A 57671-nucleotide genomic window follows, 5' to 3' on the forward strand; every position below is an offset into this window, starting at 1 on the left:
GATGGTGCCCGCGGCCGGATCGCTGCCACGGATCGTCAGGATCACGGATTTCTGCGGAAAGCCCGCGTGTGCAAATTGTTCGACGGCGATGTCGGCGCGTGAACCGGCCAGCTGCTTCCACTGCAACGCGAGCCAGTCCGATGCGGCGACGCCGTGCGACGTCGTGTAGTAGCGGTTCGTGAAGCCGGACAGCGACGTGATCGTGCCGACGATGTTGCTGGCCTGCAGTTGCTGGATCCACGTGCCGATCTGCGGCGCGTTCGAGACCTTGTACACGGAGGCAGCGGCCTGCTTCGCGAGCGTCGGCGGCAACGGCTGCAGTGCCTGGCGTGCTTCGTCGAACGCGTCGTGCACGACATAGCCGGGCCCGTGGCCGCGCGTATGGTGGACGGCGTGGGCCAGCTCGCCGAGCCGTGAGTCGTCGATCTCGACGACGTGGACGGTTTCGCGGCGCGCGGCGCCGTCGGCCGTCTTGCCGGCATCGAGCGTCGTACTGTATTGCGCGGTGGCGCTCGCGTCGATGCGTTGCAACTGGCGGAACGCCGCGTCGCCGAGCGTGATCCACACCGGCGTCGCGTGCGCGGTGGCGGCGGTCAGCAGCATGCCGCCGAGCGCGGCGCTCAGGCGGGTCAGTTTCAGAGTAGGCATGTTCGATCTCGTGAGGATGGCGATGTCGAGGAAGAGGGCGTGCCGCAGGTCGTGCGATGCGCCCCCGCCTGCTGCGGAATTACGACTTCTTCGGCACGGTCACGCCGTATGTGCAACTCTGGTTGTACGCATTGCCGATCGCGGTGAGCTGCGCGCTGCTGTAGCCCAGCGCGGACGCAGCCGTCAGCACGGCCTGCGCGGCAGCCTTCTGGTTGGTCGAGCCGTTGGTCATCGACAACCCCTTCAGGAACGCCTTGTCCATCGCCTGCGCACCGATCGCGTCGCGCGCGACGAGGTTGCACGAGGCCCAGTACTGGCCGGCCGTATGGATCTCCGCGCCGCGCGCCTGCGCATAGGTGCGCCCGACGTTCCAGTTGGTCACGCGGCCGCCCCAGAACTCGTTGTGGCCGTCCCAGTTGTAGACCCAGTGATACTGCGCATCGGACGGGCTCCACTGGTTGAAGTCACGGCTGTACGCGGCGGCGAGATAGTCGCCGGTGCCTTCCGACAGCCCTTCCTGCTGTGACAGGCCGCCGTTCGTCACCCAGTCGTGGATGCCGTGCCCGAGCTCGTGGATCACGACGTCCGCGTCCTCCGCATCGTCGACGCCGCCTTGCCCGAAGGTCAGACGGCCGCTGCTCGACGAATACGACGAGTTGTCGTCGCCGGATTCGCCGTGCGGGTCGTACTGCACGCCGCCCGTGTACTGGTACGGCATCGCCTTGATGCCGAGCGTCTGGTTCACGTAACGCAGGAACGAGTCGATGTGGTAGTACGCGTTCACGGCCTCGAAATACAGGTTGCCGCGCGTGAATTCGAACGCGGGCGTCGACTGCACGGGGCACGCGTTGTCGAGCGGCGCATCGAAATCGACGCATACCGCGTACGGGCCCGACAGCGAGTAACGCGTGCCCGACTGCGCGAGATCCTTCAAGGTCACGCGCGCGCGTGCGGCGGTGAGCTGCGACGAGTCGGCGTCGTTGTTGTCCTTGTAGCCCGTGCTGCCGTAGCTGCTTTTGGTCGGCGACAGCGGGTCGGGCCGGAACACGAAGCCCGTGCCGTCGGTCGCGTAGAACGCCTTGTCCTCGGCGCGCAGCACGTCGCCGCTGCCCGAGTCGATCAGCAGTTCCCAGTCGCCTTTCGGGCCGTCGTTCGGGCGGCCGCGCACTTTCCACGCGGTATGGGTGCCGGTCTTGTCGACGAAGGCGACGAGCTGCGCATCCAGGTTCGTGAAGCCGCTCACGCCGAGATACGCGCGGGCGCGGTCGAGCGCCTGTTGCCGGTCGACGGCCTGTGACTTTCGCGAGGTCGCGACCACGCCGTTGATCGTGTTGCTCGCGACGTACAGGATGCGGCCGTCCTTCGCGACCGTCACCGCGATATCGCTGCCGTACACGGGCAATCCGGCTGCCTGCTGCTGCAGGCGCACGACGGTGAAATCGGCATCGCTGCGCTCCGACGTGACGACGAGGCTCGCGAGCGCGGTCGCGTCGAGCCCGAGCTGCGTGGCCTGCGATGCGACGAAGTCGCGTGCGGTAGCAGCGGGCGTCGTGGCGGTTTTCTTCGCGCGATACGCGGGGGCGTACAGCGTGACGGCGACGCCGTCCGCGCGGAACTGCCCGGCGGCCGTATCGGCCTTGGCGGCCGGCGGCGCGACGCCGCGTGTCAGGCTTTCGCGCAGGCTCGTTGCTTGCGGATTCGACACTTTCGTATCGGCCGCGGTGCCGCCGACGATGCCGAAACCGAGCGCGAGACCCAGGGCGAGCGGCAGTGCTTTGCGTGATGTCTGCATACGTGATCCTCATCTCAACGGTTGGACACGCCCGCGCGTTCGTGGCGCGCAGGCACGACACGGCCCGCGCGCCGGCTCGATGGAACCGGTGCGGCGAAGCGGTGTTGGGGGTGTCGACTGACTAAGTAGCCCTAAATGTCAGGTCGAAAAGAAACAGGCGGGCGAAGAGGGGGAGAAACAGGCCGAGAAGCGCGCGAAGAAGCGAACGGCAGGCAGGTGCGGAGACGGCGAATCGAGCATCGTCATGTCATACCCCTCGGATCGAATCGATATCGGTTGGCAGCCTGCGGCGCTCGACATGCGTCGAGATGCAGCACGCATGTCGTTAGGCTGCCTATCTAACTTTTTTTGGTATGTTACAGAACATTTTCAGCGACATTCCAATTTATTTTCGATGACCGCTTCAGTCCGTCGATCAATCACCGGCATTGTTCAGCGAGCGTCGGGAAACGCTGCCGGAACGCGCAATACCGCGCCGGATTGTGCTTGAAACCCGTGACGATCAGCGCGTCGCACGCCGGTCGCTACGCGGGCTCAAGCCGAATCGCGCGCGATACGTGCGCGAGAAATGCGACGGCGATTCGAACCCGCACGCGACGCATACCGAGGTGATGCTCATGTCGGTCTGCTGCAGCAGTTCACGTGCGCGATCGAGGCGCAGGTTCAGGTAGAAATGCGTCGGCGTGTCGTTCAGCGTCGCGCTGAACAGCCGTTCGAGCTGGCGCCGCGTGATCGATACTTCCTGCGCGAGCGCATCGGAGCCGAGCGGGTTTTCCATGTGCCGCTGCATCGTGCCGATCACCTGGATCAGCTTGCGGTTGTGCACGCCGTAGCGCGCGGCAATCTCGAGCCGCTGGCTGTCCGAGCGCTGCCGGATCCGGCTGACGACGAACTGCTCGGAGATCGCCGCCGCGAGATCGGCGCCGTGCCGCCGCCCGATCAGGTCGAGCATCATGTCGATCGACGCGGTGCCGCCCGCGCACGTGATGCGCCGCTCGTCAATCTCGAACAGCTCCTGCGTCGCGTTCAGGCCGGGGTAGCGTTCACGGAACGCGGCCAGCGCTTCCCAGTGCAGCGTGAGCGGCTGCGACGCGTCGAACAGCCCGGCTTCCGCAAGTACGAAGCTGCCGGTGTCGATGCCGCCGAGCGTTGCACCATGACGGTGCTGGCGGCGCAGCCAGTCGCCGATCGCGCGCGTATAGCACGTCAGGGGATCGAAGCCTGCGACGACGAACACCGTGTCGACCTTGTCGACCTCCGCGCACGCGGCTTCGGCGGCGACCGGAATGCCGTTGCTCGCGGCGACGGGCGCGCCGTCGGCGCTGATCACGTGCCAGCGATAGAGCTCGGTGCGAAAACGGTTCGCGACGCGCAGCGGTTCGACCGCGGACATGAAGCCGAGCGCGGAGAAGCCGGGCAGCAGCAGGAAGTGGAAATCCTCGGGCATCGGGGCAGGGGATGGAATCCGGTGGTCGTCACGCATCGCACGGGGCGGCGAGCGGTCGGGTATGCGTTGCGGCCGGCTCGCGCGCGCCGAACGGTCAGCGGGAGATTATCGCGGGTTTTGCGCGGCGTCAGCGCGTTTTTGCACCGCACACGGAACGGCGCGCGGTGGTCGACGGCAACTCGCCGAACTGCGCCTTGTACGCGTTCGCGAAATGGCCGAGATGGATGAAGCCCCAGCGCGCGGCTACGTCGCTGATCGGCAGGTCGGCCTGCCGCGTATCGAGCAGCATGCGCCGCACTTGCGACAGGCGCAGCGAGCGCACGTAGTGCAGCGGGCTGGTCTGCACGACCGACTGGAAACTGTTCTGCATCGTGCGCCGGCTCACGCGCAATTGCGCGCACAGGCTCAGCACGTCGACCGGTGCTTCTGGATGGTCGATCACGTAGTCGTGCACGCGGCGCACGATGTCGGCGCGGCAGGCGTGCGTGAGACGGTTCGACGGTTCGGGAATCCGGCAGGTGAGGAGATCGACGAGCACGTTGCCGATCTCGCCGCGCAGTTCACGCTGCGCGCGTGCGTCGCGGTACGTATCGGGTGCCGACAGCACGCGCTCGAGTTGCGTGGCGATCTGCACACTCGCGCGCATCAGCACGGCGTTGGGCATGTCGACGATCCCGCGCCGCAACGTGGCTTCGTCGAGGTGGACGTCGGCCGCATCCTCGACCTGCTGCATCAGTTCGCCATCGGCGACGACGCCGATCAGCGACATGTCGTCGGGCGAATGCAGCTCGAACGGCGCACCGCCGCGCGCCATCACCATCGTGCCGTGTTCGATGCGCACGCCGCCGAATGCGAACGCACCCGAGCCGGTGAGCGGCATGCCGAACACCGTATGGTCGTGCGGCAATCGTCCGCGCTGGATGATGCGAACGTTGGCGGCTTCCTGGAACAGCTGCATGCCGTCCAGCACCGCATGCTTGATCGCGCTGCGATACGGGCCGGAGCCGATCTGGTCGTAACGCTGGTTCCAGCCGCGTAGCGCCTCGGCATGCCGGTCCGCGTTGTCGAACCTCTCGTGAAACACGAACACAGCGCCTCCAGGTGCATCGATCAGGATCGCGCAAGATTAAACCGACCGTGCGGTCGGCGCAATAAGGGGGAGCGCTATTCCGGGCACATTCGTCAGAGGGTCGGAAGCCGCCAGCCGGCGTGGCTTTCAGGCGGTTTTCCAATATCCCGAATCGGCACGCACGCGGTGCCGGTCCGGGTGCTGACCGGATTTATTGTCGAACTACAGTCGCCCCACATCACGTGATTCCCCAACTGGAGGCGACATGAGAACAAGGCGACGAACCGCGGTGCTCGCGGCGACGCTGGCGTTCGCGGCGACATGGATCGGCAGCGCGAACGCGACGGAACAACCGGAGGAACTGGTCGTGCAGAAGATGCCGCCGTGGCATCCGCACGAGGTCTATATCGTCGACATCTCGATGCCGTCGATGACCGACGGGCGCATCTACGCGTACGACGCCGATGCGAAGAAGCTGCTCGGCCAGATCGACGGCGGCTTCGGCCCCGGCTTCGCAATTTCGCCTGATCACCGGACCAGCTTCGTCGCGACGACCTACTTTTCGCGCGGCTCGCACGGCACGCGCACCGACGTGGTCGAGATGACCGACAACACGACGCTCGATCACGCAGGCGAGATCGTGATTCCGGCGAAGCATGCGCAGCATGTGCCGTCGCCGTACAACACGGCGTTCAGCGCGGACGGCAAGCGGCTGTACGTCGCGAACATCACGCCGGCCGCATCGGTGACGGTGATCGACGCCGTGTCGAAGAAGGTGCTGTCGGAAATCGACACGGCGGCCTGCGTGCTCGCCTATCCGTCGGGCAACGATCGCTTCACCGCGCTGTGCGAAAGCGGCAAGGCGCTGACCGTCACGCTCGATGCGAACGGCAAGGAAACGAAGCGTGCGATGTCGGAGGCGTTCATCGACGTCGACCAGGATCCGGCGTTCGTGAACGCGTCGCGCTACAAGGGCGGCTACCTGTTCACGACCTACGGCGGCAACGTGCGCAGTGCGGATTTCAGCGGCGACAAGCCGGTATTCGGCAAGACGTGGCCGCTGCTGACGGACGCCGAGCGCGCCGAAGGCTGGCGCCCGGGCGGCATGCAGCAGACCGCCGTGCAGGCCAGGCAGAACCGCTACTACGTGCTGATGCACAAGGGCGGCGATGGCTCGCACAAGGATCCCGGCACGCAGGTGTGGGTGGTTGACCTGAAGTCGAAACAGCGCATCGCGCGCTGGGATCTCGCGCAGCAGAAGATCGATCCGCTCGTGTCGATCCAGGTCAGCGAGGACGACAAGCCGCTGTTCTACGGACTGACGGCGACGTCCGACCTCGTCGTGATGGATGCGCGCACGGGCAAGCTGCAGCACGTCGAGAAGCAGATCGGCAATACGTCGTCGCTGCTCGTCAACCCGTGAGGCCGCGATGACACTCGATCCCGTCCTTGCCACCAGCGCGCAGGCCGGCGCTGCCGTCGTCGTGCTGCTCGGTGCCGTCGCGAAGATGCGCCGGCCCGCCGCGTTCAGCCAGGCGCTGGCCGGCTACCGGCTGCTGCCCGACGCGTTGACCGCGCCCGTCGCGTTCGCGATTCCGCTCGCGGAAGTCGTCGTCGCCGCGGCGCTGCTGTTTCCCGATACGCGCACAGCCGGCTCGCTCGGCCTGATCGCGTTGCTGCTGGCGTTCGCCGCCGCGATTGCGATCAATCTCCTGCGCGGCCACACCGACATCGACTGCGGCTGTTCCGGCTTCGCGGCCGCGCGCACGGATGCACCGCGCGGCATCGGCTGGCTGCATGTCGGGCGCGCACTGCTGCTCGCCGCGCTGGCCGCGACCGCACTCGTCGAACCGGGCACACGCGCGGTCGTGTGGTTCGACTACGTGACGCTGTTCTTCTCCGTGCTGCTGATCGTCTGCGCGCTGCTCACCGTCGACGTGCTGCTCGCCAACGACCCGCGCCTTTCCCACCTGAGGAATTCATGATGCAAACCGCTCTCACCGTTTCCACCGCCCTGCTGTGGGTGGCCGTCCTCGCGCTCGGCGCGATCTGTCTCGCGCTCGTGCGCCAGATCGGCATCCTGTACGAACGCATCATGCCGGCCGGCGCACTGATGATCGACAAGGGGCCGGCAGTCGGCGCGATCGCGCCGACCTTCGAACTGACCGACATTCGCGGCTCTCAGGTGAAAGTCGGCGGCTTCGATGCGTCGGGCAAGGCGACGCTGCTGTTCTTCCTGTCGCCGACGTGCCCCGTCTGCAAGAAGCTGCTGCCGCTGCTGCCCTCGCTGCAGGCGAGCGAAGCGACGCCGGTGAACATCGTGCTCGCGAGCGACGGCGAGGTCGACGAACACACGCGCTTCGCGCGCAAGCACGATCTCGGGCGCTTCCCGTACGTGCTGTCGCAGGAGCTCGGCCTCGCATACCAGATCGGCAAGCTGCCGTATGCGGTGCTGCTCGATGAGACCGGCACGGTGCGCGCGAAGGGGCTCGTCAACACGCGCGAGCATCTCGAGAGCCTGTTCGAAGCGAAGGAGCGCGGTGTCGCATCGCTGCAGCAGTTCGTGCATGGCGATCACAGCCACGACCACGACGCGCACGCGCAGCACGCATGACCGGCCGACCCTCTTTCAACGTCAAGGGAGAACAACGACATGGGCCTGTTTGATTCATGGTTCGAGCGGTCGGCGCGCGGCGTCGCGCAGCACAGTTCGCGGCGCAGCGCGATGGCGAAGCTCGGCAAGGTGCTGGTGGGGTCGGCGATGCTGCCGCTGCTGCCGGTCGATCGCACCGCGTATGCGGCCGATGCGGCGTCAGGCGCGTCGGGCGGCGCCGCAACGGGGGCAAGCGATGACCCGACGAGCTGCGACTACTGGAAATACTGCGCGATCGACGGCTGGCTGTGCAGTTGCTGCGGCGGCACGTCGAGCAGTTGCCCGCCGGGCACGACGCCTTCGCCGATCACTTGGATCGGCACGTGCCGCAACCCGCACGACGGTTCGGACTACATCGTGTCGTACAACGATTGCTGCGGCAAGACGTCGTGCGGAAAGTGCTTCTGCAACCGCAACGAGCGCGAGAAGCCGCTGTACAAGCTGTCGTTGAACAACGACATCAACTGGTGCATGGCCAACGGTAATTCGAACTATCACTGTTCGGTTTCGGTTCTGCTGGGAGCGGCAAAGCAATGAAAGGGAAGCAAGCTGGAAAAATCGCCGTCGCATGCATGACGGTCGTGGCGGGCTTCGCGTTGGCTGGCGCGGCCGGCGCGCAGGAAACCGTGCATTACCCGGCCGGCAAGAGCATGTTCGACGCGCAGTGCGCGGTGTGCCACCAGGCGGGCGGCAAGGGGCAGGACGGCCTCGCGCCGCCGCTGACCGAGTATCCGGGCAAGTACGCGACGGCCGAGGCGGGGCGCGCGCAACTGGTCGCGACGCTGCTGCACGGGATGTTCGGCGAGATCAAGGTGCACGACAAGCACTACAACTTCAAGATGCCGTCGTTTGCGAGCGCGAGCGACGACGACATCGCGCACGTGCTCAACTACGTCGTGTTCGATCTCAACGCGCAGCATGGCGACGCTAAGCCGTTCACGGCGGCCGATATCCGAGCGGCGCGCGCGAAGGCGATGGACGGCACGGCCGTGCATGCGCAACGTGAAGTCGTCGTCAAGGGGCTCGGCCTGTGAACGTCGCCCCCGCGTTCAGCGTTTGCGACGCCGCGCCGCGCACGCGGTGCGCGGTGTCGTCGTGGCTCGGCAGTGTGTCGTGTCGTCTGTCGTCGCTGCTGATGCTGGCGGGCGCGGCCGTCAGTGTGGCCGCGGCACCTGCGCACGCCGAAGGCCCGGCGGACGCGGCGCTCGCGCGCCAGCACTGGGTGCTCAACTGCATGGGCTGCCACACGGCGACGGGTGGCGGTATCCCCGGCAAGGTACCGCCGCTCGCGAACTCGCTCGGTTATTTCACGCATCTGCCGGCCGGGCGCGAGTACGTGATGCGCGTGCCCGGCGCGTCGAACTCGGCGCTGTCGGACCAGGATCTGGCCGACGTGCTCAACTGGGTACTCACGACCCTGAACCGCGACGCGCTGCCGCGCGACTTCAAGCCTTATACGGCCGCCGAAGTCGCCGCGCACCGCCGTCCCGCCTTTTCCGACGTCGCGACCGTGCGCGCCGGCCTCGTTCGCGCGTTGCAGGCACGCGGGATCGACGGCGTCGCCGATCGCTACTGACCGACCCATTCAGGAAATCGAGGAAGATCGAAGATGGAGACAAACGACAATTTCCCGCTGCTCGACGCCACGCGTGCGTTTCTCGCGAAGCCGAAGAAGATGCTGATCGGCGCCGAGTGGCGCGATGCGGCGTCGGGCTGCTGGCTCGACGTCGTGAACCCGGCCGACGGAACCGTGCTTGCACGCGTGCCCGAAGCGGATGAGCATGACGTGCAGCAAGCTGTAGCAGCCGCGCGGCGCGCATTCGACGCGGGGCCATGGCGTACCGCGAAGACCACCGACCGCGAGCGACTGCTGCTGGCGCTCGCCGACCTGGTCGAAGCGAATGCGCGCGAGCTGGCCGAGATCGAGTCGCTCGACAACGGCAAGCCCGTGATGGTGGCGCAGGGGCTCGATGTCGCGATGGCCGCGCAGTGCTTCCGCTACATGGCCGGCTGGGCGACGAAGATCGAAGGCAGCGTGATCGACGCGGGCATGCCGTATATGCCGGACAGCGAGATCTTCACCTATACGCGCAAGGAACCCGTCGGCGTGGTCGGCGCGATCATTCCGTGGAATTTTCCGCTGCTGATGGCCGCGTGGAAGCTCGCGCCGGCATTGGCCACGGGCTGCACCGTGGTGTTGAAACCCGCGGAAGATACGCCGCTCAGCGCGTTGCGGCTCGGCGAGCTGATTCAGTCGGCCGGCTTTCCGGACGGCGTCGTCAATATCGTCACCGGCTACGGTCACACGGCCGGCGCCGCGCTGTCGCGCGATCCGCGCATCGACAAGATCGCGTTCACGGGCTCGACGCAGACGGGCAAGACGATCGGCCATGCGGCGCTCGACAACATGACGCGGATGTCGCTCGAACTCGGCGGCAAGTCGCCGGTGATCGTGCTGCCCGACGTCGATCGCGACAAGGCCGCGCTGGGCGTGGCGAACGCGATCTTCTTCAACCAGGGGCAGGTGTGCACGGCCGGGTCGCGTGCATACATCCATGCGAAGGTGTTCGACGACGTGATCGAGCGGGTCGCGAAGATCGCCGCGAGCCTGAAGATCGGCCCGGGGATGGATCCGTCGACGCAGATCGGCCCGCTCGTCTCGGCGAAGCAGCGCCAGCGCGTGTGCGGCTATATCGACTCGGGCTTCGGCGAGGGCGCTCGCGCCGCCGTGGGTGGCCGCGCGATCGACGGCCCTGGTTTCTTCGTCGAACCGACCGTGCTGGTCGATACGACACAGGCGATGCGCGTCGTGCGCGAGGAGATCTTCGGGCCGGTGCTCGTCGCGATGCCGTTCGACGACGTCGAGACGGCCGTGCAACTCGCCAACGACACGCCTTACGGTCTCGGCGCGAGTATCTGGTCGAACGACCTGTCTGCGATTCACAAGCTGATTCCGCGTATCGCGGCCGGCACGGTATGGGTCAACTGCCACTCGCTGCTCGACAACGCGATGCCGTTCGGCGGGATGAAGCAGTCGGGCTTCGGTCGCGAACTGGGGCGGGCGGTGATCGACCAGTACACGGAAAGCAAATCGGTGATGATGAACTACGCATGAGCGTAGTGGCGGGTGCGTGCGTTGCCGCTACGTCGGCCGCGCACGCATGCGGACAGGCGCGCATTCCGATTCCGGCATGCGCCGCGACACGGATACGACGTATCAGGGGGAGACGACCGATGAAGGATCTGACGACGCCGCGCAGGATCGCGGCGGCGGTGGCGGCGCTCGCCGTCACGCAGGGGGCGCATGCGTTGAGCAGCGTCACGCTGTATGGCGATGTGGACGCCGGCATCACGGTCACGAACAACCAGCAGACGACGGGCGCCGATGGTGCGGTACGCGGCGGCCGCAACGTTCAGGTGACGGGCGGCAACCTCGCGCCGCCGCGCATCGGCCTGACCGGCAACGAGGATCTCGGCGGCGGCACGGCTGTCGCGTTCAAGCTGGAGAACAGCTTCTGGATGAACAACGGCAGTCTCCTGCAGGCCGGCACGCTGTTCAACCAGAACGCATGGATCGCGTTGGCCAACGATCGCTACGGCACGCTGACGATCGGCCGCCAGTTCGACTCCTACACGACGACGCTCGCGCCGTATGCGTCGAGCATTCCGTGGGCCACGCTGTACGGCGCGCATATCGGCGACGTCGACAACCTCAATGCGGCGCTGAACCTGAACAGTGCGGTGCAGTACACGAGCCCCACCGTGGCGGGGTTTGCGTTCAGCGGCACGTTTTCGTTCGGTGGCGTCGCCGGGGATTTTTCGCGGCAACGCAGCTGGGCGCTGGCGGCGAGCTACAACCACGCACCGTTCTCGTTCGGCGTCGGCGTGCTCGACCTGAATCATCCGCTCGATGCGGCGCTGGGCGGCGCGCAAGCTTATATCGGCGATTTCGCGTGTTCGAATCCGGCAGCCATGTATTGCCAGCTGCAGAACGCGCGCTCGCTGAGGGCGATCGGCGCGGGCGGGTCGTATGCGATCGGGCCGGCGACGGTCGGCGTCGTCTATACGCATACGACGCTCGACGACAGCCTGTACTTCGCCGATACCACGCATCCGCATGGCGCCGACGCACGCTTCGACATCGTCGAGGTCAACGCGACTTTCTCCGTCACGCCGGCGCTTACGCTGGGCGCCGCGTATATCTACAACGCGATGAAGACCGACGCGAACGGTTCGCCGAAGTTTCATCAGGCGAACCTGGGCATGACCTACAACCTGTCGAAGCAGACGACGCTCTATACGGTCGGCATCTTCCAGCAGGCGGCGGGGCACGGCATCGGCACCGATCCCGTGACGGGTGGGGCGGCGAACTACGCGCAGATTCCGAATCTGCCGAACTCGACCAGCCGTCGGCAATTGGCGGTGACGGCCGGGTTGAAGCACAACTTCTGATCGGGCGCGGACGCGTCAAGCGCGAACCAGCACCACCCCGAGAATGAGGCACGCCGCGCCGGCCATGCGGATCGGGCCGGCCGAATGCTGCTGGATGCCGAGCACGCCGAAGTGGTCGAACGCGAGCGCGCCGGTCATCTGCCCGACGACGATCAGCGCGAGCGTCGTCGCGGCGCCCAGTCGCGGCACCATCAGGATCGCGATGCCCACGAACAGCGCGCCGAACAATCCGCCGGTCCAGCTGAACCACGACCCGGCGCCGGTGACGGTACCGCTCAGGCGCGGATGCGGGGACAGGAGCGCGACGGCGAGCATCGCGGCCAGGCCGACGAGGTAGCTGACCGAGCCGGCCCACCACGGCGAGCCGAGCTGCGCGCGGAGGTTGGCGTTGAGCACCTGTTGCAATGCCACGCTGACACCGGCGGCAACGACCAGCAGATAGGACAGGAGAGTAGTCACGACGAGGGCGGCTCCGGCGAGGTGGCGGTGACGGTGGGTCCGGCACGGCAGGCTTCCATTCTGGGAAGCGCAACGGTATAACGCAAATATCAAATCGGGCGCTTATCCATCTCTTTTCGGCATGCCATCGCTGAGGCAAATCCAGTATTTCCTGACCGTGGCCGATCTCGGCGGCTTCACGCCGGCGGCAGGCGCGCTTCACGTCGCGCAGTCGGCGCTCAGCCGGCAGATCGGTCAACTGGAAGACGAACTGGGGTTCCTGCTGTTCGACCGTGAGCCGAGGGGGGTGCGGCTCACGCCGGCCGGCGCGATCTATCGCGACCGCGTGGCGTCGATTCCGGCAACGCTGACCGCCGCGGCCGACGAGGGCGCGCAGTTGTCGCGCGGCGAGGCGGGCGTATTGCGGCTCCTGCATTCCAGCACCGTTCCCGTCGGCAGCCTGATGCCGGTGCTCGGGCGCTTCATGAGCGCGTGTCCGGGCGCGCGGATCGATCTCGACCGCGCATCGTCCGAGGATCAAGTCCTGGAGATCGCGAACGGCAACGCCGATATCGGGATCGTTCGTTTGCCGCTGCTGCGCCGCGATCCGCGCGTGCGCTTCGTCGAGCTCGCGGCCGAGCGTTTGTGCGTGGCGGTGCCGGCCGAGCATCCGCTGGCCGGCCGCAAGCGCACGGCGATCTCGCGGCTGCGGCACGAGCCGTTCGTATCGGCCGTGTATCGGGAGCGTGGCGGGCTCGCGCGCGTCGTGATCGATCTTTGCCTGAAGCGGGGATTCGTCCCGGCTGCCGCCCGGATCGTGTCGCCGAAGACGTCGATGCTGAATCTCGTCGCGGCCGGACATGGCGTGGCGATCGTGCCGGAACGGATGGCGAGCCTCGGGATCGACGGGGTCGTCTTCGTGCCGATTGGAGATGAAGACGCAAGGTCGGTTTGCGCGCTGGTGGTGCCGGTCGAGCCGACGGTGCTGGCGGATGTGTTCGTGCGGGTGGTCGCGGAAAGTACGCAGGTCGATGGTTGACGAGCACGCCGCGCGCGATTGCGCCGGATAAAAAAAACGCCAACCCCGAAGGGTTGGCGTTTCGCCTGGAGATGACCGGTATCAGAACTGGTTCATCGTGTTGTCCTTGCCCGCCGCCTTCAGCGCTGCGTCGCCGCTGAAGTATTCCTTGTGATCGTCACCGATGTCCGAGCCGGACATGTTCTGGTGCTTCACGCAGGCGATACCCTGGCGGATTTCCTTGCGCTGCACGCCGGCCACGTAGCCGAGCATGCCCTGGTCGCCGAAGTATTCCTTGGCCAGGTTGTCGGTCGACAGCGCGGCGGTGTGGTACGTCGGCAGCGTAATCAGGTGATGGAAGATGCCTGCTTCACGCGATGCGTCGGCCTGGAACGTACGGATCTTCTCGTCGGCCAGCTTGGCCAGTTCCGTCTCGTCGTATTCCACGCTCATCAGCTGCGCACGGTCGTAGGCCGACACGTCCTTGCCTGCTGCCTTCAGCGTGTCGTACGCCTGCTGACGGAAGTTCAGCGTCCAGTTGAACGACGGGCTGTTGTTGTACACCAGCTTCGCGTTCGGGATGACCTTGCGGATCTCGCTGACCATGCCGCCGATCTGTGCGATATGCGGTTTTTCGGTTTCGATCCACAGCAGGTCGGCGCCGTTCTGCAGCGACGTGATGCAGTCGAGCACGCAGCGTGCTTCGCCCGTACCGGCGCGGAACTGGAACAGGTTGCTCGGCAGGCGCTTCGGACGCAGCAGCTTGCCGTCGCGCTTGATGACGACGTCACCGTTGCCCAGTGCATCGGCCGACAGTTCTTCGCAGTCGAGGAACGCGTTGTACTGGTCGCCCAGGTCGCCCGGCGTGTTGGTCACGGCGATCTGCTTGGTCAGGCCGGCGCCCAGCGAGTCGGTACGGGCCACGATGATGCCGTCGTCCACGCCCAGTTCCAGGAACGCGTAGCGGATCGCGCGGATCTTCGCGAGGAAGTCCTCGTGCGGCACGGTGACCTTGCCGTCCTGGTGGCCGCACTGCTTCTCGTCCGACACCTGGTTTTCGATCTGGATGCAGCAGGCGCCTGCTTCGATGAACTGCTTGGCCAGCAGGTACGTGGCTTCCGCGTTGCCGAAACCAGCGTCGATGTCGGCGATGATCGGCACGACGTGCGTGACGTGGTTGTCGATCTTGTCCTGGATCGCGGCCTTCGCGGTAGCGTCCGTGGCGGCGTCGAGTTCGCGGAACAGGCCGCCGAGTTCACGAGCGTCGGCCTGGCGCAGGAACGTGTACAGCTCGCGGATCAGCGCGCTGACCGAGGTCTTTTCGTGCATCGACTGGTCCGGCAGCGGGCCGAACTCGGAGCGCAGCGCAGCGACCATCCAGCCCGACAGGTACAGGTAGCGGCGTTCGGTGCTGTTGAAGTGCTTCTTGATCGAGATCATCTTCTGCTGGCCGATGAAGCCGTGCCAGCAACCCAGCGACTGCGTGTACTTGGCCGGATCGGCGTCGTAGGCGGCCATGTCGGCACGCATGATCTTGGCGGTGTACTTGGCGATGTCCAGGCCCGTCTTGAACTTGTTCTGGGCACGCATGCGGGCGGCGTACTCGGGGCTGATCGCATTCCACGCGCTGCCGTGGTTTTCTTTCAAACCGGCAACTGCCTTGATGTCGTCTTGATACTGGGCCATGTCAATCTCCTGAGAGCAAAGCGCGTTTGGGTAACTGGTTGAGCGTGCCCGCTACGTCTGTCGAAGCGAACTGCATGGGATAAATAGTAACGCCGCCCGTTGAGCTTTTGGCAATGTCTTATATAAGACATAAGACATTATTTTTTCTTGTTTTTCAATGAGATACGTTGCGATTTTTGCAATGCAAAACAAGTTTTCAAGCGACGAAAAGGCGGCGGCGCGGGAATTCGACGTAGATTCCGCAATACGAAACGCGCTTTCGGCTGCTGGAGGCCGGGCCAGCTTCACACGCGCCCATGACACCCGTTCGTCGGTGCGGCGCGCGCGCCACGGGCCCGACGCCGCATCGGCACGCCGTCCCTGCCCGGCAGAAGGGAATATGTCGCGCCGCATGTGGACAAGCTGAATCCGTCTTTCATTCCCATGAAAACCCCGTCCATCAAGCCTCTCAAGAAACCTAGTGGTTTCCACTCATAGTCGCAAATAGTCAAGAACAGGTCGCCGCCGGTCTTCTCGCGGCCAATATGGCTCGTTACTTTTACTCCCACGATGCAGGCCGGGCACACCCCGCGCACCGGCTGCCGCGAGTCCAACCGGGAGGAACCGAACCATGAAGTCGACGAAGATCGCCGCGCTTGCCGCGGCCGTGCTGGCGACCGGCGCGTTCACGCAGGCGGCGCTGGCCGAAACGGATGCCGCGACGTGCCGTACCGTGCGTTTCGCGGATATCGGCTGGACCGACATCACGTCGACCACGGCGCTCGCGTCGACCGTGTTCGAGGCGCTCGGCTACAAGCCGACCACGACGATCGCGTCGGTGCCGATCTCGTTCGCCGGCCTGAAGAGCAAGCAGCTCGACGTGTCGCTCGGCTACTGGTGGCCCGTGCAGCAGAAGCAGCTCCAGCCGTTCCTCGACAACAAGTCGATCAACGTCGTCGAACCGCCGAACCTGTCGGGCGCGAAGGCGACGCTCGCGGTGCCGAGCTACGAATACCAGGCCGGCCTGAAGACCTTCGAGGACATCGCGAAGCACCGCGCGGAACTCGACGGCAAGATCTACGGGATCGAGCCGGGCAGCAGCGCGAACGCGACGATCCAGAAAATGATCGACACGAACCAGTACGGGCTCGGCGGCTTCAAGCTGGTCGAATCGAGCGAGGCCGGGATGCTGGTGACGGTCGAGCGTGCGATCCGCGAGAAGAAGTGGGTCGTCTTCCTCGGCTGGGAACCGCATCCGATGAACATCCAGCTCAGCATGAACTATCTCTCTGGCGGCGATGCATCGTTCGGGCCGAATTACGGCGAAGCGCGTGTGTACACGCTGACGGCGCCCGACTTCATTTCACGCTGCCCGAACGCCGGCAAGCTCGTCACGAACCTGCGCTTCTCGACGCAGCTCGAGAACCAGCTGATGCAGTCGGTGATGAACAAGACGAAACCGGCCGATGCCGCGAAGGCGTACCTGAAGAAGAACCCGCAGGTGCTCGATCCGTGGCTCGCGGGCGTCAAGACGTTCGACGGCAAGGACGGGCTGCCGGCCGTGAAGGCATATCTCGGCCTGTGACAGCTTGCGCGCCGCACCCGGCGCGCCCTGACGAAACATCCGCATTGCGACACAACCTGATTCAAGCGAGGCAACCAGCATGAACCATGAAGTCATCATCACCTGCGCGGTCACCGGCGCGGGCGATACGGTCGGCAAGCATCCGGCGATTCCGGTCACGCCGAAGGAGATCGCGGCCGCCGCGATCGAGGCCGCGAAGGCCGGTGCGACGGTGGCGCATTGCCACGTGCGCGACCCGCAGACGGGGCGCGGCAGCCGCGACCCGAACCTGTACCGCGAAGTGGTCGACCGCATCCGCTCGGCCGACGTCGACGTGATCATCAACCTGACGGCCGGCATGGGCGGCGATCTCGAGATCGGCCCGGGCGAGGACCCGATGCGTTTCGGCAAGGGCACCGACCTGGTCGGCGGCCTCACGCGTCTCGCGCACGTCGAGGAGCTGCTGCCCGAGATCTGCACGCTCGATTGCGGCACGCTGAATTTCGGCGACGGCGACTATATCTACGTGTCGACGCCCGCGCAGCTGCGCGCCGGCGCGAAGCGCATCCAGGAACTCGGCGTGAAGCCGGAGCTGGAGATCTTCGACACGGGCCATCTGTGGTTCGCGAAGCAACTGCTGAAGGAAGGGCTGCTCGACGATCCGCCGCTGTTCCAGCTGTGCCTCGGCATCCCGTGGGGGGCGCCGGCCGACACGGGCACGATGAAGGCGATGGTCGACAACCTGCCGCCGGGCGCGCACTGGGCCGGCTTCGGGATCGGCCGCATGCAGATGCCGATGGTCGCGCAGGCGATGCTGCTCGGCGGTCACGTGCGCGTCGGCCTCGAAGACAACATCTGGCTCGATCGTGGCGTGCATGCGACCAACGGCACGCTCGTCGAGCGCGCGAGAGAGATCGTCGAACGGCTCGGCGGCCGCGTGCTGACGCCGGCCGAAGGCCGCCGCAAGCTCGGCTTGCCGGCACGCGGCGAGCGTCCGCTCGATCGCCGTGCGATCGCCGAGTTCGCGTGAGCGGTTTCGCCGACTGATTGACATGACGCGGCGGTACGCACAGGCGCGGCCGCCCACCGATTTCCCCTGATTTGAAGGATGCGTTGACATGGCTGTGAAGACCGACATCAAGACGTTCGCCGCCATCGGCACCGGCGTGATCGGCAGCGGATGGATTTCCCGCGCGCTCGCGCACGGTCTCGACGTGGTCGTCTGGGACCCGGCACCGGGCGCGGAAGAACGGCTGCGCGCGAACGTCGCGAACGCGTGGCCCGCGCTCGAACGCGTCGGCCTAGCACCGGGCGCCGATCCTGCACGGCTGCGTTTCGTATCGACGATCGAGGCATGCGTCGCCGATGCGGATTTCATCCAGGAAAGCGCGCCCGAGCGCGAGGCGCTGAAGCTCGAACTGCACGAGCAGATCAGCCGCGCGGCGAAGCCCGACGCGATCATCGCGTCGTCGACGTCGGGTTTGCTGCCGACGGATTTCTACGCGCGGGCGACGCATCCGGAGCGCTGCGTGGTCGGCCATCCGTTCAATCCCGTCTACTTGCTGCCGCTCGTCGAGGTGCTCGGCGGCGCGCGCACGTCGCCGGAAGCGGTCGAAGGCGCGATGGAGATCTATCGCAAGCTCGGCATGCGGCCGCTGCACGTGCGCAAGGAAGTGCCGGGCTTCATCGCCGATCGTCTGCTCGAAGCGTTGTGGCGCGAGGCGCTGCACCTCGTCAACGAAGGCGTCGCGACGACCGGTGAGATCGACGACGCGATCCGCTTCGGCGCGGGCATCCGCTGGTCGTTCATGGGCACGTTCCTGACCTACACGCTCGCCGGCGGCGACGCGGGCATGCGACACTTCATGCAGCAGTTCGGCCCCGCGCTCGAACTGCCGTGGACGAAGCTGGTCGCACCCACGCTCACCGATGCGTTGATCGACAGCGTCGTCGAAGGCACGACCGAACAGCAGGGCACGCGCAGCATCAAGGAACTCGAACGCTATCGCGACGAGTGCATCACCGAGGTGCTGAAGTCGATCGCCGCGGTGAAGGCGCGGCACGGTATGCGATTCGAAGACTGAGGACGAGAGACGATGACGGGCGATACCCCGCTGACGATATACCGCGACGTCGTGCGACCCGAATGGGTCGACTACAACGGCCATCTGCGCGATGCGTTTTACCTGCTGATTTTCAGCTTCGCGACCGATGCGCTGCTGGATCGCATCGGCCTCGATGACGCCGCGCGTCGCGAGCGGGGCCGCTCGGTCTACACGCTCGAAGCGCATGTGAACTACCTGCAAGAGATCAAGGAGGGCACGCAGGTGCGCGTCGACGCGCGTGTGCTTGCGCACGACGCGAAGCGGCTGCACCTGTATCTCGAACTGTTCGCGGCCGGGCATGACGGCGCGGTGTCGGCGAGCGAGCAGATGCTGCTGCACGTCGATACGCGCGACGGCACGAAGTCGGCGCCGTTCGACGACGACGTGGCCGCACGTGTGGCCGAGCTGCATGCGTTGCAGCACGATTGCGCGGCACCCGCGTATGCGGGCCGCGTGATCGGGCTGCCGCCGCGCCGCTAGCCGGCGCGAACCTTCGACCGCGGAGCGCACACGATGCTCGAACCGGAAATCGCGACGTTCGTTGCAGCCGTCGACGCGTGGTATCCGGCCGACGCGGCGGCACGCTCGGCCAGCGAGCAGCGCCGTCTCTACGACCGCTTCGCGGCCGAATGGACCCCGGCCGCGCTGCCGGCCGGGATCGTGCAGCAGGACGCCGTCTGGCAGGCACCCGACGGCCGCGCGATCGCGCTGCGGCGCTACGCGTCCGCGCACGGCACGCCGCGCGGCACCGTGCTGTTCTTTCATGGCGGCGGCTTCGTCGTCGGCTCGCTCGACAGTCACGCGCTGATTACCGCGCAACTGGCGGCCGATACGGGGCTCGACGTGATCGCAGTCGATTACCGGCTGGCGCCCGAGCATCGCGCGCCGGCTGCGCTCGTAGATTGTCTGGATGTCACGCGCGCCGCGCGCGATGCGCGCTGGCCGTTCGGGCCGTGCGAGCAGCCGCTGACGCTCGCGGGCGACAGCGCGGGCGGCATGCTCGCGGCAGCCGTGGCCACCGCGTTGCGCGATGCGGGCGAAGGCGGTGTCGACGGCATCGCGCTCGTCTATCCGATGCTCGGGTTCGAACCGCAATCGCCCGCGCGCGAAACGGAAGCGCACGCGCCGATGCTGACGCTCGACGACGTCCATCGCTATCGCGCGCTCTACTGGGAGGGCGACTTGATCGATGCGCTGCGAGACGGCAACCCGCTGTTGCGCGCATCGGTGCCGCTCGCGGCGGCGCGTTTCGACGGCCTGCCGCCCGTGCTCGCGATCGGCGCGGAACACGATCCACTGCGCGACGATGCGCGCGTGTACGTCGAACGGATTCGCGCGGCCGGCAGTGTCGCGCACTACTGGATGGGAGAAGGGCTGGTGCACGGCTGCTGGCGCGCGCTCGGAACGAGCCCGCAGGCGGCGCGGCTGCACCGGACGGTCGGCGGGTTTCTGCTCGCACCACACGCGTAGCGGGCGTTTCCGGGAGGCAACGATGCAGGCAGCGCAACACCGTATCGAGGACTGGCGGACGTTTTCGGCCGACGCGGCCATCGCAGCGGCGACGATCGCCGATGGTGCCGTGGACGTCGAGTGGAGCGACACGCGACGATCGCCGTTTCATTTCGACTGGCTGCGTGACAACTGCGCGTGTTCCGCATGCGTGCACGCCGTCACGCGTGAACAGGTGTTCGAGATCGCCGACGCGCGCGAGGATCTCGCCGCGCTCACGGTGCACGTCGAAACCGACGGCGCGCTGCATGTCGAGTGGAACGACGGGCATCGCAGCGCGTGGTCGCCGGGCTGGTTGCGCGCGCATGCGTATGACGACGCGTCGCGCGCGGAGCGCCAGGCGGCGCACGGGCGGCACGTGTGGACTGGCAACGACGCGACGGCCATCGGCGTGTTCGCGTGGCGCGACGTGATGGAGGACGATCACGCGTTGCTCGCGTGGCTGGCCGCGTTGCAACGCACGGGGCTGACGCTCGTCGAAGGCGTGCCGGCCGAGCGCGGCCGCGTCGACGAGATCGCGCGCCGCATCGGGCTGATTCGCGAGAGCAATTTCGGCGTGCTGTTCGACGTCGAATCGAAGCCGCGTCCGGACAGCAATGCGTATACGTCACTGAACCTGCCGCCGCATACCGATCTGCCGACCCGCGAATTGCAGCCGGGCGTGCAGTTCCTGCATTGCCTCGCGAACGACGCGACCGGTGGCGACAGCGTGTTCCTCGACGGTTTCGCGCTCGCGGATGCGCTGCGGCGCGAGCATCCGGCCGATTTTGAACAACTCGCGTCGACGCCGTTCGAGTTCTGGAACAAGAGTGCGCACAGCGACTACCGCTGCTCGGCGCCGGTGATCGGGCTCGATGCGCGCGGCAACGTCACCGAGGTGCGCGTCGCGAACTTCCTGCGCGGGCCGCTCGATGCACCGGCCGGTTCGGTCGCGGCCGTCTATCGTGCGTACCGGCGGTTCCTCGCGCTTGCACGCGAGCCGCGTTTTCGCGTGCAGCGCCGGCTGGGGGCGGGCGACATGTGGGCGTTCGACAACCGGCGCGTGATGCATGCGCGCACCGAATTCGATCCGTCCACCGGCCGCCGGCACCTGCAGGGCTGCTACATCGATCGCGACGAGCTGCTGTCGCGGTGGCGCGTGTTGTCGCGTTCGGCGCCCGCCGCGGCTGTGCCGCATTGACGGGGGCGCGCGGCTTCATCCTGCCAGCACGCGTACCTCGCAGATGAAAAAGCGCCCGGACGCGAGGCGCCCGGGCGAAGCCACCCGTTGCCGGGCGGCGGAGGTATGCGTTTCATAAAAAAGGACGAGCCCCGCAAGGGGGCTCGTCCTGATACGTCTTCATCGCGCGACGCGCGGCGCCCGCCGAGGGCGCATCGGCTTACTGGCCGAAGAAGATCGAGTCGCGAGCGTTCGACGACGCTGCAGCCGGGGCGCCCGAGTGGACGAGCGGAGCAGGTTGCGCGCCGTAGCCGCTGGTGTCGGCACCATGAACACGCGCTTCGGCGCTCTGGATGTCGTTCGGGTAGTACGGGCTCGCCAGGCCCGGCTTGTAGCCGGCCTTTTCGAGCTGAACCAGTTCGTTGCGCACTTGAGCGCGGGTCACGGTGCTTTGAGCGAATGCGCCAAACGAAGCGGACAGGGCGGCAGCGGCAACGACTGCGGAAACGAGCGATTTCATGATGACCTCCGGTGTTTTATTGAGTTCGCTCGCGACACCATGTCTTAAGCGATTGATCAAATCTTAGTCATCGGAGGGTTCAGGGTAAACGCTGATTTTGACGATAGATTGTTTCCTGGGTGGTAACAGTAGCGCGTCAAATCAGGCTTTCAATCGACTTTCTTTTCGGGTGATGTAATAAGTATGAAGATTGTGACGGAGGGCGATGCGTGTTTCAGCGCACTTCGGCCGTCGTGTCGAACGGTCGTCCCGGCGCGCGTCCGGCCGGCGCGCCCGAACTGAGGAAACGCACGCCCGTCGCGGCTTCCGAGGCTTCCCACAGCAACGCCGCCGAGGCCACGTCGCGCGCCGCACGCGGCACGCTCGCGGGCGCCGGCAGCCCGCGCGACTCGAACCAGCCGGACGGCCCGAGATACGCGCCGCCCGCGAGATCGGGTGCGGTTGCCGCATGAATCGCGGGCAGCGCACCCTGGTCGGCCGGTTGGGCGAGATAACGGTTCGCGGCCCGCATCAGCGCGGCACGGGCGGGTGAGCTGTCCATCGCCGGGCCCGCGAACTGCAGGTTGGTCGCCGCGTAGCCGGGGTGCGCGGCCACGCTGATCCCGGCGAATGCCGCGCGCTCGAACCGGCGCTGCAGTTCGATCGCGAACACGAGGTTCGCGAGCTTGCTGTCGCAATAGGCGAGATAACGGTTGTAGCGGTGCTCGGCGCGCAGGTCGTCGACACGGATCCGTCCGCCGCGGTTGAAGCCGCTCGACATCGTCACGACGCGCGCCCGGCGGGCGGCGCCCAGCGCGGGCAGCAGATGGCCGGTCAGCGCGAAATGGCCGAGGTGGTTGGTGCCGAACTGCATCTCGAAGCCGTCGTGCGTCTGGCGCCGCGGCAGGAACATCACGCCGGCGTTGTTGCAGAGGATGTCGACGCGGCCATGGCGTTCGGCCACATCGGCCGCGAAGCGTGCGATCGACGCGAGATCGGCGAGGTCGAGCGCGTCGACTTCGACGCGGGCATCGGGATGGAGTCGGCGGATCGCGTCGGCCGCCTGTGCGGCGCGGGCGGCGTCGCGGCAGCCCATCACGACCGTCGCGCCTTTCGCGGCCAGCGTTTCCGCGAGTTGCCAGCCGAGCCCGCTGTTGGCGCCGGTCACGACCGCGACCTTGCCGCCTTGCGCCGGGACGTGGCGCGCGCTCCATGCATGCATGTCTGCCTCCATCGGCGCGACCGGGCGGCCGCGGCGCGTAATCGTTACATTGAATGGTGTAACGATAGTGCGCGCGGGCGTGGCAGACAAGCGGGGGAATTAGACCGGCGCTTCTAGCGCTCGCGCATCGTATGGTGCCGCGTGCCGTGACACGCGGCCGGCAGGATTTACCTGCCGCCGGCCAGTGCGAGCACTTCGGCGGCGGAGATCATCGCGGCCGCATTCGCGGGTGCCGGGCGCTCGGCCGGGCGGAAGACTTCGTCGCCGCGCTGGATCACCTGACGCGACAGCGCGCAGGTGCCGGTGCGTTGCGCGAAGCGGCGGCGCCAGCGCTGTTCACCGTAGTGACAGCGGCCGGGCTCGACCCAGCGGACGACGAGCAGCGTATCGGAACGTTCGAGGATTTCGACGTGGACGTCGGCGGGATCGAGCGCAGGCAGGGATTTGGAGGCCTTCATTTTGCCGTTTCCTAAAGCTCGTGCGGTTCGGCCGTGGCAGTGGATGTCACTACCCGATGGCGAATCCGTAGCGGTTTCCATGAGTGGTGCGCTAAATGTAAGCGTCTGTGACCGGAAAAAACATCCTGTCTGGCTCAAATTACCTTTTGCCGATTTAGAAACAATCCACGCTTATTTTCTTGGGAAACCACAGACAAAAACGCCCCGGACACGAAGTCCGGGGCGGAAAATCGGCCTGCGCGCCGTGTCTGCTCGCCCAGTCACGGAGCCCATCGCCGGGGGACGGAGGTGCCCGCAGGGATCGAACGCGGGCGGGGTGGCGATGGACCGGAAGCGCAGTCCGGTACGCCATGATGGCGCGCGCATCCCGTTGAGACCCTGACGCGAACATGACTTTTTTGTCAGTTTGGCGCGCTGCGGCGCCGGACGTGTGCTGTCAACCGGCCAGGAAACCCGCCGGTATTGGCGTTGTGCGGATCCCCGGGCGCGCTCCCGGGGACCGTCGAACGCCGAATCTTTGCGCAACCGCCCGATTTCCCCGCCCGGGTAAATACTGAATCCCGATTTCGTGACAAACACGGGATCACTTCCTATGATTGGTTGGACCTTTAGTCCTTTGTGCCAATCGGCCGACGGGTGGCCGGCATTTTCGGGAGAGTTGCTCATGAGATTGCAGGGCAAACGCGCGCTGGTGACGGCGGCCGGGCAGGGCATCGGCCGCGCGACCGCGCTGCGGTTCGCGAGCGAGGGCGCCGACGTGCTGGCGACCGACATCAACGAAGCCGCGCTCGTGCGGCTCGAGGCCGACGCCGAACGCGCGGGCGGCCGGCTGACCACGCGGCGGCTCGATGTGACCGATGCGCAGGACGTCGCCGCGCTCGCCTCGAACGAGCGCGCGTTCGACGTGCTGTTCAACTGCGCGGGCTTCGTGCATCACGGCTCGATCCTCGACTGCGACGACGATGCATGGGCGTTCTCGCTGAACCTGAACGTCACGTCGATGTACCGGCTGATCCGCGCGCTGCTGCCCGCGATGCTCGCAGCCGGCGGCGCGTCGATCGTCAACATGGCGTCGGCCGCATCGAGCGTGAAGGGCGTGCCGAACCGCTTCGTCTACGGCACCACCAAGGCGGCCGTGATCGGGCTGACCAAGGCGGTCGCCGCCGATTTCGTCGAGCGGGGCATCCGCTGCAATGCGATCTGCCCGGGCACGATCGAGTCGCCGTCGCTGGAGCAGCGGATCGCGGACCAGGCGCGCACGCGCCACCTGTCGACCGACGAGGTGCGCCAGGCGTTCGTTGCGCGCCAGCCGATCGGCCGCATCGGCTGCGCGGAAGAAGTGGCCGCGCTCGCGCTGTACCTCGCATCCGACGAAGCGTCGTTCACGACCGGCGCGATCCACCTGATCGATGGCGGCTGGTCAAACTGACCGCGCCTTCCCCTTCACTTTCCGTTTCCGCTCAAGACGACATGAAACTGCTGAGATTTGGCGACAAACACCATGAAAAGCCGGGCCTGCTCGATGCGCAGGGCCGGATCCGCGACCTGTCCGGCGTGATCGATGACATCGCCGGCGACGCGCTGTTACCGGCCTCGCTCGCGCGGCTGCGTGGCATTCCACCGTCGTCATTGCCGCTGGTCGAAGGCACGCCGCGGCTCGGCGCGTGCGTCGGCCGCGTTGGCAAGTTCATCTGCATCGGGCTCAACTATTCCGACCACGCGGCCGAATCGGGGATGGAAGTACCGAAGGAGCCGGTCGTGTTCGGCAAATGGACGAGTGCGATCTCGGGGCCGAACGACGACGTCGAGATCCCGCGCGGCTCGGAGAAGACCGACTGGGAAGTCGAGCTCGGCGTGGTGATCGGCCAGGGCGGCCGCTACATCGCGGAAGCCGACGCGCTGTCGCACGTCGCCGGCTACTGCGTCGTGAACGACGTGTCGGAGCGCGAATTCCAGCTCGAACGCGGCGGCACGTGGGACAAGGGCAAGGGCAACGACACGTTCGGGCCGCTCGGCCCGTGGCTCGTGACGGCCGACGAAGTGCCCGATCCGCATGGGCTGCGGCTGTGGCTCGACGTCGACGGCCATCGCTACCAGAACGGCACGACCGCGACGATGGTGTTCCGCGTGCCGCACCTGATCAGCTACCTGAGCCGCTTCATGAGCCTGCAGCCGGGCGACGTGATCTCGACCGGCACGCCGCCGGGTGTCGGTCTCGGGCAGAAACCGCCCGTCTATCTGCGCGCCGGGCAGGTGATCACGCTCGGCATCGACGGGCTCGGCGAGCAACGCCAGCGCACCGTACAGGCCTGATTTCCTTTCGCGGACGATTCGTCATGCCTATCATTCGATCGATGCGCGTCCTCGACGTGCGCTTCCCGACCTCACGCCAGCTCGACGGCTCCGATGCGATGAATCCGGACCCCGATTATTCGGCGGCCTACGTCGTGCTCGAAACCGACCGCGACGGGCTCGAAGGTCACGGGCTCACGTTCACCATCGGGCGCGGCAACGAGATCTGCTGCGCGGCGATCGACGCGATGCGTCACCTCGTCGTCGGCCTCGACCTCGACTGGATCCGTGCGGACATGGGCCGTTTCTGGCGCCACGTCACGTCGGACAGCCAGTTGCGCTGGATCGGCCCCGACAAGGGTGCGATCCATCTGGCGACGGGCGCCGTCGTCAATGCGGTATGGGATCTATGGGCGAAGGCCGAACGCAAGCCGCTGTGGCGGCTCGTGGCCGAGATGCGCCCCGAGGAGCTGGTGCGCGCGATCGACTTCCGCTACCTGACCGACTGCCTGACGCCGGACGAAGCGCTCGACCTGCTGCGCCGGCAGGCGCCGGGCAAGGCCGAACGGATCGCGCTGCTCGAGCGCGACGGCTACCCGTGCTACACGACGTCGGCCGGCTGGCTCGGCTACAGCGACGACAAGCTGCGGCGGCTGTGCCGCGAAGCCGTCGAAGCGGGGTTCGAGTACGTGAAGCTGAAAGTCGGCGCGAACCTGGAAGACGACATCCGCCGCGTGACGATCGCGCGCGAGGTGATCGGCCCGGACCGCAAGCTGATGATCGATGCGAACCAGGTGTGGGAAGTGGACGAGGCGATCGACTGGGTGCGCGAGCTGGCGTTCGCTCGGCCGTGGTTCATCGAGGAGCCGACGAGCCCCGACGACGTCGAAGGGCATCGCAAGATCCGCGAGGCGATCGCGCCGGTGCAGGTCGCGACCGGCGAGATGTGCCAGAACCGCGTGCTGTTCAAGCAGTTCATCGCGCGCGGCGCGATCGACGTCGTGCAGATCGATGCGTGCCGGCTCGGCGGCGTGAACGAGATTCTCGCGGTGATGCTGATGGCCGCGAAGTACGGGCTGCCCGTGTGCCCGCATGCGGGCGGCGTCGGGCTGTGCGAGTACGTGCAGCATCTGTCGATGATCGACTACGTGTGCATTTCCGGCACGAAGGAAGGGCGCGTGACCGAGTACGTCGATCACCTGCACGAGCATTTCGTCGAGCCGTGCGTGGTGCGCGGTGCGGCGTACATGCCGCCGACGGCGCCCGGTTTCTCGATCGAGATGAAGCCCGAATCGCTGGAGCAATACCGGTTCCGCGGCTGAAGCACGGCCGCGCGCGACGCGCGTCATGCGTGCCGACAACATGAACGACGGAGACGCGAAGTGGATTTGAATCTGCAACACAAGGTCGTGATCGTGACCGGCGGCGCGTCGGGCATCGGCGCCGCGATCTCGATGCGGCTGGCCGAAGAAGGTGCGATCCCGGTGGTGTTCGCGCGCCACGCGCCCGACGATGCGTTCTGGCGCGCACTCGTGCAGAAGCAGCCGCAGGCCACGTGCGTGTCCGTCGAATTGCAGGACGATGCGCGGTGCCGCGACGCGGTTGCGGAAACGATCGCGCGTTTCGGCCGCCTCGACGGCCTGGTCAACAACGCGGGCGTCAACGACAGCATCGGACTCGATGCCGGGCGCGATGCGTTCGTCGCGTCGCTCGAACGCAACCTGATCCACTACTACGTGATGGCGCACTACTGCGTGCCGCACCTGAAGGCGGCGCGCGGCGCGATCGTCAACCTCTCGTCGAAGACGGCCGTGACCGGGCAGGGCAACACGAGCGGCTATTGCGCATCGAAGGGCGCGCAGCTTGCATTGACGCGCGAATGGGCCGTCGCACTGCGCGACGACGGCGTGCGCGTGAACGCGGTGATCCCGGCCGAGGTGATGACGCCGCTGTACCGGAACTGGCTCGCCGGCTTCGACGATCCCGACGCGAAGCTTGCCGCCATCGCCGGCAAGGTGCCGCTCGGCAAGCGCTTCACGACGGCCGAGGAAATTGCCGATACGGCCGTATTCCTGCTGTCGGACCGCGCATCGCACACGACGGGCCAATGGTTGTTCGTCGACGGCGGCTATACGCATCTCGACCGTGCGATCGGCTAAGGGCGGCGATCCATGCAACCCGACCTGAACCCGAACACCGTGCCGCCGCTGATTGCGCTGACCGGCATCGGCAAGCGCTTCCCGGGCGTGCAGGCGCTCGACGATTGCCGTTTCGACCTGCGTGCCGGCGAAGTGCATGCGCTGATGGGCGAGAACGGCGCCGGCAAGTCCACGCTGATGAAGATCCTCGCGGGCGTCTACCCACGCGACGAAGGCGAGATCCGGATGGACGGCCGCGCGGTGGAGATCGCCGATCCGCGCGCCGCGCAGGCGCTCGGGATCGGCATCATCCATCAGGAACTGAACCTGATGAACCACCTGAGCGTCGCGCAGAACATCTTCATCGGCCGCGAGCCGCGCGGCCGCTTCGGCGTGTTCGTCGACGAAGCGGCACTCAACCGCGACGCGGCCGCGATCTTCGCGCGGATGCGGCTCGATCTCGACCCGCGCACGCCGGTCGGCCGGCTCACGGTGGCGAAGCAGCAGATGGTCGAGATCGCGAAGGCGCTGTCGTTCGACTCGCGCGTGCTGATCATGGACGAGCCGACTGCCGCGCTCAACAACGCGGAGATCGCCGAGCTGTTCCGCATCATCGGCGACCTGCGCACGCACGGTGTCGGCATCGTCTATATCTCGCACAAGATGGACGAGCTGCGCCAGATCGCCGATCGTGTGACCGTGATGCGCGACGGCAAGATCGTCGCGACCGTGCCGATGGCGGACACGTCGATGGACGGGATCATCGCGATGATGGTCGGCCGCCAGCTCGCCACCGAATCCCGCACGCCGCCCGATACGTCCGCGAACGACGTCGCGCTCGAAGTGCGCGGGCTGTCGCGCGGCCGCGCGATTCGCGACGTCGGCTTCACGCTGCGGCGCGGCGAGATTCTCGGCTTCGCGGGGCTGATGGGCGCAGGCCGCACCGAGGTCGCGCGCGCGGTGTTCGGCGCGGATCCGGTCGACGCGGGCGAGATCCGCGTGCACGGCAAGACCGTGACGATCCGCACGCCGGCCGATGCGGTGAAGCACGGCATCGGCTACCTGTCGGAAGATCGCAAGCACTTCGGGCTCGCGGTCGGGATGGACGTGCAGAACAACATCGCGCTGTCGAGCCTGCGCCGCTTCGTGCGCCGCGGCGTGTTTCTCGATGCGCGTGCGCTGCGCGACACCGCGCAGTCGTACGTGCGGCAGCTCGCGATCCGCACGCCGTCGGTCGCGCAGCCGGCGCGCCTGCTGTCGGGCGGCAACCAGCAGAAGATCGTGATCGCGAAGTGGCTGCTGCGCGACTGCGACATCCTGTTCTTCGACGAGCCGACGCGCGGCATCGACGTCGGCGCGAAAAGCGAGATCTACAAGCTGCTCGACGCGCTCGCCGCCGACGGCAAGGCGATCGTGATGATCTCGTCGGAATTGCCCGAGGTGCTGCGCATGAGCCACCGGATTCTCGTGATGTGCGAAGGGCGTGTGACCGGCGAATTGCGCGCGGCCGACGCCACGCAGGAAAAGATCATGCAGCTCGCGACGCAGCGCGAGTCGACCGTATTGTCCTGATTCAGCCCCTACGATCATGTCCAACGATACGCATCCCGTTCCGCCTCTCGCGTCCGGCGACACGCCGGCCGGCGCATCCGGCTTCCGCGCCCGCTTCTTCAACCCGGCCGCGCGGCAGAAGCTGCTCGCGTTCGCGAGCCTCGTGCTGCTGATCGTGTTCTTCAGCATCGCGTCGCCGAACTTTCTCGAAGTCGACAACCTCGTCGCGATCCTGCAGGCCACCGCCGTCAACGGTGTGCTGGCCGTCGCCTGTACCTATGTGATCATCACGTCGGGCATCGACCTGTCGGTCGGCACGCTGATGACGTTTTGTGCGGTGATGGCCGGCGTCGTGCTGACGAACTGGGGCATGCCGCTGCCGCTCGGGATCCTGGCCGCGCTGGGCTTCGGCGCGCTGTCGGGCTGCGTGTCGGGCTTCGTGATCGCGAAGATGAAGGTGCCGCCGTTCATCGCGACGCTCGGCATGATGATGCTGCTCAAGGGGCTGTCGCTCGTGATTTCGGGCACGCGGCCGATCTACTTCAACGACACGCCGGGCTTCACGTCGATCGCGCAGGATTCATTGATCGGCAACCTGATCCCCGCGCTGCCGATTCCGAACGCGGTGCTGATCCTGTTCCTCGTCGCGATCGGCGCGTCGATCGTGCTGAACCGGACGATCTTCGGCCGCTACACGTTCGCGCTCGGCAGCAACGAGGAAGCGCTGCGGCTGTCGGGCGTCAACGTCGACGCATGGAAGATCGCGGTCTATACGTTCAGCGGCGCGGTGTGCGGGATCGCCGGGCTGCTGATCGCGTCGCGGCTGAATTCCGCGCAGCCCGCGCTCGGGCAGGGCTACGAGCTCGATGCGATCGCGGCCGTCGTGATCGGCGGCACGTCGTTGTCGGGCGGCGCGGGCAGCATCGTCGGCACGATCATCGGCGCGTTCATCATGAGCGTGCTGACGAACGGCCTGCGCATCATGTCGGTCGCGCAGGAGTGGCAGACGGTCGTGACGGGCGTGATCATCATCCTGGCCGTCTACGTCGACATCCTGCGCCGGCGCCGCCGCTGACGCACGCATTCACGCAGGCATGTGCTTCATCGCCGGTTCCGGCCGGCGTCCCAGTCGTTCCAGTCGATACGAAAAAAGGAGACGCGAAGTGATCAGGAGCAAGGTGTTGAACGCGATCGTCGGGCTGACGTTCGCCGTCGGCGTCACGGCCGGCGCGCACGCGCAGGAAACCTACATCCCGCTGATCTCGAAGGGCTTCCAGCATCAGTTCTGGCAGGCCGTGAAGGCGGGCGCGATGCAGGCCGCGAAGGACTACAAGGTGAAGGTGACGTTCGAAGGCCCCGAGACCGAGGCAATGGTCGACAAGCAGATCGACATGCTGTCGGCCGCGATCGCGAAGAAGCCGGCCGCGCTCGGCTTCGCGGCGCTCGACAGCAAGGCCGCGCTGCCGCTCCTGAAGAAGGCGCAGGGCGAGAAGATCCCGGTGATCGCGTTCGACTCGGGCGTCGACAGCGACATCCCGGTGACGACGGCCGCGACCAACAACAAGGCCGCCGCGTCGCTGGCCGCCGACAAGCTCGCCGCGCTGATTGGCGACGAAGGCGAGGTGGCCGTGGTCGCGCACGACCAGACGAGCCGCACCGGCATCGACCGCCGCGACGGCTTTCTCGAACGGATGAAAGCGGCGCATCCGAAGGTGCAGGTCGTGACCGTGCAGTACGGTGAAGGCGACCAGCTGAAGTCGACCGAGGTGACGAAGTCGATCCTGCAGGCGTATCCGAAGCTCAAGGGGTTGTTCGGCACCAACGAAGGCTCGGCGATCGGCGTGGTCAATGGCGTGCGCGAGATGAAGCGCAAGGTCGTGATCGTCGGGTACGATTCCGGCAAGCAACAGAAGGACGCGATCCGCAGCGGGCTGATGGCCGGCGCGATCACGCAGAACCCGATCGGGATCGGCTACAAGACCGTCGAATCGGCCGTGAAGGCGATCAAGGGCGAGAAGCTGCCGAAGGTCATCGATACCGGTTTCTACTGGTACGACAAGACCAATATCGACGATCCGAAGATCGCGGCGGTGTTGTACGACTGAACGTTGCGTCGAGCGGCGGTGGCGCGTGCCGCCGCCGCGACCGGACACGAGGGCATCATGGGCGCAGTGCGCATCGATTCGCATCAGCACTTCTGGCGTTATCGCGCCGCCGATTACCCGTGGATCGGCGCCGGGATGGGGGTGCTCGCCCGTGACTACCTGCCCGACGCGCTATGGCCGCTGATGCATGCGCAGGCGCTCGGCGCGTCGATCGCGGTGCAGGCGCGCGCCGGGCGCGACGAGACGGCGTTCCTGCTCGATCTCGCGCGCGACGATGCGCGCATCGCGGCGGTGGTCGGCTGGGAGGATCTTGCCGCGCCGCAGCTCGCGGATCGTATCGCTGAATGGCGCAGCCCGAAGCTGCGTGGCTTCCGCCACCAGGTGCAGGACGAAGCCGATGCCGGTGCGTTCGTCGCGGAGCCGGGCTTCAACCGCGGCGTCGCATGGCTGCAGGCGCAGGGCTACGTGTACGACGTGCTCGTGTTCGAGCGGCAGTTGCCGGACGTGCAAGCATTCTGCGCGCGGCACGACGCGCACTGGCTCGTGCTCGATCATGTCGGCAAGCCCGCGCTCGCCGACTTCGAGCGCGACGACACCGCGCTCGCACGCTGGCGCGCCGCGTTGCGCGAGCTGGGCGCGCTGCCGCATGTCGCGTGCAAGGTGTCGGGGCTAGTGACCGAAGCCGACTGGCGGCGCGGCCTGCGCGGGAAGGACGTCCGGCATATCGAGCAGTGTCTCGACGCGGCGCTCGACGCATTCGGCCCGCAGCGGCTGATGTTCGGGTCGGACTGGCCCGTGTGCCTGCTGGCCGCGTCGTATGACGAAGTCGCGTCGATCGTCGAACGCTGGGCCGAATCGCGGCTGTCGGCGGCCGAGCGCCACGCGCTGTGGGGCGGTACCGCCGCGCGTTGCTACGCGGTGCCGGGCGCGGTGAAGCGCGGCATATAAAATAGGCGCGAACGGTCTGTTCGATTCGTCAGACCGTCCGGAACGAAACCGATCACCTGCATCAACGTATGTCCATCCAGCCGATTCAGAACCGCCGTCTCTACCAGCAGATCGCCGACAAGCTCAGTGCGATGATCGAGTCCGGCGATTTTCCGCCGGGCAGCTATCTGCCGCCCGAGCGCGAACTGGCCGAACAGTTCGGCGTATCGCGCACGTCGGTGCGCGAGGCGCTGATCGCGCTCGAAGTGAGCGGCCTCGTGAGCGTGCGTGTCGGCGACGGCGTGAAGGTGCGCCATCCCGAAACGGCCGCCGCACCCGAGCCCACGCCCGCCCTCGCGGCGAAGGCCACGCCCTTCACGATCATCGAGATCGATCCCGAACTCGGCATCGCACTCGACCTCGATACCGAAATCCCGCCGTTCGCGCTGTTGCAGGCGCGCCGGCTGATCGAGCCGGAAGCCGCGTCGCTTGCCGCGAAGCATGGCTCGGACGAGCAGATCGAAGGGATCCACGAAGCGTTCCTGCGCAACCAGGACGACAACCGCAGCGGCTCGCTCACGCATCCGGGCGACCGGCTGTTTCATATCCGCATCGCGGAAGCGAGCGACAACGCCGCGTATGCGCTGATGATCAAGCAGTTGCTCGCGCACAAGTACGACCTGATGTTCCAGCGGCTGCAGTCGCTGTACATGCCGAACGACATGCCGCACCGGTCGGAACAGGAACACCGCGCGATCCTCGATGCGATCCGCGCACGCGACCCGGACGCCGCGCGCCGCGCGATGGCCGAACATCTCGACGAAGTGATCCGCATCTTCGGCCGCGCGCTCGACTGAGCGCGCGTCGATGCGGTGCCGGGTCAGAAGCGATCGGCGCGATATGGCGCCGGATCGGTGAATGGCGCTTCGCCCGTCATCATCTCGGCCAGCAGGCGGCCCGTGACGGGGCCGAGCGTCAGCCCGTGATGGTTGTGCCCGAACGCGAACCACAGCCCGCGATGCGCGGGCGCGGGGCCGATCACCGGGCGCATGTCGGGCGTGCACGGCCGGAAGCCGAGCCACGGTTGCGGGTCGAGCCGCTCGCCGAAACCGAACACCGGCCGCGCGACGCGTTCCGCGCGTTCGAGCTGCACGCCGGTGGGCGGTACGCCGCGGCGCGCGATTTCGACGCCGGTCGTCAGCCGCAGCCCGCGCTTCATCGGGGCGATCACGTAACCGTATTCGCGATCGACGATCGGCGCCGACGGCACGCCGCGCGCGGACGGCGCGTAGTGCATGTGATAGCCGCGCTTCTCGCGCAGCGGGATCTTGTAGCCGAACTTGCCGAACACCGTGTCGGACCACGGGCCGAGCGCGACGACCACGGCCGGCGCGGCGGCGATGCCGTCCTGCGTCCTGACCTGCCAGCCCGGCGACAGGGCATCGAGGCTCGCGGCGTCACCCGTCAGCAGCGTGCCGCCGCCTTGCACGAAGAGGTGGGCGTACGCTTTGACGAGCGCGGACGGGTCGACGACGCTTTTCGGATCGAGCCAGTGCAGCGCGCCGCAGAAGCCGGGCGCGAGGCTCGGTTCGTGCGCGAGCAGCGCGGCGGCATCGAGCGGCGTGATGCCGAGCCCGTGACGGCGCGCGGTGAGTCCGGCGTCGGCTACGCCGCGTTCGAATGCGACCGGCGTGCGGAACGCTTCCAGCCAGCCGTTCGCGCGGATGAGCTCGCCGGCGCCGGCCCGCGCGATCAGCGCGTCGTGCTCGACGATGCAACGCTCGATCAGCGGCAGCATGTCGCGCGACGCTGCCGCGTGCCGCAGCGGCGCCGATTCCCACCAGAAACGTGCCAGCCATGGCGCGAATGCGGGCAGCGACGCGCTGTGCCAGTAGAGATCGGTCGAGCGGTTCAGCGCATAGCGCATCAGCGTGAACGGGCTGCGCGGGAACGGATACGGTTCGACCGACGAGCGCTCGATCAGCCCTGCGTTGCCGAAGCTCGTGCCTTCGCCGGGCGCGCCGCGATCGACCAGGGCGACCTTGCGTCCGCGATCCTGCAGGTGCAGCGCGGCCGATACGCCGATGATGCCTGCGCCGAGAACGATGACGTCGAAATCCATCGGTGGTGGTGAATGACGGTTAGCGAACTGCAAGCATACTCGCGGCGGCGTGGGGCACCAAGAAGACGTGCATGGCAGGTGGCCTGGGCGCGACGATTCGCGATCGATGCGACGACGCGGGCAGTAGAATGCGCGGGTTCCGGCATTCGAGGGTGACACGCAATGATCGAGTTGACCGCACCGGTTTATGCGGCGGAGTTGAAGCGCTTCCGGGCGAGCGGCAGCGTCTGGTTCGCGGCACACGAGATTCCGGCCGATGTCGATGTGCCGCCTGTGTGGCGCGCGCTGCTCGCCGCGCCGGACGACGTGCTGGCGGATACGCTCGTGCAGATGTGGGCCGGCATCGTCGAACGATTGCCGGCCGTCGCGCAGTTCTTTCGCGACAAGCTCGCGCGTCCGGCCGTGTTCCGCTACGACGGCGGCGACGTCGTGCTGCTCTATCCGTACACGATCGAGCACGACGACCTGAATTTCTTCATCGGTCGTGCGCCGTTGCGCGAGCGGGCGCCGGTTGATGCGCCGTTCTGGGCCGCACTGCCCGACGCGCTGCGGTTTTTCCATCAAAACGTGCATGACGGCTGGACGTTCTTTCCCGCGAATTCGATGGGACCGCTGGCGCTCGCCGACCAGGCTGTGCTGACGGACAAGCTTGACCTGACACCTGCCGAGACGCGCAAGCTCGGCGTGCCCCCGGATCTCGTGCGGACCGTGTTTCATAACGGCAGCGGCGATTGGCTGTGCATCGATTCGAGCGAAGGGGCCGATGATGGCAACCCGATGGGATGGATAGCGTGGCACGAACGTCCGACCGAGCTTGAGCACGTGGACTTCTGGGCCGTGATGAACGCATGGTTCGAGATCTTCGTCGAGGACGCTGACGAACGGTAGTTGTTCACCGCGTCTTCACGTCATCCCGAACAACGTCCCCGACGCCTTCACTGCGATGGGGCGGCAGTGACATCGCGCGACAGAACGTATGAAGTTTGGCGTACACGCGCGTCCAATCCGCTGATCAATTTCCCGCCGTCGACACCGGATCGACATCGGCAAACACGTTCGCGCGCCCAGCGCCGATTCCGCATACTTTCCAGCGTTTCTCGCGGGTGTTTCCCACTGGTTGGTCATGCGAATTTTTACCTAAGATGAAGCCATCATGCGCGTAATTCGGTGCCTGCACGCGCGTGGAGGGAGGCGGGAGGCAGCGCCGGAGCGACGCCAGCGGATGTTGCCATCATGGATGCGAAAGTGTGCGCGTCGGCTGCCAGTCTCGCGACTGCAGCGACGCCAGCGGGCGCGGCGGCAATCGCCGCGCGAACGGCGCCCGGCCACCCCGGCCGAACCGCTCCGCTGCGCCACGCGCTGGTCGCAATCGTTTGCGTTCTGGGGGCGGCACAGGCCATGCTCGCCGGCGCTTCCGCCGGCACCGACGATCCGGTCGACACGGTGCGCATCGTTGCCGCCGCGAGCCCCGCCGATCCCGCTGACGCGTCACACGACACGGCCGTGCGTCAGGTCGTGCTGGGCATCGTCAGCTTCACCCACTGGCCGACGACACCCGTTCGCCTGCATCTGTGCGTCACGGGCCGGCCCGACTATGCACGCGGCCTGACCGACACGCTGCAGGCCGGCTCGACGCTGCTCGACGTGCAGCGTGTGCGCTTCGACGATCCCGCGCTCGGTATCGCCTGCGACGTCGTCTATCTCGGCAACCTGAGCGCAGATGAGAGAGCGCGCGTGAGAGCTGCGGTGGCCGGCCATCCGGTGCTGACGATTTCGGAACACGATCCATCCTGCACCGCGGGCGGCATGTTCTGTCTCAACGTCGACGGCGAACGCGTGTCGTTCGACATCAATCTCGACGCCGTCGCCCGCAGCGGGGTGCGCGTGCACCCGAACGTGCTCAATCTCGCGCGGCGGCCGGGGGCACCATGACACGGCACGCTCCGCCCGTTTCCCTGTCGCGCGTGCCGCGCCCGACGCTGCAAAGCGTGCTGCGCCGCGCGCACCTGCGCCTCGCGTTCGTCGCCGTCGCGATGGCTGCCGTGTCGTTGATCGTGGTGGCCGTGATCGCATTGCGTGCGTATGCCGGCAACAACCTGAACCTGCTGGCCCGCTCGCTCGGCTATACGGTCGAGGCGGCGCTCGTGTTTGGCGACCGCGTCGCGGCGGCCGAGGCGATCGGGCTGATCGCCAGCGACGAGGACGTCGCGCAGGTCGTGGTCACGGATAGCAAGGACCAGCCGTTCGCGACGTGGCAGTTGCCCGCCGGCAGCGGGATCGCGCGGCTCGAGCGTGTCGTCGCCGATCTTGCGCTGCCCGGGCCCGTGACGGCGCCGGTGGTGCATGACGGCATCGTCGTCGGCCACGTCGTCGTGCGCGGCCGCGGCCATCAGTTCTTCGGATTCCTGCTGGGCGGCGTGGGCGGCATTCTCGGTTGCCTGGCCGTCAGCGTGATCGGCGCCTATATCAGCTCGAAGCGCCTGCTGCGCAACATCGTTTCGCCGTTGCGCGCGCTGGCCGGCGTCGCCCACGCGGTGCGGCGCGAGCGTGCGTTCGCGCAGCGGGTCGAGCCGGTGGCGATTGCCGAGCTCAACCAGCTCGGCGACGACTTCAATGCACTGCTCGACGAATTCGAAGACTGGCAGAACACGCTGCGCGACGAGAACGCATCGCTCGAACACAAGGCGACGCACGATGCGCTCACGGGGCTGCCCAACCGCGTGCAGTTCGAATCGCGGCTCGCGATCGCCCTCGGCGAAGCCGGGGTGACGGGGCAGCGGGTCGCGATCCTGTATCTCGACTGCGACCGCTTCAAGGAAATCAACGACTGCCTCGGCCACGACGCCGGCGATGCGGTGCTGATCGGCATCGCGTCACGGCTGCGCACGCAGGTGCGCGAAGCCGACCTGGTCGCCCGCCTGGGCGGCGACGAATTCGCTGTGATGCTGCCGGCCGTGCGCGAAGCGGGTAGCGTGTGTCGTATTGCGGACGAGATCCTGTCCGGCATGGCGCCGTCGATCGAGCTGTCCGACGGCCGCGTGGTGGCCACCATGATGAGTGCCGGCGTTGCGCTGTATCCCGATCACGCGTCGGATGCGAGCGGCTTGCTGCGGGCGGCGGATGCCGCGATGTACCGCGCCAAGCGCGCCCGGCCAGGCTCGTGGCAACTGGCGGAAGGGGTCGCGGGGGCGGCTTGAGGTTCATCGTTTCACGCTGCGGGCGAGGCCGCGGCAGTGGGTTGAAAAAGCGCTCGCGATGCGGGTGCAATCGAAGGGGTCAATGATGAACAACACGTATCCGGTGGGCATTGGGCGCTTGTGCGTCGGCAGCGCGCTGCTTGTGTGCATGCTGCTTGGAGGTTGCAAGGCGCCGCCGCTTCATCGAGGGTTGACGCAGACGCAGGTCACGGCGCTCAAGTCGGCCGGCTTCCAGGAAACCGAGCAGGGTTTCGAGTTCGGCTCGACCGGGCCGATCCTGTTCGATTTCGATCGCTACAACCTCAAGCCCGATGTGCGGCGGATCGTCGAAAGGATCGGCCGTACGCTCAGGTCGGCCGGAATCAACGGCGTACGGGTCTATGGATACTCGGACCAGGAAGGGGTGGACGAGTATGACCTCGAGTTGTCCCGGCGGCGGGCGGAGGTCGTTTCCCTTGAACTGATCGACGTCGGGCTGGATGCGAAGCGCATCGCGGTCGTCGGAAAGGGCAAGAGCGATCCGGTCGGGGATAACAAGACGCCGGGAGGCCGGGCGCAGAATCGGCGAGCGGCGATCGTGGTGTCGCCGCGGTGACGGGGCGGCTTCCCCGATCGGGGGGACCGGCGGGTGCCAGCGGCGGAAATCACGCGATCGAACGCGTTGATCGACTGAGTGTCGCCGCACCGCCGCGCCTTCGTGTGTCCGTTTCCTTCCCGAGCGATCGCGCAATGTCATCGTGACTCGGGGCGATGCCTCGCCCCTTGCGGATCTGTCACACGTTTCATGCAGATTGTGTCGTGTTCCGCGCGTGCCGGCGTGGTGCTTCGGCGCGGGCAGCCGCACGTGGCCGACCGGCCGCCGGTCGGTTTTTGTATGATCGGGGGCCGGAACGAAAACGTTTGCGCGCGGCTTTCACGCGGTCGGGTTTTGTCCTACATTATCGTGGCTTCGGGCCGGCCAGCCGGTCTACGGAACCTGAGAACACAAGAAAGGAACAAGCATGAGTTTCGCTCCGAACGGGGGTATTCCCACTGGATTGGGCGGCAGTGCGTTCGGCTCGTTGAGCGCGCTTGGCGGCCTCGCCGGCCCGGTTGCGTCGAGTGTGGCCGGCAGCCTCGGGCCGCTCGCGGGCCTGGCCGGGCACGTCGACACCGTCCAGCGCGCGATGCAGCTCGCGCAGACCGGCTTCTCGCTGATGGACAAGACGCCCGGCGCGATCGCCGAGGCGATCAACGGCGCCGCCAATCCTGCGCGCCTGACCCAGCTCAACCGCTACGTGACGCTCGACACGCCGCTCGGCCCGGATGTTCTCCTGGTCAGCGCCGCCGTCGTCGACGAGCACGTGAACCGCTTGCCGGAAATCCACCTCGACCTGCTGTCGCACCGCCACGACCTGCGCCCCGAGGATCTGATCGGCCAGCAGGTCAAGATCCGGTTCGACCAGCAGGCACGTCTGTCGACGCTGGAGCGCGTTGTCGCGTCGGGCGCCGCCGACAACGACCGTTACTTCGACGGCTACGTCGCGTCGTTCGACCGGGCCGGCAATCCGGGCAACGTCACGCAGTACCACCTGACGGCGGTGCCGTGGTTCTGGTTCCTGACGCGCTCGACCGACTGCCGGATCTTCCAGAACAAGACCGCGCAGGACATCCTCACCGAGATCTTCCAGGAGCACGGCTTCTCCGACTTTGTGTTCGATATCCGGACGAGCGAGAAGCCGCTCGAGTATGTCGTGATGTACCAGGAGAGCTACTTCAACTTCTGCGCGCGGCTGATGGAGCAGGAGGGGCTGGTCTGGACGCACCGCTACGAGAAGGATAGGCACATTCTCGTGATCGGCGATTCGAATCTGCTGTTCCGCCCGATCGACGGGCTCGCGACCGTGCCGTTCGCGGCCACCGAGGCCAGTGAGGACAGCGGCATCGACCAGCTGCACGAAGGCCGGCGCTTTGGCGTCGGCAAGGTCACGTTCCGCGACTTCAACCACCAGAATCCGTCGTCGCCGCTGATGCTGGTGGAGGCCGGACCGCAGAACCTCAAGCATGCGCGGCTCGACGCGACCGAGCGGTTCGAGCATCAGTCGCTGTACGACCACGGCGACGACGGCAACCGCTACGCCCGCTTTGCGATGGAGGCCGAGGAGGCGCAGGCCCATCGCTATACCGGCGGCGGGTACGCGTGGCGGATGACCACGGCGGGTGCCGTTACCGTGGCGAATCACCCGGTGCTTGAGAACAACCAGGAATACGTGATCCTGCACGTGCGTCACGAGGCTGTGAACGACTACACGCAGCACGGCGCCAAGCTGCCGTATCGCAACAGCTTCGCATTGTTGCCGAAGAAGGTGCCGTATCGCGCACCGCGCGGCACGCCGAAACCGGTGATTCACGGCACGCAATCGGCATTCGTCGTCGGCCCGAAAGGCGAGGAAATCTATACCAATGGCAGCGCGGTGAAGGTGCATTTCCCGTGGGACCGGCGCGGCAAGAAGGACGGCTCCGATTCGATGTGGGTGCGCGTGTCGCAACCGTGGGCGGGCGACGGCTGGGGCGCGGCCGCGATTCCGCGGATCAAGCAGGAAGTGCTGGTGGCGTTCAACCAGGGCGATCCCGACAACCCCGTGATCGTCGGCCGCGTGTTCAACGGCGAGCAGGGCAACCCGTATCACGGCGCGGCCGGCCAGACGATGGGGATCAAGAGCCAGACGCACAAGGGGCAGGGGGCGAACGAAATCCGCATGACCGACACGAACGGCATGCAGGAATTCTTCATGCACGCGCAGAAGGACATGAACACCGTGGTCGAGAACAACGAGACGCACAAGGTGCTGGGGCCGATGCGTACCGTGCTGGTCGCGACGGGCAGTGAAGAAAAGCAGATTCCGCAGGGCAACCTGACCGAGACGATCGCCGAGAAGCGCAGTACGACCGCGACCACGGTGGAGGTGATGACGCCGGCCAAGGATGGCGGCGGCGGCACGCAGGTGCACATGGCCGAACGCGGCATCTTGCTGAAGGTGATGGACAGCTCGATCTCGCTCGCGCCGGAAGGCATTCGTCTCGAGCACAAGGGCTCGGTGATCCTGATGACCGACGACGGCGTGATGGTCAACGGCACGCGCATCGACCTCAACAAATAATACGAACGAAACCAGCCATGCACTACGCAATCCACGAAGGCACCTTCGAACTGCCGGACGCGGCGCTTGATCGCACGGTCAACATCCTGGTGATGAACGCCGGCCCCGGCGGCCTCAATCTCGTGATCGCTCGCGGGCGGTTGCGCGACGGCGAGAATCTCGACGCGTTCGTCGCGCGCGAATGGGACGTGGCGTCGCGCGACGCCAGGATGCTGACCGAGACGGCGCGCCGGCCGGTGACGGTCGGCGGGCGTGCGGGCGTCCAGATCGACTCCACGCACGAGCGGGACGGCCGGCTCTGGCATCAGATGCAGACCATGTTTCCGTCGGATGACGCCGGCCGCGTGCTGGTGATGACGTTGACCAGCGCGGCACCGCTGAACGAAGAACAGCAGGCGATCGCCGAACGCATGCTCGCCAGTTTCCAGCCGCGCGCGGCCCGGCCGTCCCTGCTCGGGCCGGGTGACGCGTCGTGAGCGCGGAGAACTTCGCGGCCGCTCGCTTCAAGGATCCGATCCAGCACACGTCGCTCCTGGGTGAGCTGGTCGGCACGGTCGGGTCGGTGGTCGGCGGTGCGGTCGTCGGCATGCTGGTGGCGGAGGCGATGGAGGGGCTGGTGTTCGCGGGCCTCGCCGCGCTCGAGATCGGCACGATGGGGCTGGCAACGCCGCTCGTGATCGCGATCGGCGTGGGGGTGGCGGTCGGCTCGGGCGCGCTGATGGAAGCGAGCGGCATGAACGAAGCCATCGACGACGGCGCGAAGGCGATCGCCAATTCGATGGTGCCGCCCGTGGTCAAAGGCAAGATCGCGAGCGGGTCGGGGAACGTCTACGTCAACAACGAGCCGGCGGCGCGCGCGGCGAAGCCGGGCGATCTCGATACCGTCGCGTGTACCGATCATCCCGGGCCGCAGATGATTGCCGACGGGTCGGGCAGCGTTTATATCAACGACCAACCGGCCGCGCGGGTCGGGGACAAGACGACTTGCGACGGGACGATTGCCGAAGGTTCCGACAACGTTTTCATCGGCGGCGGAACGCAACGGGTGCGGGATGTGAAGTCGGCTACCCGGCTCGGATGGCTCGGAGCCGCTCTCGGTATCGCGCTCGCGGTTTGCGGCCGCGGGAAGATGAGCTGGGGGCAGTTCCTGAAGAGCAAGGCGCCGTGTATCGCGATGAATTTCGCGGCGAGTGCTTTCGGGACGTGGCTGGGCAGTCTCGCCAGGCCGTCAGCAGGTCATCCGGTCAACGTCATTACCGGCGGCAAGGTTCTCGATGGCACGGACGATACCGACTTCGCGTTGCCCGGGCCGCTGCCGATCGTGTGGCGGCGTTTCTACAGCAGCCACGATGATCGTGCGGACAGCCTGTTCGGAACGGGGTGGAGCGTGCCGATCAGCGTTGAACTGCGGCTTGCGCGTGAACACGGCGAGGTTGTGTCGATCACGTACTGGGACGAGCAGGGGCGCGACATCGTGTTTCCGGCTGTGCCGCCGGGCGAGAGTCATTTCAGCGTGCCTGAAGGCATTTACCTGATCTGTACTGCCGGCGGCCACTATGTGGTCGAGACGGTCGACGGGGTGTATCGCGATTTCGGCCGTGCGCGGAGCGATGCGGATAGTGAGGCGCTGAAGCTGTGGCGTCTCGAGGATCGCAACGGCAACTGGATCGAGGTGGAACAGGAAACCGCCGATGACGTTGTGCGGCCGGCCCGGCTGCATGACAGCGCTGGTCGTGTGCTGACGCTGGCCTACGATGAATCGCATCCCCGACGCATTGCGACGATCGCGCTGACGCGTGGTGTGGACGGCGAGCAACCCGACACGCTGGTGCGTTACGCGTACAACAGCGCTGGCGAACTGGTGGCCGTGACCGATCGCAGTGGTAACACCGGGCGACGCTTTGCATACGCGCACGGGCTGATGGTTCAGCACACGCTGCGTGGCGGCCTGCAGTGTTCTTATGAGTGGCAGGGCGTTGGTCGCAACGCGCGTGTCGTGCGCCACTGGACCAACGACGGCGAAGCGTACACGTTCAACGCGGACCTCGCGCAGCGTTCGGTGACGATTACCGACCAGATCGGTCGCGTGACGCAGTGGACGTGGAACGAGGATCAGCAGCCGACGAGCCATACGGATGCGGAAGGCCACGTATGGCGGCTCGAGTGGAACGCGATGCGGCAGTTGGTCAGTACGACCGATCCGGCGGGGAATACGACGCGCTTCGAATACGACGAGCGCGGGCGGCAGACGCAGCGTATCGATGCGCTTGGCCAGGTTGAGCGCACGGAGTGGAACGGACACTACGATCTGCCTGTCGCTGAAACCGATCCGGCGAATGCGCGGTGGATCTACCGGTACGACGATCGCGGCAACCTGACGATGACGCGTGATCCGGCGGGATTCGCGACCGAGTATTACCGGGATGAGCGTGGGCTCGTGCATACGATTCGCGATGCGCGTGGGGGGTACAAGTTTCTGGAGTGGAATGGCCGGGCGCAGTTGACCGCGTATACGGATTGTTCCGGGAAGGTCACGCGGTTTGGGTATGACGCACGTGGTGCGCTCGCGCGGGTGACCGATGCGGCCGGGCAGTCGACCGTGTACGAAACGGATGCGATGGGGCGGGTCACGGGGATCGGGACGGCTGACGGTGCGCGGCAGATGTTCCGGTATGACGTGGCTGGGCGTCTCGTTGAAGTTGTTGACGCGAATCGGCGCAGCACGCGGTATGAGCTTAATCCGCGTGGGTTGTTGCTGGCACGGACGGATGCGGCGGATCGTGTCGTGCGGTTCGGCTATGACGATGCGTTCCGGTTGGCGAGTTTGACCAATGAGAATCGCGAGACTTATCGGTTTCAGTATGACTGCCGGGACTTGGTGGCCGTGCAGATCGGTCTCGATGGCAACAAGCGCACATACGAATACGACGTGTGCGGGCAAGGCACGCTCGTCCGAGAAGGACAGACCGAGACGCGATACGAGCGCGACGCGATCGGGCGACTGACGGCGAAGCAAGCCAAGCATGAGCGTTGTGAGTACCTGTACGACAAGGCGAGCCGCATCGCATCTGCCGAGTTGTACACGCTGGCCGCTCGCGGCCCGTCGCTGAAGAATCGGGTCAACCTGAAATACGGGGCGCGCGGTGAGGTGCTCGAGGAATACACACCGACTGGCTGGCTTGCACATACCTACGATGAGCTTGGTAACCGCGTCAGCACCACGATCTCAGGCGAGCGCACGATCGACTGGCTGCATTACGGTTCGGGACACGTGCACCAGATCCGCGTTGACGGTGCAGCCATTGCGGACATCGAACGCGATGATCTGCATCGGGAAGTTCTGCGGACGCAAGGCAAGCTGACCAGCCATTTCGGGTACGACGCGGTCGGGCGTCGTGCGCGGCACGCTGCGCAGCGAGGCAGGGCGGCGGACGAGTTGCTGGCAAAGCAGTGGCAATACGATGCAGCGGGTGACGTGATCCAGAAGCGCGACCAGCGCTATGGCACGACGAGCTATCGGTATGACCCGACGGGGCGCATTGAACAGGCGGTAGGGCCGGGATTGCCGTCGGAAGTGTTTCGCTGGGATGCCGCGGCCAACCTGGTGTCGAGCGATCACCCGGGTGGTTACGTCGAGTGCAACCGGCTCAAGATGTTCGAGGACAAGCGCTTCGAGTACGACGCGTATGGGCGACTGGTTCGCAAGCTGAGTGGGCACGGGCCTGCTAAAGAGCTGGTTCTTGAGTACGACGATTGGAACCAGTTGAAGACCGTCGTGACGAAGGATCGTCTTGGCATCGCGACAACGCATTTCGAGTACGACGCGTTTGGTCGGCGGATTCGGAAGCTCAATGGTAGTTACGCGAGCACGGATTTCCTGTGGGATGGCATGCGGCTCGTACAGGAGACGTATCACGACCGCCAGGGTGAGGAAGCGCTGACGTATTTGTACGAGTCCAATAGTTATGTTCCGCTTGCTCGGATCGATCAGGGCAAGGCGGCGGCTAACGATGCTGATGTACGGGATGCGGTCTACTACTTCCACAACGATGTTTCTGGGCTGCCGGAGGAAATGACTGACGCTGAAGGCGAGTTGATTTGGCAGGCTCGGTACAAGGTTTGGGGCAATGCGGTGCAGGAGGAGTGGATTGCGCGGGTACCGCAGCGGTCGATCGCCACCTGGGGGGAGGTGTCGACGGCCGCGTCGACGTCGATACGCGCACTACGACCACAGAACCTGCGCTTCCAGGGGCAGTACCTGGACCGCGAGACTGGGTTGCACTACAACACGTTCCGGTTCTACGATCCGGACATTGGGCGGTTCATCAATCCGGATCCAATCGGGTTGATGGGCGGAGCTAACCTATACCAATATGCGCTCAATCCGATCTCGTGGATTGATCCGTTTGGATTGTCACCATGCTCAGCCAAGTCCACGCCGGAATCATTTGACGACTGGGTGGCACGTAGCCGTGGCAAAGCTGACGTGTACCTGAGAAGCGCTGGAGGTAAAGATCCAAATTATGTTGGAATAGCGCAAGATCCAGCTACACGATATGCTAAAAGCCTTAACTATCGCCTGGATTTACTTACCGAGGAAACGGGGCAGCTTCCGAGAAATCAGGCGAGATCGGTTGAGCAGGCGATAATTGACGCAAAGCGTGGCGAGTTTGCGAATATTGATAACAGTATTGATCCGAACCGTGCCTTGTATAGCGATGCGGTGGCATGGGGGAGAAACTGGTTGCAAGATAACGGATGGGGGCATCTACTCGAATGAAGCAAGTGAAAATGAAGGACATATCGAATCTTCTGGATGGCGGAAAAAAAGCCAATCCCAAGAAAGGAGATTTATTTGTTATGCACATGAGAGGCATTGGATTCATCCCTGGCCTCGTTGTGAGGGATGATTTCAAATATGGCGCAGAGAGGCTCTGCATCATTTATCTCTACAATGAGATTTCAGTCGAAAAAAATGCCAAATTTGTACTGGATAAAAATAATTTGATTGTGCCTCCCGCTCTTGTCACAACAATGGACTGGAGGGCGCGAGGTGGGTTTGAGAATGTGGGTCACTTGGATGACTCGGAGATGGATGTTTTTTTGAGTCACTGTTTTTATGATAGGTTAAGAAAGCGTTATGTTAATGAAAATAATGAGGTATGTGAAAAATTCGAGCCGTGTGGATCTCGATCGATTTCAAATGTTGGTGCGGAAGCTATAGATATTTATAAAAAATTAAATCCTGATGTTGATGTTGTCGAGTAATTGCGGCTCCGATGAAACCAAAATCTACTCGACAGGAGCACGGCGCATACATGCATTGGGCACAAGCAGGTCTTGCGTATCTGTCTTTGGTGGCTCTGTGGTCTGGTGGACTGTGTGATGAAGGACAATGGGATCCCGTTCCGGCATGCGTTGAATGCTGCGCGGAGGCATTCTTTCTTTAGTCGCTAAAGCGGGGCACGCACGACGGTGCGTGCGCTGAGCCATGCACCTATCTCACGAGTCAACGACTGGCTTTGGAGTGTGATCCTTAATTTTTTGGGAAAATCGGTTTGGACCGGCCAGCTTTTCGTAGACATCTTCGAGCCATAATTTATGGCAACCGAGGAGGTCAGGATGAGCGGCAAGCGGTACACGGATGAATTCAAGATCGAGGCAGTCAAGCAGGTAACCGAACGAGGTTATTCGGTGGCGGATGTGACGCAGCGGCTGGGCATCACGATCCACAGCCTTTGCGCTTGGAAACTGAAGTTCGGCAGGCCCGACGTCGTGCGGCAGGCGGAGCTGGATCAGAGCGCCGAGGTTCGGCTTTGGACAATGGGGGATCGAGGTATTGTCGCCTTGGGAGGCAGTTGAGGCGACTTTGAAGCAAAAGCGAATTCGTGGTGGAGAGTTTCTGGACGGCGATGTTATTTTCGCTCGTTTTTACGGGGATTCTGAATTGTTGTTGATGGATTCGGAGGGGGCTGTTTACGTCAGTTTGCCTTTGGGCGGTAGATGTAATTGGCCACGAGTAGCAGATTCATTGAGGATTTTTTTGGAACGGCTGATGGATTATCAAGGGGCCAAATACTGGGATGGACCGAAAGCTGTCTCTTGAGAAAGAGTGTTGTTCCAATATGGCGCCTTCGTGTGAATCGAAAGAGATGTCTGCGGAATTTATGGACAGCGTCGTGAGTCGCTAGATTTGCCCCCGCATAACGCACTGGTCTACGCATCCTCATCCGATGTGCCGCGTCCGCGCGTCGACCAGGGTAGGGCAGCAGCTAACGACACCAATGCGCAGGGCACAGTTTATTATTTCCACAACGATGTATTGATATTGTTGAGGAAACTGAGTAGCGCTGCGGGCGGATTTATTTGACGGGCTCGCTACGAAAGTTTAGGGTAATTCGTTGCAGCCTTTTGGAAGTGATCGTGGTTTTGGATAATCCATATGAGGGAGGATATGCAATCTTACAATTCTCTGGTTGAGCTGGTTGAAAATATTCCATTCCTTCCAGGAAAGGACTGAATCTATGTCAAGTTGGCCGTTGTGCTCGTCAGGTTGCACAGCGAGGTCGGGCAGCGGACGAGTTGCTGGCGAAGCAGTGGCAATACGATGCAGCGGGCGACGTGATCCAGAAGCGGGATCTGCGTTACGGCACGACGAGCTATCGGTATGACCCGACCGGGCGCATCGAACAGGCGGTAGGGCCGGGATTGCCGTCGGAAGTGTTTCGCTGGGATGCCGCGGCCAACCTGGTGTCGAGCGATCACCCGGGTGGTTACGTCGAGCACAATCGGCTCAAGATGTTCGAGGACAAGCGCTTCGAGTACGACGCGTATGGGCGACTGGTCCGCAAGCTGAGTGGGCACGGGCCTGCTAAGAGCTGGTTCTTGAGTACGACGATTGGAACCAGCGCAAGACCGTCGTGACGAAGGACCGGCTTGGTGTCGGGACGACGCATTTCGAGTACGACGCGTTCGGCCGACGGATCCGGAAGCTCAATGGCAGTTATGCGAGTACGGATTTCCTGTGGGACGGCATGCGGTTGGTGCAGGAGACGTATCGCGATCGTCAGGGCGAGGAGGCGCTGACGTATTTGTACGAGTCGAATAGCTATGTGCCGCTCGCTCGGATTGATCACGGGAAGGCGGCGGCGAATGACGCGGATGCGCGGGATGCGGTTTATTACTTCCACAATGATGTTTCGGGACTGCCGGAGGAACTGACCGACGCTGGTGGCGAGCTGGTTTGGCAGGCGCGCTACAAGGTGTGGGGCAATGCGGTGCAGGAGGAGTGGGTTGCGCGGGTGCCGCAGCGGTCGACAGCCGCCTGGGGTGAAGTGTCGGTGGCCGCGCCGACATCGATACATGCCCCGCGACCGCAAAACTTGCGCTTCCAGGGGCAGTATCTGGACCGCGAGACCGGGCTGCACTACAACACCTTCCGGTTCTACGATCCGGATATCGGGCGCTTCATCAGCCCGGATCCGATTGGATTGCTGGGGGGGCGAACCTCTATCGGTACGCGCCTAACCCGGTCTCGTGGATTGACCCATGGGGACTGACTGGCGACGATATAACAACGCTTTACCACTACACAACCCAAGATGGTATGGAGGGCATTACGAGTAGTGGACTTTTGAATGCGTCGCATGGGCCCGTACATGCAAGGTTTGGAGATGGTCAGTATTTCACTGATATATCTCCCGATATGATTGGCGGTAGGACTATGGCCGATGCTGCTGGAACTGGAAAGATGTCACTAGGACAGCTTGCGGCAAATATTTACGGCGATGCACGAAAACTTAATAGCATCACGCATTTTGTGGAAATTGATGTTCCGGGTTTGGATGTCAAGGAGCCGCGTCCAGGAACTTTCTTGGTTGAAGGGAGTGGGCCACTTGATATTTCGAATCGTGTGAAAAGAAGTGGATCGAGTTGCTCATGAAAAGAGAATATTTTCATTCAAAAACAGAGTTTCCGTGTGGCGCAGGGGAGGTTTATACGGAATTTCTCGACGGCGTCGCGACGCGCCAGATTAGCCATCCCGATGGTGGAGTTATCTATGCATCTTCATCGGTAGGTGATTGGAATTCTGAGATAGGATTCTTGCTCTTTGATGGAATGAAGAGCGAACTTGAAATTTCTCCAAATGACGAAATCAAACGAGAAGATTTCGAGCATGTCTGGAAGGTGGCTGTAGGCAATCCTCCCAAAGGGCTGTCGATTGTCTATGAAGTTGGGGATGCGGCTGTGCCACGGGAAAATTCAACCTTGATTGCTCACGTGGTAAATAATCGTGGGAAATGGGGGCGTGGCTTTGTTGTTTCTCTTGGCAAGAAATACCCTGTCGCACGAGATGGTTATCTCGAATTGTTCCGAGATGAACGGCGGCCTCCACTCGGAATGGTTCAATTTTTGTCTGTGGATGACGAAAAACGGATATTTGTCGCGAACATGGTTTCTCAGGACGGGATTCGCAAGAGTAGTCGCGACGTTGCTCAATACGTTTCGTACTCTGACCTCGAGATATGCCTCAGTAAAATTTGCGAATTTGCGTTAGCTAATCGGCTTTCGGTGCAAATGCCTATGATCGGCGCGGGACTTGGCGGCGGGGACTGGGAAGTCATTTCGGCGGAAATCGATGAAGTGTTTTCGTATTATAAGCAGACTTGTAAAATAATTACCCTTTCTTAATGACGCTGGCGGTGAGTTGGTTTGGCAGGCGCGCTACAAGGTGTGGGGTAATGCCGTGCAGGAGGAATGGATCGCTCGGGCACCTCAGCGACCGATCCCGGTATGGGGCGAGGTGCAGGAAGCTGCGCCGTCGTCAGTCCATGTACCAAGACCGCAGAACCTGCGTGGCAACAAGCGCACATACGAATACGACGTGTGCGGGCAAGGCACGCTCGTACGCGATGGGCAGATCGAGACGCGATACGAGCGCGACGCGATCGGGCGACTGACGGCTAAGCAACCCGCTTCTTTGCAGGGCCGGATGCTGCAGTGCGATTCAGTGGTTCGAACGGAAACTATCTAACTAACAACGCACTCGTGTATTTTGTAGCTCATTCATCCAAGTAACCTAGGTCGATGTGCGCGAGCCGCGGCCATGTCGACGCGGGCTGCTTCGGTAAATACGCCAGATTCCGGTGACTTGCTTTGCCCCGATAGCTGTGGCGACCCGGGCAAAGCAAGATTCATCATCGACCCCAGGCCAAATGCGACTGAACGGCTCTCGATGAGGGAAGGGCACATGTTGAATAATGTAATTGTTCCGGGGAAATCACTGGGAGGAATTCTTCTCGGTGAGGAAGTCAAAAATGTTGTCGATAGACTGAATGGGGCGCATCTAATTGAGTATCTGGATAAAAATACTTTGAAGGTAGATGGTGGAGTAATTACCATCTACCACGACTCTGTGGACGGGCGTATAGAAAATCTAGCGTGTAATGCGGAATTTCACGGGAGTTATCAGGGGAAATTGTGGCCCGGGATGACCGTCGGTGACGTGTTGAAAATGACAAAGAAGCAGATGGCATGGTGTGGATTCGTCCAGGTTGATGACATCCAGGGAGTGGGCCTTCCATTGCCAGGTGAATTTGATGACTTCGAAAAATTGATTGATTTTTTGGATCCAGAATTTATTTTCAATGAGTTGTGGGTGTGCTCTTTCTGAAATTAAGTGTGCTTTGTTGATGAAAAATAGGGCGCGCGGGGGGTATATTTGACGGCGATTCGGGATAAGTGTGGAAGGTGGCAATCGGTGAGTTCCGGAGGAATTTTGACCAACTATCAAGACTTGCATGCCATTTTTGAGAGGATGAAGTTGGAATGGTCGGTTGAGCGAAAGGTCATCCACTTTGGTCGGGAATGCCCATTCTTATTAAAATGTTGCATCTTTGACGGCATTGCGGGCGACGTCGCGATCGAAGGTATTCCGGATTCTGCATATGAGCTTGTAGCGTTTTGGCGAATTTCTGGTCACGCAGATTTGTTCAAGGATGTTGGGTTTGGACAATGGGGGATCGAGGTATTGTCGCCTTGGGAGGCAGTTGAGGCGACTTTGAAGCAAAAGCGAATTCGTGGTGGAGAGTTTCTGGACGGCGATATTATTTTCGCTCGTTTTTACGGGGATTCTGAATTGTTGTTGATGAATTCGGAGGGGGCTGTTTACGTCAGTTTGCCTTTGGACGGAAGATGTAATTGGCCACGATTAGCAGATTCATTGAAGATTTTTTTGGAACGGCTGATGGATTATCAAGGGGCCAAATACTGGGATGGGCCGAAAGGTGTCTCTTGAGAAAGAGTATTGTTCCAATATGGTGCCTTCGTGTGAATCCAAAGAGATGTCTGCGGAATTTATGGACAGCGTCGCGAGTCGCTAGATTTGCCCCCGCATAACGCACTGGTCTACGCATCCTCATCCGATGTGCCGCGTCCGCGCGTCGACCAGGGTAGGGCAGCAGCTAACGACACCAATGCGCAGGAATTTGACGGGCTCGCTACGAAAGTTTAAGGTAATTCGTTGCAGCCTTTTGGAAGTGATCGTGGTTTTGGATAATCCATATGAGGGAGGATATGCAATCTTACAATTCTCTGGTTGAGCTGGTTGAAAATATCCCATTCCTACCAGGAAAGGACTGGATCTATGCCAACTTGGATTCATGGAAAAATGATCCAGAGGGTTCAAGATTCTTCCACATCCCGTGGGAATACATTCAGAGTCTGGACGATGATGGAATTTATCTGGATGATGAGGATATGGAGATGCCGAAGGCGGTTGAGTCGTATAATTTGAGGTGTTGGATGCTGGTAAATCAACTGGATCATATTTTAAAAAATAAGATCGGGAGTGGAGGGGGCGTAAAGTGGTTTGTTGATGAAGTAAATTACTATCGTGAAAATGATCGGTTTAGGTCTTAGCTTTTGAGAATTGATTCATTTTTTATCCGAGTCGGAAAACTGGATAGCCCCGTGCCGCTCGTCTGTATGACCAGGGTGCGATGGTGGCGTGAAGCCGATGTGCAGAACTTTTATAACAACGTGAGAGGATGGCCGGAGGCACTGGCCAACGCGAACGGCGAGTCGATCTGGCACGCTCATCGAGTGGTTTAGGGTAGCGGGGCGCAGGAGGAGTGGGTCGTGCAGGCTCTGTAACCCGGATCCGAGTGCGATTGGTATCACGATTGTTTAGTAGGGATCGATCTCGCGACCGAGGGATTTGAATCCGACGATAGCGACACCCTGAACCGCCGCTACCAGATGAAAGAAAGGAGGCAATTTTGATCGCTAAGATGCCAACGTTGCAAACCTTCATGACACGTGTTGACGAAGCGGCTTTCTCTGATTTGCTGAGAGCGCATATTCCTCATGTCAAATTTATCGACTCGTACATATGGAATTCGCGCGTTCCCCCTGTACATCACAGCATGTCCGAGTGTAGCGGGCAGCTATTCTCCGATGTCGTGATTCTCGATGAAGCGATTTGTACTGTGGAGCGCTATACGCGTGAATTCGTTGCTCCTCATCCAAGCGGGTCCGGCTATATTGGATCTATGGAGGGGCCGGGGGCCATTCAGTTTCTACGGTCACGTGAAGCTAAATATGCACCGGGTAGCCTACGAGACGGTCGTTTGGCGGCATCCTATGACCCTAAATTTGATGAGACAACGGATCGGTTTGTTAAGACGGTTTGGAAAATATTCAAGAAATTTTCGATGAAGACGTTCTTGATTGACCGTGAGACTGGCGCTGTTAGAGATAAGCCAGAGACTCGATTTTTTGCTGGACCGGATGCAGCAGTGATGTTCGATGGGTCGAAAGGAAACTATTTAACTAACAACACGCTCGCCTATTTCGTAGCAAAATCGTCAAAATGAATTATGTGCTCGAAGCACCTGAAAAATGAGCGTGTGCGATTAGTATTGAAATACGAGGGCGCGTACTAGCGCTTCCGATTGGACGGCTTCCGTTTCGGGTGCCATTCTCTTATGGTTCATGCGACTCATGGACGCTTGTTTTTGCGATCACATAAAAAAATAATACTTTCACTCCAAGACAGAGTTTCCGTGTGGTATCGGAGAAATATTGACGGAGTTTATTGATGATGTCGGCATGTCGCCATGCCGCCTGATGTGTGAGTATGACTAGTCGTCGGTTGATTTCTAGAGAGGGTGGATACAAATGACTGATCACGATGAACCGAGAAGGAGTGTTTCCTTAAGCGTTGGTGAGATTTCTGCTCTGAAGAAGGCAATACTGTACTTGAAATTTTCTTGCGACGATGCGGAGGCGGATATTTTTGCCTCTAGTCCGCTAATTAACGGTGCGTTTGAGAGTCTTATTAAGGCGGGTGATCTCGGCGAGTTGGAAGTCAGGTTTTACCAGAAAGGTAACAAGGAAAACGAGAGCTATGTGATATCAAGGATAGGCGAAATTGAAGCTCGTGATGGGAAGGAAATGAGTGAGGAGCTGAAGAGGAGGGTATACGAAGCATGGGCGTATCCGTTCCGTTTGACGAGCGATCTTGATGAATAATTTAAAGAGAAAGCGGCAGGTGATCGTCGAAGCAATGACATGGGCGTTCTCTTTGCTAGCGGACGTGGTTGGACTTGTACCGGCGTTATGCGTCGATGCTATAACCAACTACAGGCCCTCGTACTTAGTCGGAGCGGCAGGAGTTGCCCGTGATCCTGACCCCAACCCCGACGCACAACCGGACTGCGCTACGCGCCGAACGATCGGACGGACACATTCAGCTCGAGCTGCCGACAGTGATTAAATAATTCCCCGACCTAAGCTCCGATTTTTTTAACAACGCCTCAAAAGATGTTCCTTTTGGCGGGATAGCACTTGACAAATCACAGTCATCAAACGCCACGTATTCGCCCAATATAGCACTGGAAAAATCAACTCCTTTCATAGAATTAAATCTAGCCCCTTCCGTCAAATCATCCGTGTATCTACCCCGAAAAACGACGTCCTGCAGCTTACCCGAGAATTTACAACGCTCCAGGTAACTCGCTTTAAAATCTACCCCCTTCCACTTGCAGTTTGAGAACGAGCACTCAATGAATTCCGGACGGAAAAACATCCCACCACGGAAATCACATTTGTCAAATTTACATTTTTCAAAAATACCACCCCTAGCCCCCAATGTTATGGTTCTCAGATCAACACCCAAAAATGAGCAATTTCGGAATACGCATCCATATGTCCTGGCGTCATTCAGAATAGAACGAACGAAAAAGCAATCGTTGAATTCAACCCGATCGAAAACCGGATGATTAAAATCGGTCTCCGAAAAGTCAAACCCGTCAAATTTCTCATTGGAAATAGACGTCTTAAAATCCCACCCAACCCATTTAAATCTTTCGTCCATTTTATCGGTCCCAGAATAATCCCGACCCACCATCTCCATACTTAGCCTGGTGCATGCCCCTGCTCCAATCATTTTCCGTTGTTAGATCCCACCAGCTCCCTGTCTTTCGATTTACGACGTCGGCGCCGAACTGCCCAGACTTCGTCACTGTGAGATGCGCCAATGACGGATCGTTGGCAACTCGCATCTTAAATTCTGCGTCCATTCGCTGTCCAACATACAACCGCTCTTTTGGCATGTTCGCGAGTATCCAGCCGCACGCGGCACGGCTGTCCTGAGACGATCGGACGACGCCTCATGAGTGTGGAAGACGTGTGTGAAGTGGCCCGGGAGCAGTGTCTGAGTAAGCCCCCAAAATGGATTCAGGATGAGTTTTGGCCGGTGTCGGATGGAGATCTTGCTCGATTGACGTGAGACTGGTATCAATTGGATTCGACGGGGTAAGTTGCGTTTGAGGTATTGCGAAATAAATGTAGATGACCGTCGCGAGACGTATGGTCGCGAGTGTTCGAGTATGTCAACTCACTCGCTACGTATCAGAGGGGATGTGTGTGCATGTTCGAGTTGAGTGTGAACAAGCAATGCACACGCCGATCTTCGTGGTAGTAGTCACAATCGAGGAGACGGCCAAGAGAAACAACGTCTCCGCGAAGAATGATGAGGAAGGCGCTAACTGTTGGGGTCGATAAATGCTGGTTGAGAATTTATTCAGCGGTGATGGTTTCGATTTTTGTGATCAAGGCCCTTCGGTGTCGGCAGCAATAGTGAGGGAAGTGCTGTCCGGAGCTCGCTTTAACGGGGTGGATGATTTTGTCGGGTTCTATATAAAAAATAACGGCGGGTATTTTAATGGTGGGGCGTATTTCTATCGGGATGTTTTCTTTGATCTGGCTCCTGGAGATTTTGATTCGATGGAGGTGGAGGGTTTTTACTATCTTGGTGAAAGATATTTCGATGAAAATGAGGTTAACCTCCGTTCTGCAGAGAAGGTTCGCGGACTGAGGGCGAAGTATTCCGAAAGGCGAGACAGGTTTTGCCGGACACACTTTCCATTCGCTGGAGATGCCGGGGATAATGATTTTTGGGTTGATGTGGAGACGGGTGAAGTAAAATATGTGTTGTGGGAATCGGATGGAGATGTGGATGACGTCGTTAGTATTGCGCCAACGTTTTCAGATTTCGTAAATAATATCGTGCCGCGTCGACGTAAGGTGCAACTTGACTGAATCGAGGTTAAGGTGTGTCTTTCTGAATGGTTTGTTGAGTGAGCTTTGTGGTTCGGATCGGCGGCATGGCTTTCGCATGTACTCATGCGAAAAGCGATGAGGGCGATTGCAGGTCGGTCGGGATTCGTATCGGTAGTAACGAGGTTTTCTACTTCCTTTCGACGAAGGCATGGGGTGTAGCGATGGCTTCGCAATGGTCTCGATTTGTGATTGAGTGGTCGACTCGATCCGAGTCGGTGGGTGCACGGATTTTCGTGCCGCCCGTATTGTCGCGAGGCCTGCGATCCATACGGGAAGGCAATGCGTCGAAGATGAGTATTCTCGACGAAATGAAGGTGTAACGCGGGTCCGACATTGAGGGGTGAAATTTGCTATCGAATGCGATCATCAAGTTTTGTAAAGATAGGAAATGGTGGTTTGATGATGTTGACCCGGCGTGTAGAAGTGCCATCTCGAGAATGGGATTGGATATATCGTCGGATTTTGCGCAATTTTATTTGCATGTGGACGATGGTCCGACTTTCACGTCCCGGAACGGTGAGATATATCAAATCTGCTGGTTTTTGAATAACTCTGACTATGACGGGAGATTGAGGGTCGTACGCGAGGTTCTTAAAATTCCAGCGCAGTATATTCCGTTGGACGCATTCTCCGGGGGCTGGGGGTATTTCTATGACACGAAGACGGGCGGGGTTTTTGATGTTGGGCTAGGGAATTCTTTGGAAGAGTTCGTGAATGGAAGTATGGTAGCTCGATGGAGTGATTTTAATGAATTCATTGAGTGGTATTTCGATATTTGAGGGTTGTATAAATTTGAGGTGCGATGCGCCGCGGTGAAGCGTATTGCGCGTGATGCAGAAGGTCATGCTTTTGTTCAAATCGGTTGACTCATGATGCTGGATAGGCCAGGGCTTTATGTGACCGATTCGACCGAAGCGAAGCGCATTGCGGAAGAATGCGGTCGCGGTGATTGGTTGGTTGTTTTCTTGCCTGCAGGCATCGCATCGAAGGAACAGTTCTTCGACGCGATTCGTAGTACATGTCCACTAGATCCACCCTTGTACAGCAATCGAAGCTGGGACGCTTTGGCTGATTCCCTGTCGTCGGGATTGGATGAAATAGAGCACGAGAGAATCGCGATCTTCTGGCCAAATTCGGACTGTCTGAGAGCAGTGGAACCTGAAGCCTTTGCTATTGCGACGGATATACTCATCGACCTGTGCGTTACGCTGGCTGATCCGGACGTAACGGGATCCAGAGCGAAGACGCTGCTGGTTGTTCAAACCCCATGTCGGGTGTGAACAAGCGGGCACGGGGAATCCTTGTGATCACAGTTAATCGTCCGCCAGGTCGTACACGCCGTCCCTCGTGCTTCGTTGCTGAAGAATCGGGGCAGGCTGAAGTACGACGCGCATGGCGAGGTACTCGACGAGTACACCCTGACCCGCTGGCTTGCATACACCTACCGATCTTGGCAACTCCGTCAGCACCACGATCTCAGGTGAGCGCGCAACTGCGACGCCGAAGGAGGTAGCACCCATGTACACAGGAATCGTCATTTACGGAACCGATCCGACTCAGGCGGCATCTGCGCTGGCAGTCGCCCAGAATCTCTTTTCCCAATTTGGTAGCAAGGCAACCAAGGCGTCCCTTTTGGAATTCGTCGTCCAGAACGGGGAGCGGCTTATTGGTGAGCGTGAGGTGTTGCTGGCTGACTTGGAAGGGAAGATCTGCGGTGGAGAAGCCTTGGCATGTCAGGTGTACAACGACGGAGAAAGTGATGGCGCTCCAGCCATTTCGTTTGGCTACAATGTCCCGGCATACGGCGGCCTGTCGTTCATCGATGTTCAGATAGGAATGTCAATTTATGGAATTGATAAAAAAGTAGAGGAATTTG

Annotated in this window: 53 protein-coding genes and 2 pseudogenes (2 of these 55 cut by a window edge); 44 read left to right on the plus strand and 11 right to left on the minus strand. The window is 63.0% G+C overall.

Annotated features, from left to right (window positions below; genetic code table 11):
• The 4 genes from BDO18943_RS03440 to BDO18943_RS03455 all read right to left on the minus strand — a co-directional run.
• Positions 1–648 carry the 5' portion of a M20/M25/M40 family metallo-hydrolase gene (locus tag BDO18943_RS03440; RefSeq protein ID WP_175021228.1) on the minus strand. It extends 609 nt beyond the left edge of the window, so only the first 648 of its 1257 coding nucleotides appear in the window; its start codon is at positions 646–648; the stop codon falls past the left edge of the window.
• Between the two features lie 79 nt (positions 649–727).
• Positions 728–2440, minus strand: a complete 1713-nt coding sequence (locus BDO18943_RS03445) for a M36 family metallopeptidase (protein ID WP_175021229.1) — start codon at positions 2438–2440, stop codon at positions 728–730.
• 502 nt (positions 2441–2942) lie between these two features.
• The gene (locus tag BDO18943_RS03450; RefSeq protein ID WP_043180401.1) at positions 2943–3887 is read right to left on the minus strand and encodes a GlxA family transcriptional regulator; all 945 of its coding nucleotides are present in this window, start codon (positions 3885–3887) and stop codon (positions 2943–2945) included.
• 127 nt (positions 3888–4014) lie between these two features.
• The gene (locus tag BDO18943_RS03455; RefSeq protein WP_175021230.1) at positions 4015–4977 is read right to left on the minus strand and encodes a helix-turn-helix domain-containing protein; all 963 of its coding nucleotides are present in this window, start codon (positions 4975–4977) and stop codon (positions 4015–4017) included.
• Positions 4978–5221: 244 nt separating this feature from the next.
• On the opposite strand from BDO18943_RS03455, the gene BDO18943_RS03460 reads away from it, so the two are divergent.
• From BDO18943_RS03460 to BDO18943_RS03495, 8 genes are all read left to right on the plus strand, one after another.
• Positions 5222–6379 carry an amine dehydrogenase large subunit gene (locus BDO18943_RS03460; protein ID WP_175021231.1) on the plus strand — a complete coding sequence of 386 codons (1158 nt, stop codon included), beginning with the start codon at positions 5222–5224 and terminating at the stop codon, positions 6377–6379.
• 7 nt (positions 6380–6386) lie between these two features.
• Complete coding sequence (locus BDO18943_RS03465; RefSeq protein ID WP_175021232.1) at positions 6387–6941, plus strand: MauE/DoxX family redox-associated membrane protein; 555 nt, start codon at positions 6387–6389, stop codon at positions 6939–6941.
• Positions 6938–7570 carry a methylamine dehydrogenase accessory protein MauD gene (gene mauD, locus BDO18943_RS03470; RefSeq protein WP_122947823.1) on the plus strand — a complete coding sequence of 211 codons (633 nt, stop codon included), beginning with the start codon at positions 6938–6940 and terminating at the stop codon, positions 7568–7570. Before BDO18943_RS03465 ends, mauD begins: the two co-directional genes overlap by 4 nt.
• A 39-nt stretch (positions 7571–7609) precedes the next feature.
• Positions 7610–8146: a methylamine dehydrogenase light chain gene (locus tag BDO18943_RS03475; RefSeq protein WP_175021233.1), complete on the plus strand. Its 537-nt coding sequence runs from the start codon at positions 7610–7612 to the stop codon at positions 8144–8146.
• A complete protein-coding gene (locus BDO18943_RS03480) occupies positions 8143–8643 on the plus strand; it encodes a c-type cytochrome (RefSeq protein ID WP_175021234.1) in 501 nt (166 codons plus the stop codon). The genes BDO18943_RS03475 and BDO18943_RS03480 overlap by 4 nt, the downstream gene beginning before the upstream one ends.
• A gap of 101 nt (positions 8644–8744) precedes the next feature.
• The gene (locus BDO18943_RS03485; protein WP_235995798.1) at positions 8745–9185 is read left to right on the plus strand and encodes a c-type cytochrome; all 441 of its coding nucleotides are present in this window, start codon (positions 8745–8747) and stop codon (positions 9183–9185) included.
• Positions 9186–9218: 33 nt separating this feature from the next.
• Entirely contained in the window at positions 9219–10724 is a 1506-nt protein-coding gene (locus BDO18943_RS03490) for an aldehyde dehydrogenase family protein (RefSeq protein ID WP_175021235.1), read from the plus strand.
• A gap of 119 nt (positions 10725–10843) precedes the next feature.
• Positions 10844–12061, plus strand: coding sequence for a porin (locus BDO18943_RS03495; protein WP_175021236.1), 1218 nt, complete (start codon positions 10844–10846; stop codon positions 12059–12061).
• A 15-nt stretch (positions 12062–12076) separates the two neighbouring features.
• Here BDO18943_RS03495 and BDO18943_RS03500 read toward each other — a convergent pair whose 3' ends face one another.
• On the minus strand, positions 12077–12520 hold the full coding sequence (locus tag BDO18943_RS03500; RefSeq protein WP_175021237.1) for a DMT family transporter: 444 nt from the start codon (positions 12518–12520) through the stop codon (positions 12077–12079).
• A 121-nt stretch (positions 12521–12641) separates the two neighbouring features.
• Between BDO18943_RS03500 and BDO18943_RS03505 the strand changes: the two genes are divergently transcribed.
• On the plus strand, positions 12642–13538 hold the full coding sequence (locus tag BDO18943_RS03505) for a LysR family transcriptional regulator (RefSeq protein WP_175021238.1): 897 nt from the start codon (positions 12642–12644) through the stop codon (positions 13536–13538).
• Positions 13539–13619: 81 nt separating this feature from the next.
• Here the strand turns inward: BDO18943_RS03505 and BDO18943_RS03510 are convergent, their stop codons facing one another.
• The gene (locus BDO18943_RS03510; RefSeq protein WP_175021239.1) at positions 13620–15203 is read right to left on the minus strand and encodes an isocitrate lyase; all 1584 of its coding nucleotides are present in this window, start codon (positions 15201–15203) and stop codon (positions 13620–13622) included.
• 610 nt (positions 15204–15813) lie between these two features.
• Here BDO18943_RS03510 and BDO18943_RS03515 point away from each other — a divergent pair.
• From BDO18943_RS03515 to BDO18943_RS03540, 6 genes are all read left to right on the plus strand, one after another.
• Positions 15814–16767 (plus strand): choline ABC transporter substrate-binding protein, encoded by a 954-nt coding sequence (locus BDO18943_RS03515; RefSeq protein ID WP_175021240.1) that lies wholly within the window; start codon positions 15814–15816, stop codon positions 16765–16767.
• A gap of 79 nt (positions 16768–16846) precedes the next feature.
• A complete protein-coding gene (locus BDO18943_RS03520) occupies positions 16847–17776 on the plus strand; it encodes a BKACE family enzyme (RefSeq protein ID WP_175021241.1) in 930 nt (309 codons plus the stop codon).
• An 88-nt stretch (positions 17777–17864) separates the two neighbouring features.
• Positions 17865–18830 (plus strand): L-carnitine dehydrogenase, encoded by a 966-nt coding sequence (locus BDO18943_RS03525; protein WP_011354221.1) that lies wholly within the window; start codon positions 17865–17867, stop codon positions 18828–18830.
• A gap of 12 nt (positions 18831–18842) precedes the next feature.
• Entirely contained in the window at positions 18843–19331 is a 489-nt protein-coding gene (locus tag BDO18943_RS03530; RefSeq protein ID WP_175021242.1) for a thioesterase family protein, read from the plus strand.
• A 33-nt stretch (positions 19332–19364) separates the two neighbouring features.
• Positions 19365–20321, plus strand: a complete 957-nt coding sequence (locus tag BDO18943_RS03535) for an alpha/beta hydrolase (protein ID WP_175021243.1) — start codon at positions 19365–19367, stop codon at positions 20319–20321.
• 22 nt (positions 20322–20343) lie between these two features.
• Positions 20344–21540 (plus strand): TauD/TfdA family dioxygenase, encoded by a 1197-nt coding sequence (locus tag BDO18943_RS03540; RefSeq protein ID WP_175021244.1) that lies wholly within the window; start codon positions 20344–20346, stop codon positions 21538–21540.
• 199 nt (positions 21541–21739) lie between these two features.
• On the opposite strand, the gene BDO18943_RS03545 is transcribed toward BDO18943_RS03540, so the two are convergent.
• The 3 genes from BDO18943_RS03545 to BDO18943_RS03555 all read right to left on the minus strand — a co-directional run bounded on the left by BDO18943_RS03545 (position 21740) and on the right by BDO18943_RS03555 (position 23698).
• Complete coding sequence (locus tag BDO18943_RS03545; protein ID WP_175021245.1) at positions 21740–22039, minus strand: DUF4148 domain-containing protein; 300 nt, start codon at positions 22037–22039, stop codon at positions 21740–21742.
• 214 nt (positions 22040–22253) lie between these two features.
• A complete protein-coding gene (locus BDO18943_RS03550) occupies positions 22254–23240 on the minus strand; it encodes an oxidoreductase (RefSeq protein WP_175021246.1) in 987 nt (328 codons plus the stop codon).
• A 167-nt stretch (positions 23241–23407) separates the two neighbouring features.
• Positions 23408–23698, minus strand: a complete 291-nt coding sequence (locus BDO18943_RS03555; RefSeq protein WP_043180367.1) for a DUF3331 domain-containing protein — start codon at positions 23696–23698, stop codon at positions 23408–23410.
• 664 nt (positions 23699–24362) lie between these two features.
• Here BDO18943_RS03555 and BDO18943_RS03560 point away from each other — a divergent pair.
• From BDO18943_RS03560 to BDO18943_RS03600, 9 genes are all read left to right on the plus strand, one after another.
• Positions 24363–25127 (plus strand): SDR family oxidoreductase, encoded by a 765-nt coding sequence (locus BDO18943_RS03560; protein WP_175021247.1) that lies wholly within the window; start codon positions 24363–24365, stop codon positions 25125–25127.
• Positions 25128–25168: 41 nt separating this feature from the next.
• Positions 25169–26011: an ureidoglycolate lyase gene (locus BDO18943_RS03565; RefSeq protein ID WP_175021248.1), complete on the plus strand. Its 843-nt coding sequence runs from the start codon at positions 25169–25171 to the stop codon at positions 26009–26011.
• A 23-nt stretch (positions 26012–26034) separates the two neighbouring features.
• On the plus strand, positions 26035–27312 hold the full coding sequence (locus BDO18943_RS03570) for an L-fuconate dehydratase (protein WP_175021249.1): 1278 nt from the start codon (positions 26035–26037) through the stop codon (positions 27310–27312).
• 60 nt (positions 27313–27372) lie between these two features.
• The gene (locus BDO18943_RS03575; protein ID WP_175021250.1) at positions 27373–28149 is read left to right on the plus strand and encodes an SDR family oxidoreductase; all 777 of its coding nucleotides are present in this window, start codon (positions 27373–27375) and stop codon (positions 28147–28149) included.
• A 12-nt stretch (positions 28150–28161) separates the two neighbouring features.
• A complete protein-coding gene (locus BDO18943_RS03580) occupies positions 28162–29700 on the plus strand; it encodes a sugar ABC transporter ATP-binding protein (RefSeq protein ID WP_175021251.1) in 1539 nt (512 codons plus the stop codon).
• A gap of 16 nt (positions 29701–29716) precedes the next feature.
• Positions 29717–30754, plus strand: a complete 1038-nt coding sequence (locus BDO18943_RS03585) for an ABC transporter permease (RefSeq protein ID WP_175021252.1) — start codon at positions 29717–29719, stop codon at positions 30752–30754.
• An 88-nt stretch (positions 30755–30842) separates the two neighbouring features.
• Positions 30843–31784, plus strand: coding sequence for an ABC transporter substrate-binding protein (locus BDO18943_RS03590; RefSeq protein ID WP_175021253.1), 942 nt, complete (start codon positions 30843–30845; stop codon positions 31782–31784).
• A gap of 57 nt (positions 31785–31841) precedes the next feature.
• A complete protein-coding gene (locus BDO18943_RS03595; protein ID WP_175021254.1) occupies positions 31842–32732 on the plus strand; it encodes an L-fucono-1,5-lactonase in 891 nt (296 codons plus the stop codon).
• A 68-nt stretch (positions 32733–32800) separates the two neighbouring features.
• Entirely contained in the window at positions 32801–33568 is a 768-nt protein-coding gene (locus tag BDO18943_RS03600; protein WP_175021255.1) for a FadR/GntR family transcriptional regulator, read from the plus strand.
• 23 nt (positions 33569–33591) lie between these two features.
• Here BDO18943_RS03600 and BDO18943_RS03605 read toward each other — a convergent pair whose 3' ends face one another.
• On the minus strand, positions 33592–34833 hold the full coding sequence (locus BDO18943_RS03605) for an NAD(P)/FAD-dependent oxidoreductase (protein WP_175021256.1): 1242 nt from the start codon (positions 34831–34833) through the stop codon (positions 33592–33594).
• Between the two features lie 162 nt (positions 34834–34995).
• Between BDO18943_RS03605 and BDO18943_RS03610 the strand changes: the two genes are divergently transcribed.
• From BDO18943_RS03610 to BDO18943_RS03695, 17 genes and pseudogenes are all read left to right on the plus strand, one after another.
• Entirely contained in the window at positions 34996–35721 is a 726-nt protein-coding gene (locus tag BDO18943_RS03610; RefSeq protein WP_175021257.1) for an SMI1/KNR4 family protein, read from the plus strand.
• A gap of 345 nt (positions 35722–36066) precedes the next feature.
• Complete coding sequence (locus tag BDO18943_RS03615; protein WP_175021258.1) at positions 36067–36765, plus strand: YfiR family protein; 699 nt, start codon at positions 36067–36069, stop codon at positions 36763–36765.
• Positions 36762–38030: a diguanylate cyclase domain-containing protein gene (locus BDO18943_RS03620; protein WP_175021259.1), complete on the plus strand. Its 1269-nt coding sequence runs from the start codon at positions 36762–36764 to the stop codon at positions 38028–38030. The genes BDO18943_RS03615 and BDO18943_RS03620 overlap by 4 nt, the downstream gene beginning before the upstream one ends.
• Before the next feature lie 85 nt (positions 38031–38115).
• Entirely contained in the window at positions 38116–38625 is a 510-nt protein-coding gene (locus BDO18943_RS03625) for an OmpA family protein (protein ID WP_175021260.1), read from the plus strand.
• Positions 38626–39031: 406 nt separating this feature from the next.
• Positions 39032–41170: a type VI secretion system Vgr family protein gene (locus BDO18943_RS03630; RefSeq protein ID WP_175021261.1), complete on the plus strand. Its 2139-nt coding sequence runs from the start codon at positions 39032–39034 to the stop codon at positions 41168–41170.
• A gap of 17 nt (positions 41171–41187) precedes the next feature.
• Complete coding sequence (locus BDO18943_RS03635) at positions 41188–41646, plus strand: DcrB-related protein (RefSeq protein ID WP_175021262.1); 459 nt, start codon at positions 41188–41190, stop codon at positions 41644–41646.
• Positions 41643–45950 (plus strand): RHS repeat-associated core domain-containing protein, encoded by a 4308-nt coding sequence (locus BDO18943_RS03640; RefSeq protein WP_235995783.1) that lies wholly within the window; start codon positions 41643–41645, stop codon positions 45948–45950. The genes BDO18943_RS03635 and BDO18943_RS03640 overlap by 4 nt, the downstream gene beginning before the upstream one ends.
• Positions 45951–45955: 5 nt before the next feature.
• Entirely contained in the window at positions 45956–46438 is a 483-nt protein-coding gene (locus BDO18943_RS03645; protein WP_175021263.1) for a hypothetical protein, read from the plus strand.
• Between the two features lie 354 nt (positions 46439–46792).
• Positions 46793–46984, plus strand: a pseudogene (locus tag BDO18943_RS03650) (transposase); the annotation flags it as partial.
• Positions 46985–47701: 717 nt separating this feature from the next.
• Positions 47702–48725: pseudogene (locus tag BDO18943_RS43200) on the plus strand (RHS repeat-associated core domain-containing protein); the annotation flags it as partial.
• Between the two features lie 51 nt (positions 48726–48776).
• Positions 48777–49112 (plus strand): HYD1 signature containing ADP-ribosyltransferase family protein, encoded by a 336-nt coding sequence (locus BDO18943_RS03660; protein WP_175021322.1) that lies wholly within the window; start codon positions 48777–48779, stop codon positions 49110–49112.
• On the plus strand, positions 49109–49861 hold the full coding sequence (locus BDO18943_RS03665; RefSeq protein WP_175021264.1) for a macro domain-containing protein: 753 nt from the start codon (positions 49109–49111) through the stop codon (positions 49859–49861). The genes BDO18943_RS03660 and BDO18943_RS03665 overlap by 4 nt, the downstream gene beginning before the upstream one ends.
• Positions 49862–50276: 415 nt before the next feature.
• The gene (locus BDO18943_RS03675) at positions 50277–50843 is read left to right on the plus strand and encodes a hypothetical protein (RefSeq protein WP_175021266.1); all 567 of its coding nucleotides are present in this window, start codon (positions 50277–50279) and stop codon (positions 50841–50843) included.
• Between the two features lie 105 nt (positions 50844–50948).
• Positions 50949–51467, plus strand: coding sequence for a hypothetical protein (locus tag BDO18943_RS03680; protein WP_175021267.1), 519 nt, complete (start codon positions 50949–50951; stop codon positions 51465–51467).
• Between the two features lie 266 nt (positions 51468–51733).
• Positions 51734–52090 carry a hypothetical protein gene (locus tag BDO18943_RS03685; protein ID WP_186248673.1) on the plus strand — a complete coding sequence of 119 codons (357 nt, stop codon included), beginning with the start codon at positions 51734–51736 and terminating at the stop codon, positions 52088–52090.
• Positions 52091–52461: 371 nt separating this feature from the next.
• Positions 52462–53046, plus strand: coding sequence for a hypothetical protein (locus BDO18943_RS03690; protein WP_235995789.1), 585 nt, complete (start codon positions 52462–52464; stop codon positions 53044–53046).
• 304 nt (positions 53047–53350) lie between these two features.
• Entirely contained in the window at positions 53351–53704 is a 354-nt protein-coding gene (locus BDO18943_RS03695; RefSeq protein WP_175021270.1) for a hypothetical protein, read from the plus strand.
• 217 nt (positions 53705–53921) lie between these two features.
• Here the strand turns inward: BDO18943_RS03695 and BDO18943_RS03700 are convergent, their stop codons facing one another.
• Positions 53922–54548, minus strand: a complete 627-nt coding sequence (locus tag BDO18943_RS03700) for a pentapeptide repeat-containing protein (RefSeq protein WP_175021271.1) — start codon at positions 54546–54548, stop codon at positions 53922–53924.
• Between the two features lie 689 nt (positions 54549–55237).
• Here BDO18943_RS03700 and BDO18943_RS03705 point away from each other — a divergent pair.
• The 3 genes from BDO18943_RS03705 to BDO18943_RS03715 form a co-directional block, all read left to right on the plus strand.
• Positions 55238–55774, plus strand: coding sequence for an SMI1/KNR4 family protein (locus BDO18943_RS03705; RefSeq protein ID WP_175021272.1), 537 nt, complete (start codon positions 55238–55240; stop codon positions 55772–55774).
• A gap of 917 nt (positions 55775–56691) precedes the next feature.
• Entirely contained in the window at positions 56692–57075 is a 384-nt protein-coding gene (locus BDO18943_RS03710; protein WP_175021273.1) for a barstar family protein, read from the plus strand.
• 238 nt (positions 57076–57313) lie between these two features.
• Positions 57314–57671 carry the 5' end (the start) of a hypothetical protein gene (locus tag BDO18943_RS03715; RefSeq protein ID WP_175021274.1) on the plus strand. 440 nt of this gene lie beyond the right edge of the window, so the window shows 358 of its 798 coding nt (coding positions 1–358); it begins with the start codon at positions 57314–57316; its stop codon lies off the right edge, out of view.

Source organism: Burkholderia aenigmatica (genome assembly GCF_902499175.1).
GTDB classification, from domain to species: Bacteria; Pseudomonadota; Gammaproteobacteria; order Burkholderiales; family Burkholderiaceae; genus Burkholderia; species Burkholderia aenigmatica.

Coding starts and splice junctions, on each gene's coding strand:
- BDO18943_RS03445 (WP_175021229.1), bottom strand. CDS start 2,440: ATGCAGACATCACGCAAAGCACTGCCGCTCGCCCTGGGTCTCGCGCTC.
- BDO18943_RS03450 (WP_043180401.1), bottom strand. CDS start 3,887: ATGCCCGAGGATTTCCACTTCCTGCTGCTGCCCGGCTTCTCCGCGCTC.
- BDO18943_RS03460 (WP_175021231.1), top strand. CDS start 5,222: ATGAGAACAAGGCGACGAACCGCGGTGCTCGCGGCGACGCTGGCGTTC.
- BDO18943_RS03465 (WP_175021232.1), top strand. CDS start 6,387: ATGACACTCGATCCCGTCCTTGCCACCAGCGCGCAGGCCGGCGCTGCC.
- mauD (WP_122947823.1), top strand. CDS start 6,938: ATGATGCAAACCGCTCTCACCGTTTCCACCGCCCTGCTGTGGGTGGCC.
- BDO18943_RS03475 (WP_175021233.1), top strand. CDS start 7,610: ATGGGCCTGTTTGATTCATGGTTCGAGCGGTCGGCGCGCGGCGTCGCG.
- BDO18943_RS03480 (WP_175021234.1), top strand. CDS start 8,143: ATGAAAGGGAAGCAAGCTGGAAAAATCGCCGTCGCATGCATGACGGTC.
- BDO18943_RS03485 (WP_235995798.1), top strand. CDS start 8,745: ATGCTGGCGGGCGCGGCCGTCAGTGTGGCCGCGGCACCTGCGCACGCC.
- BDO18943_RS03490 (WP_175021235.1), top strand. CDS start 9,219: ATGGAGACAAACGACAATTTCCCGCTGCTCGACGCCACGCGTGCGTTT.
- BDO18943_RS03495 (WP_175021236.1), top strand. CDS start 10,844: ATGAAGGATCTGACGACGCCGCGCAGGATCGCGGCGGCGGTGGCGGCG.
- BDO18943_RS03505 (WP_175021238.1), top strand. CDS start 12,642: ATGCCATCGCTGAGGCAAATCCAGTATTTCCTGACCGTGGCCGATCTC.
- BDO18943_RS03510 (WP_175021239.1), bottom strand. CDS start 15,203: ATGGCCCAGTATCAAGACGACATCAAGGCAGTTGCCGGTTTGAAAGAA.
- BDO18943_RS03515 (WP_175021240.1), top strand. CDS start 15,814: ATGAAGTCGACGAAGATCGCCGCGCTTGCCGCGGCCGTGCTGGCGACC.
- BDO18943_RS03520 (WP_175021241.1), top strand. CDS start 16,847: ATGAACCATGAAGTCATCATCACCTGCGCGGTCACCGGCGCGGGCGAT.
- BDO18943_RS03525 (WP_011354221.1), top strand. CDS start 17,865: ATGGCTGTGAAGACCGACATCAAGACGTTCGCCGCCATCGGCACCGGC.
- BDO18943_RS03530 (WP_175021242.1), top strand. CDS start 18,843: ATGACGGGCGATACCCCGCTGACGATATACCGCGACGTCGTGCGACCC.
- BDO18943_RS03535 (WP_175021243.1), top strand. CDS start 19,365: ATGCTCGAACCGGAAATCGCGACGTTCGTTGCAGCCGTCGACGCGTGG.
- BDO18943_RS03540 (WP_175021244.1), top strand. CDS start 20,344: ATGCAGGCAGCGCAACACCGTATCGAGGACTGGCGGACGTTTTCGGCC.
- BDO18943_RS03545 (WP_175021245.1), bottom strand. CDS start 22,039: ATGAAATCGCTCGTTTCCGCAGTCGTTGCCGCTGCCGCCCTGTCCGCT.
- BDO18943_RS03550 (WP_175021246.1), bottom strand. CDS start 23,240: ATGCATGCATGGAGCGCGCGCCACGTCCCGGCGCAAGGCGGCAAGGTC.
- BDO18943_RS03555 (WP_043180367.1), bottom strand. CDS start 23,698: ATGAAGGCCTCCAAATCCCTGCCTGCGCTCGATCCCGCCGACGTCCAC.
- BDO18943_RS03560 (WP_175021247.1), top strand. CDS start 24,363: ATGAGATTGCAGGGCAAACGCGCGCTGGTGACGGCGGCCGGGCAGGGC.
- BDO18943_RS03565 (WP_175021248.1), top strand. CDS start 25,169: ATGAAACTGCTGAGATTTGGCGACAAACACCATGAAAAGCCGGGCCTG.
- BDO18943_RS03570 (WP_175021249.1), top strand. CDS start 26,035: ATGCCTATCATTCGATCGATGCGCGTCCTCGACGTGCGCTTCCCGACC.
- BDO18943_RS03580 (WP_175021251.1), top strand. CDS start 28,162: ATGCAACCCGACCTGAACCCGAACACCGTGCCGCCGCTGATTGCGCTG.
- BDO18943_RS03585 (WP_175021252.1), top strand. CDS start 29,717: ATGTCCAACGATACGCATCCCGTTCCGCCTCTCGCGTCCGGCGACACG.
- BDO18943_RS03595 (WP_175021254.1), top strand. CDS start 31,842: ATGGGCGCAGTGCGCATCGATTCGCATCAGCACTTCTGGCGTTATCGC.
- BDO18943_RS03600 (WP_175021255.1), top strand. CDS start 32,801: ATGTCCATCCAGCCGATTCAGAACCGCCGTCTCTACCAGCAGATCGCC.
- BDO18943_RS03605 (WP_175021256.1), bottom strand. CDS start 34,833: ATGGATTTCGACGTCATCGTTCTCGGCGCAGGCATCATCGGCGTATCG.
- BDO18943_RS03610 (WP_175021257.1), top strand. CDS start 34,996: ATGATCGAGTTGACCGCACCGGTTTATGCGGCGGAGTTGAAGCGCTTC.
- BDO18943_RS03615 (WP_175021258.1), top strand. CDS start 36,067: ATGGATGCGAAAGTGTGCGCGTCGGCTGCCAGTCTCGCGACTGCAGCG.
- BDO18943_RS03620 (WP_175021259.1), top strand. CDS start 36,762: ATGACACGGCACGCTCCGCCCGTTTCCCTGTCGCGCGTGCCGCGCCCG.
- BDO18943_RS03625 (WP_175021260.1), top strand. CDS start 38,116: ATGAACAACACGTATCCGGTGGGCATTGGGCGCTTGTGCGTCGGCAGC.
- BDO18943_RS03630 (WP_175021261.1), top strand. CDS start 39,032: ATGAGTTTCGCTCCGAACGGGGGTATTCCCACTGGATTGGGCGGCAGT.
- BDO18943_RS03635 (WP_175021262.1), top strand. CDS start 41,188: ATGCACTACGCAATCCACGAAGGCACCTTCGAACTGCCGGACGCGGCG.
- BDO18943_RS03660 (WP_175021322.1), top strand. CDS start 48,777: ATGGAGGGCATTACGAGTAGTGGACTTTTGAATGCGTCGCATGGGCCC.
- BDO18943_RS03665 (WP_175021264.1), top strand. CDS start 49,109: ATGAAAAGAGAATATTTTCATTCAAAAACAGAGTTTCCGTGTGGCGCA.
- BDO18943_RS03675 (WP_175021266.1), top strand. CDS start 50,277: ATGTCGACGCGGGCTGCTTCGGTAAATACGCCAGATTCCGGTGACTTG.
- BDO18943_RS03685 (WP_186248673.1), top strand. CDS start 51,734: ATGAGGGAGGATATGCAATCTTACAATTCTCTGGTTGAGCTGGTTGAA.
- BDO18943_RS03690 (WP_235995789.1), top strand. CDS start 52,462: ATGCCAACGTTGCAAACCTTCATGACACGTGTTGACGAAGCGGCTTTC.
- BDO18943_RS03695 (WP_175021270.1), top strand. CDS start 53,351: ATGACTGATCACGATGAACCGAGAAGGAGTGTTTCCTTAAGCGTTGGT.
- BDO18943_RS03700 (WP_175021271.1), bottom strand. CDS start 54,548: ATGGACGAAAGATTTAAATGGGTTGGGTGGGATTTTAAGACGTCTATT.
- BDO18943_RS03705 (WP_175021272.1), top strand. CDS start 55,238: ATGCTGGTTGAGAATTTATTCAGCGGTGATGGTTTCGATTTTTGTGAT.